Annotated in this window: 31 protein-coding genes (1 of these 31 cut by a window edge); 7 read left to right on the forward strand and 24 right to left on the reverse strand. The window is 44.8% G+C overall.

Features of this window, described 5'->3' with window-relative positions:
* The 5 genes from DXD92_RS15635 to DXD92_RS15655 all read right to left on the reverse strand — a co-directional run.
* Positions 1–1,314 carry the 5' portion of an alpha-L-fucosidase gene (locus DXD92_RS15635; RefSeq protein ID WP_330427594.1) on the reverse strand. 39 nt of this gene lie to the left of the window's left edge, so the window shows 1,314 of its 1,353 coding nt (coding positions 1–1,314); its start codon is at positions 1,312–1,314; its stop codon lies off the left edge, out of view.
* Between the two features lie 130 nt (positions 1,315–1,444).
* Positions 1,445–3,085: an extracellular solute-binding protein gene (locus tag DXD92_RS15640; protein WP_055264780.1), complete on the reverse strand. Its 1,641-nt coding sequence runs from the start codon at positions 3,083–3,085 to the stop codon at positions 1,445–1,447.
* A 138-nt stretch (positions 3,086–3,223) separates the two neighbouring features.
* Positions 3,224–4,153, reverse strand: a complete 930-nt coding sequence (locus DXD92_RS15645; protein WP_022463175.1) for a carbohydrate ABC transporter permease — start codon at positions 4,151–4,153, stop codon at positions 3,224–3,226.
* Between the two features lie 14 nt (positions 4,154–4,167).
* The gene (locus DXD92_RS15650; protein WP_022463174.1) at positions 4,168–5,103 is read right to left on the reverse strand and encodes an ABC transporter permease; all 936 of its coding nucleotides are present in this window, start codon (positions 5,101–5,103) and stop codon (positions 4,168–4,170) included.
* Positions 5,104–5,557: 454 nt separating this feature from the next.
* Positions 5,558–7,798, reverse strand: a complete 2,241-nt coding sequence (locus DXD92_RS15655; RefSeq protein ID WP_118640982.1) for a glycoside hydrolase family 3 N-terminal domain-containing protein — start codon at positions 7,796–7,798, stop codon at positions 5,558–5,560.
* 217 nt (positions 7,799–8,015) lie between these two features.
* Between DXD92_RS15655 and DXD92_RS15660 the strand changes: the two genes are divergently transcribed.
* Together DXD92_RS15660 and DXD92_RS15665 are read left to right on the forward strand one after the other, a co-directional pair.
* Complete coding sequence (locus DXD92_RS15660) at positions 8,016–9,083, forward strand: carbohydrate-binding family 9-like protein (RefSeq protein WP_022463171.1); 1,068 nt, start codon at positions 8,016–8,018, stop codon at positions 9,081–9,083.
* A gap of 51 nt (positions 9,084–9,134) precedes the next feature.
* Complete coding sequence (locus tag DXD92_RS15665; protein WP_022463170.1) at positions 9,135–10,157, forward strand: LacI family DNA-binding transcriptional regulator; 1,023 nt, start codon at positions 9,135–9,137, stop codon at positions 10,155–10,157.
* A gap of 132 nt (positions 10,158–10,289) precedes the next feature.
* On the opposite strand, the gene DXD92_RS15670 is transcribed toward DXD92_RS15665, so the two are convergent.
* From DXD92_RS15670 to DXD92_RS15680, 3 genes are all read right to left on the reverse strand, one after another.
* Positions 10,290–13,400: an alpha-mannosidase gene (locus DXD92_RS15670; RefSeq protein ID WP_118640984.1), complete on the reverse strand. Its 3,111-nt coding sequence runs from the start codon at positions 13,398–13,400 to the stop codon at positions 10,290–10,292.
* Between the two features lie 115 nt (positions 13,401–13,515).
* Complete coding sequence (locus DXD92_RS15675; protein WP_055221374.1) at positions 13,516–14,505, reverse strand: glycoside hydrolase family 130 protein; 990 nt, start codon at positions 14,503–14,505, stop codon at positions 13,516–13,518.
* A gap of 215 nt (positions 14,506–14,720) precedes the next feature.
* Positions 14,721–16,592, reverse strand: a complete 1,872-nt coding sequence (locus DXD92_RS15680) for a beta-N-acetylhexosaminidase (RefSeq protein ID WP_117802545.1) — start codon at positions 16,590–16,592, stop codon at positions 14,721–14,723.
* A 426-nt stretch (positions 16,593–17,018) separates the two neighbouring features.
* On the opposite strand from DXD92_RS15680, the gene DXD92_RS15685 reads away from it, so the two are divergent.
* The gene (locus DXD92_RS15685; protein ID WP_330427595.1) at positions 17,019–17,483 is read left to right on the forward strand and encodes an ATP-binding response regulator; all 465 of its coding nucleotides are present in this window, start codon (positions 17,019–17,021) and stop codon (positions 17,481–17,483) included.
* A gap of 147 nt (positions 17,484–17,630) precedes the next feature.
* A complete protein-coding gene (locus DXD92_RS15690; RefSeq protein ID WP_117510270.1) occupies positions 17,631–18,521 on the forward strand; it encodes a LysR family transcriptional regulator in 891 nt (296 codons plus the stop codon).
* Between the two features lie 93 nt (positions 18,522–18,614).
* On the opposite strand, the gene DXD92_RS15695 is transcribed toward DXD92_RS15690, so the two are convergent.
* From DXD92_RS15695 to pflA, 3 genes are all read right to left on the reverse strand, one after another.
* Entirely contained in the window at positions 18,615–20,192 is a 1,578-nt protein-coding gene (locus DXD92_RS15695) for a flotillin family protein (protein WP_226906392.1), read from the reverse strand.
* A 247-nt stretch (positions 20,193–20,439) separates the two neighbouring features.
* Positions 20,440–20,787 carry a HEAT repeat domain-containing protein gene (locus DXD92_RS15700; protein WP_055221368.1) on the reverse strand — a complete coding sequence of 116 codons (348 nt, stop codon included), beginning with the start codon at positions 20,785–20,787 and terminating at the stop codon, positions 20,440–20,442.
* A 235-nt stretch (positions 20,788–21,022) separates the two neighbouring features.
* On the reverse strand, positions 21,023–21,802 hold the full coding sequence (gene pflA / locus DXD92_RS15705) for a pyruvate formate-lyase-activating protein (RefSeq protein ID WP_330427593.1): 780 nt from the start codon (positions 21,800–21,802) through the stop codon (positions 21,023–21,025).
* Positions 21,803–22,015: 213 nt separating this feature from the next.
* Between pflA and DXD92_RS15710 the strand changes: the two genes are divergently transcribed.
* Entirely contained in the window at positions 22,016–22,333 is a 318-nt protein-coding gene (locus DXD92_RS15710; protein WP_022463160.1) for a PadR family transcriptional regulator, read from the forward strand.
* A 17-nt stretch (positions 22,334–22,350) separates the two neighbouring features.
* On the forward strand, positions 22,351–23,406 hold the full coding sequence (locus DXD92_RS15715) for a DUF4097 family beta strand repeat-containing protein (protein WP_082424725.1): 1,056 nt from the start codon (positions 22,351–22,353) through the stop codon (positions 23,404–23,406).
* Positions 23,407–23,499: 93 nt separating this feature from the next.
* On the opposite strand, the gene DXD92_RS15720 is transcribed toward DXD92_RS15715, so the two are convergent.
* From DXD92_RS15720 to DXD92_RS15755, 8 genes are all read right to left on the reverse strand, one after another.
* On the reverse strand, positions 23,500–25,422 hold the full coding sequence (locus DXD92_RS15720) for a hybrid sensor histidine kinase/response regulator (protein WP_118640988.1): 1,923 nt from the start codon (positions 25,420–25,422) through the stop codon (positions 23,500–23,502).
* A 78-nt stretch (positions 25,423–25,500) separates the two neighbouring features.
* Positions 25,501–25,704 (reverse strand): hypothetical protein, encoded by a 204-nt coding sequence (locus DXD92_RS15725; RefSeq protein WP_022462380.1) that lies wholly within the window; start codon positions 25,702–25,704, stop codon positions 25,501–25,503.
* An 80-nt stretch (positions 25,705–25,784) separates the two neighbouring features.
* Positions 25,785–28,658 (reverse strand): response regulator, encoded by a 2,874-nt coding sequence (locus DXD92_RS15730; RefSeq protein WP_118640990.1) that lies wholly within the window; start codon positions 28,656–28,658, stop codon positions 25,785–25,787.
* 432 nt (positions 28,659–29,090) lie between these two features.
* Positions 29,091–29,270: a hypothetical protein gene (locus tag DXD92_RS15735; RefSeq protein ID WP_028086473.1), complete on the reverse strand. Its 180-nt coding sequence runs from the start codon at positions 29,268–29,270 to the stop codon at positions 29,091–29,093.
* Between the two features lie 124 nt (positions 29,271–29,394).
* The gene (locus tag DXD92_RS19575) at positions 29,395–29,586 is read right to left on the reverse strand and encodes an HTH domain-containing protein (protein ID WP_238033612.1); all 192 of its coding nucleotides are present in this window, start codon (positions 29,584–29,586) and stop codon (positions 29,395–29,397) included.
* A gap of 135 nt (positions 29,587–29,721) precedes the next feature.
* Positions 29,722–30,819, reverse strand: a complete 1,098-nt coding sequence (tnpB, locus tag DXD92_RS15745) for an IS200/IS605 family element RNA-guided endonuclease TnpB (protein WP_055221357.1) — start codon at positions 30,817–30,819, stop codon at positions 29,722–29,724.
* Entirely contained in the window at positions 30,819–31,241 is a 423-nt protein-coding gene (gene tnpA, locus DXD92_RS15750; RefSeq protein WP_055227164.1) for an IS200/IS605 family transposase, read from the reverse strand. The genes tnpB and tnpA overlap by 1 nt, the downstream gene beginning before the upstream one ends.
* A gap of 95 nt (positions 31,242–31,336) precedes the next feature.
* Entirely contained in the window at positions 31,337–31,606 is a 270-nt protein-coding gene (locus tag DXD92_RS15755; RefSeq protein WP_242856692.1) for an ATP-binding protein, read from the reverse strand.
* On the opposite strand from DXD92_RS15755, the gene DXD92_RS15760 reads away from it, so the two are divergent.
* Positions 31,599–32,600, forward strand: coding sequence for a relaxase/mobilization nuclease domain-containing protein (locus tag DXD92_RS15760; RefSeq protein ID WP_243104930.1), 1,002 nt, complete (start codon positions 31,599–31,601; stop codon positions 32,598–32,600). The two genes, DXD92_RS15755 and DXD92_RS15760, sit on opposite strands and share 8 nt — an antisense overlap.
* A gap of 163 nt (positions 32,601–32,763) precedes the next feature.
* Here the strand turns inward: DXD92_RS15760 and DXD92_RS15765 are convergent, their stop codons facing one another.
* The 5 genes from DXD92_RS15765 to DXD92_RS15785 all read right to left on the reverse strand — a co-directional run bounded on the left by DXD92_RS15765 (position 32,764) and on the right by DXD92_RS15785 (position 46,684).
* Positions 32,764–33,465, reverse strand: coding sequence for a pilin N-terminal domain-containing protein (locus DXD92_RS15765; RefSeq protein WP_118601329.1), 702 nt, complete (start codon positions 33,463–33,465; stop codon positions 32,764–32,766).
* Entirely contained in the window at positions 33,449–34,303 is an 855-nt protein-coding gene (locus DXD92_RS15770) for a class C sortase (protein WP_118640992.1), read from the reverse strand. The genes DXD92_RS15765 and DXD92_RS15770 overlap by 17 nt, the downstream gene beginning before the upstream one ends.
* Before the next feature lie 137 nt (positions 34,304–34,440).
* Positions 34,441–36,210: a SpaH/EbpB family LPXTG-anchored major pilin gene (locus tag DXD92_RS15775; RefSeq protein ID WP_118640998.1), complete on the reverse strand. Its 1,770-nt coding sequence runs from the start codon at positions 36,208–36,210 to the stop codon at positions 34,441–34,443.
* A gap of 115 nt (positions 36,211–36,325) precedes the next feature.
* Entirely contained in the window at positions 36,326–45,208 is an 8,883-nt protein-coding gene (locus DXD92_RS15780) for a Cna B-type domain-containing protein (RefSeq protein WP_118640994.1), read from the reverse strand.
* Positions 45,209–45,229: 21 nt separating this feature from the next.
* Positions 45,230–46,684, reverse strand: coding sequence for an Rrf2 family transcriptional regulator (locus DXD92_RS15785; RefSeq protein WP_118601325.1), 1,455 nt, complete (start codon positions 46,682–46,684; stop codon positions 45,230–45,232).
* Positions 46,685–46,935: the final 251 nt, after the last annotated feature.

Here is a 46,935-nt window from a genome sequence, read left to right on the forward strand (position 1 = left end):
GTAGGTGATCTCATCCTCAAGCTCTACCTTCACAACCGTTGCAAACGGATGAATACTCATCTCGCCGGCCCAGATCCAGAGTGTTCCCGGAATACCGCTCCATGGAAGGGAACCCGTATAGGAGAACCGAAGTTCTTCTCCCGTATGCAGAACCGTCACCCTTTTTACCGGCGTTTTAATGCCTTTCACGCACAGCGTCTCCTGCGGCTTATCATAGACAAAAAGATACATCGTCTTCTGATCCGCCGAAATCGTGCTTCCGCCGAGAAAATGATTGTAATCCAGTCCTTTTTCTGTTCCAAATACCGCTTCCTTATGGTCATGAATCCATCCGCCCAGATCCAGAAGAACTTTCTCCTGGCGTTCATCCAGCGTTCCGTCCTCCTTCGGTCCGATATCCAGCAGCATTCTTCCTCCAAGGGTGATACAGTCGCAGAACATGCGCACAATCTGACCGCTGCTCTTGTAATCATTGTCCGATGGACGATATCCCCAGGAATCGTTGATTGTCGTACAGAATTCCCACTCGCCTTTCGGTCCGTACAGCGGAATTCCCTGCTCCGGTGTCTCATAATCTCCATAGCCCTGCATTCTCGAATTCAATACAACGTTCGGATTCAGGGTATGCAGATATTCCCTGAATTCCGGCATCTTCCACTGTGCCGCGCTCCGTTCCCAGTCACCATCAAACCATAAAAGATCCACCGTTCCGTAATTTGACATCAGTTCTTTTAACTGATGATTGTTGAATTCCAGAAACTCCTGCCATTTCTCCGGCTCCTCCTCTTTTCCGGCCGGGGAACCATAGATATCGTTCAGACAGTCTTCTTTTTTCATTCCTTCCGGGTAAACCGTGCGGTACCGCGGATCCGACCAGTCGATCAGCGAATAATAAAGGCCGACCTTCAGACCTGCCTCACGCATGGCAGCTGTATACTCTTTTACAAGGTCGCGCGCTGCCGGTGTTTTCTTCACAACACTTAAATCACTGTATCCGGTATCAAACAGTGCCACGCCGTCATGGTGCTTCGCTGTCATAACCACGTACTGCGCACCTGCTTTTTGAAACAGCTCCGCCCATTTTTTCGCATCAAACTTCGATGCTGTAAAGCCTTCACACTGTTTCATGTAATCTTCATAAGAAATATTTCCGTTGTGGAACGACCATGACTCTGACACATCACCCACCGCATAAATCCCATAATGGATAAAAATGCCCAGCTTCGCGTTCCGAAACCAGTCCTGCATCATCTCTTCCAGCTCCTCCTTTTTTTGTACTCCCGGATTAAAAGACTCCGGGCATAGCTTTTTTATCCGATCTAATTACCCCTTTATTGTTTCTTCCCATTATATCAGTTCTTGCCCAAAAAGAAAGGCATATTACCGTTTTACACTGTAATATGCCTTTTTTCACGCCACAGGAAATATCGTTACCTTTTCCTGTTTATTTCGCGATTTCCTCGATACCCTGAGTTGCTACCCAGTCCTCAAGTCCCAGAGAGTACATACCGTCTACATAAGCCTGCCAGTCAGCATCGTTGTCAATGTCAAGCTCGCCGCATACGAACTGCGCCTGCTGCTGCTCAAAGAAATCTTTGATTGCTGTGTTCGTATCAGAGAAGGTATCAATTTTATCCAAGTCAATCCAGTAGGACGGAATAATTTCTTTGGTCAGATTTGCCTCATAAGCTTCCTCTGTTGCTTTTTTCTCATCATACATCGGATGCTCTTCTACAAACTCGAAGTCTACCGGCAGATATTTCGGCAGAGACTGCGGCCACAGATTGCCCCAGGAATATTTTTCCTGATCTTCCTCAGACAGTGTGGTGGTGTCAATCGCATGGTATCCGTCATCCTCTTTGTTTACAATCACACCAACCGGTCCTCTGTTGCAGCCGATGCCGTTCTCCAGTGCGAATGCATTGTCAAACCAGCGGCAGATGATTTCCGGATGCTCTGCCTTGTTTGTGATGACAGCCTGGGTTCTGTATACGCTGAAGCCTTCCGTATCGCGCAGCCAGATTCCGTCTTTGTCTGTGTTCAGAACAGGCATGGAGTCGAAATCGCCTCTTTCCTCTGCAGCCGGGATTCCGGTAAACTCGTTGCTTCCGTATGCGATGGAAACGCCGTACAGGTCCTGATTTCCTTTACCTTCCCATGTGGAGCTGTCCTGTGTGTAAAGCTCTACGTCTACGAGTCCTTCTGCATACAGTTTGTGGAACCAGGAAAGGAACTCACGGTATGTATCGCTGACACCGCCGTAAACAACCTTTTCATTCTGGATTGCAATACCAAGTTTGTTCATCGGAAGTCCGAAGTAACCGGCCATAGCCTCGATATGTTTGTTGTTCGGGTCGGTAGAGAACGGGATTTCATCGGAAGCGTCACCGTTGCCGTTTGCATCCTGCTCTTTGAAGGCTTTCAAGACTGCCTCAAACTCGTCTGTAGTGGTCGGCATGCTCATGCCAACATTCTCCAGCCATTTCGTATTGATGTATGGGCTGTATCCAACGGTTGTATCGGTACATACGTACGGAATTGTGTAGATGTGTCCGTCCGGTGCTGTCATTTTTTCTCTTACACCCGGCAGATCCAGGATCGCAGAAATGTTCGGGCAATATTTCTCAAAATAATCTTCCAGCGGAATGAATACGCCCTGGTTTACACCATAGGTGAGGATTGCATTATCGCTTAAGGTCCATCCGCCGATCACATCCGCGTAATCTCCGGAGTTCAGATCCAGATTCAGTCTCTCCGTTGCTGTTTCGTATGGATAAATTTTCAGGTCAACGTCTACATTGGTCTGTTTTTTGAACTCATCGAGCATGATAAACTCGCCGGATTCGCTGGAATCATCGCAGAAGATGGAGAAGGTGTAATCTCCCTCGTCTACCAGCGGAAGACCTTCCTGATACATAATGCCGTTTACTTTTCCGTCCTCATCCACGGTGTCGTTTGCTGCGGATGCTGCGGATGCTGCAGAAGCACTCTTTGCCGAGCTGCTTCCATTATCACTTCCACATCCGGTAAACATAGATGCCACCATTACTGCAGTTAAAACTGCTGCGACTGCTTTTCTTTTCATGATTTTTCCCTCCTGTGTTGTTCCGGCGGCATTTTCCCGCCGGAAGCGCTTTTGCCTGTCCGTTGTCCGGACTCTTTATTTACATACCGCCGTTTCCCGTGCGGCAGATAAATCGTTAAAAAAACTTCTTCTTGTAAATCAACCCTTCATGGATCCGATCATAACACCCTTTACAAAGTGCTTCTGCACCAGTGGGTACATAACCAGAACCGGGATACTGCTGATGATGATCAGCGAGTATTTCATAACGTCGATCAGCTGCTGTTTTTCCTGCAGTGCTGCTCTTGCTGCCGCAGTTGTTGCTGTCTGGGACAGCGCGGTCTGGTTCGTGATCAGGATGTTACGCAGAACCAGCTGCAACGGATACTTTGCTTTGTCCGAAATATAAACGAGTGCTGAGAAGTATGAGTTCCAGTGACCGACACCATAGTACAGAACCAGAATTGCGATGATCGCTTTGGAAAGCGGAAGTGCAATCTGGAAAAAGAATCTCGCCTGGGTGCAGCCGTCAATTTCAGCTGCCTCATACAGCTCTTCCGAAATGTTCGACTTGAAGAAGGTTCTTGCCACGATCATGTTGTATACGCTTAAGCATCCCGGAAGAATCAGTGCCCAGATCGTGTTCAGCATCTGCAGTCTCTGAATAACCAGATAGGTAGGGATCAGACCGCCGCCGAAGAACATGGTGATCAGGTAAAAAATGGTGATCGGTTTCTTTCCGGAGAAATTGCTTCTGGAAAGTGCATATGATGTCGGAAGCGTTACGATCAGGTTGACCATGACACCGCAGAAGGTGATGATCAGGGAGTTTAAAAAGCCTCTCATAACCTGGTCGTTTTTAAATACTTCTGCGTAGCCCTTCAGGGTAAATCCGATCGGGTGAAGCAGTACTTTACCACTCGATACGGCGCTTGGCGCACTGATGGATGAAATGATAACCCAGTACAGCGGATATGCCACAACAAACAGAACCAGCGTCAGGATAATGAAGCAGGCTGCGTCAAAAACGACGTCCTCTTTGCAGCGTTTTATTTTCTTTTTTGTCACTGCGGTATTTTCTTTACTCATGTTTTTGTTTCCTCCTACCACAGGCTGTTGCCCGAAAGTTTATCAGATATCGTATTGACAATGATCAGCATAACCATGTTTACGATGGTGTTGAACAGACCGATTGCTGAAGAATACGACATATCGTTGTTGATCAGACCGACCTTATAGACGTAGGTGGAAATGATCTCGGATACACTGGCATTCAGGTTGTTCTGCAGAAGGAAGGCTTTTTCGAAGCCGACGGAAAGAATGCTTCCGCAGTTCATAATCAGAAGAATGGTCGCGGTCGGCATGATCAGCGGAAGGTCGATGTGACGGATCAGCTGTAATTTCGTTGCGCCGTCTACCTTTGCCGCCTCATGCAGCTCCGGGCTGATGCCGGCGAGTGCTGCGAAGTAAATAACAGAGCTCCATCCTGTACTCTGCCATACGCCGGTCCACACATAAATGTGTCTCCAGTAGGCTTTTTTCGCCATGAAGTTGACCGCCGGAATTCCGATTGCTTCCAGTACGTGGTTGATAACACCGACGGACGGAGACAGGAACAGAATGATCATACCACACATAACTACGGTAGAAATGAAGTTCGGCGCGTAGGTGACGGTCTGGATCACTTTCCGGTATCTCTTATGGCGGAAGGAGTTCAGCATCAGTGCCAGGATGATCGGAATCGGGAATGATACAACCAGTCCGTACAGACTCAGGATCAATGTGTTCTTGATGGTGGAAGCAAAGTATGGAGAGTTGAAGAATCTCTCAAAGTAGTACATGCCTACCCACGGGCTCTTTGTGATTCCGGCTGTCGCATTAAAGCGGCGGAACGCGATCTGTACACCATACATCGGAATGTAGCTGAAGATGAATGTCAGGATTACGCCCGGAACACAGAAAAGCCAAAGCGAGATGTCTCTCTTAAAGGCGCGGATGGTGCGGCCTTTTTTCTTTGCTTTTGTTGGTTTCTCTTTCATTTCTCTCTTGTCCTCCCTTTTAAAGGTTTCGTGTTTTCCTTGATTGGAGCATCCCTTGTCGTGAACATTTTGAACATTTTGCTTTCGCATCATCCTCGCATGCTGCTTCTTTTTTGTACAACTGCCACAATCAAATCTGTTATTTAAGATTTATCCAACACTGTTTTGATGAATTTATTTTACATTTTGTTTCCTTATTTGTCAATTAATTTTTGAACACAAATATTATTTTGTTACTTTTACGCAATTTAAACCGATACTTTTTAAGCACTTTTCCCATAAATTCTCCTGTTTTTCCCTTTGTTTTTCGTTTCACGGCATCGGAGCATACGATCCATTTATATTTTTATCCATTTTTTGCAAACAAAAAGAAGGAAGCTATGTTTCTTTATTTTGTAATATAGTTTCCTTCTTTGTTCATTTTTATTATATTTTTATGTTTTTTCGTCCGTTCTTACATTTCCGTCACGTTTCCAGTCCACCATTTCTCTGCTCCATCTTCAAGCATCAGCTCGTACTCATGGCAGATGACCTCTGGTTTTCCCGGAATCTGGACAAAATTCAGCTCCTCTTTTGTAAGATGGAACACAGCTTCTTTTTTCTCTCCCGGTGCAAGTGCAATTCTCGTAAAGGCTTTCAGCTCTTTGATTCTTGCCACAACGCCGCCGGAACGTTTCCGCACATACAGGCACGGAACGGAAGTTCCGGCCATATTTCCGGTATTTTCCACGGTAAAGGAAACAGAAATACCATTTTCTTCTTTTGTTACGGAAACATCACTGCCGGTAAACGTTGTGTAGGATCTTCCTTCTCCGAAGGTATGCAGCGGCTGGCTTGTCATATCACAGTACGCCGGGGCAACGGAAGTCCGATAATTGTAGCATACCGGGATCTGTCCCACGTGGCGTGGCATAGAAACCGGAAGACGGCCGGACGGATTGCTGCTTCCATAGAGAAGCTCAGCAACTGCCCTGCCTCCCATCGGTCCCGGGTAGAATGCATATAAAACGGCATCGGAAGCATTTTCGATCTTCTCGATACAGTATGCTCTTCCGGCAATTACAACCGTTACCAGTGGTTTGCCAAGGCGGGCAAGTGCTGCAATCAGTTCTTCCTGCGCGGCCGGAATGTGAACCTTCGCGGTGTCCATTCCCTCGCCGCAGTCCATCGAACGGCTGCCCGTTCCCTTCGAGGCTGCTCCGTTTGCATCGAACACAGCTCCTCCAAACCGTGAGGAGGAACCGCCGACAACGGCCACGATCACATCGCTTTCTTCTGCAAGTGCCATCGCTTTTGCTTTTTCATGCTCATCCGCCTCGGAAAAACCGGACCCCATCGCATAAGAGACTTTCACGCCATCCGGTGCTTCCTGCTTCATGCCCTGCAGAACCGTGACGCACTCGCTTTCCGGCACCGGCGGAGTATAATCGCCGAGCATACAGTAACGGTCTGCCGCATGGTAGCCGATCACTGCTACTTTTTTATATTTCTTTGCAAGCGGAAGCACCGTCTTTTCATTTTTCAGAAGCACAGCAGACTCCCGCGCCAGTGCAAGAGATACCTCCGGGATGCCGGCTTCTTCCGGGGAAAGCATGTTTTCTTCCATATAAGGATGTTCAAACAGACCCTTTTCAAATTTCAGCTTCAGAACTTTGAGAACAGACTCGTCGATCTCGCTCTCATCGAGAAGTCCCTGCTCTACGGCCTCGCCGAGACGGCTGAACGCTTCATCCCAGAGGCTCACATCCACACCGGCTTTTCTCGCTGCAACGCCTGCATGCAGAGTATCACCCTCGGTATTCTTAAGGAAATCTACAGCCAAACCATCTGCCATCACAATGCCGTCAAAGCCCATTTCACCGCGCAGAACATCGCGGAGCAGCCATGCGTTTCTGTGGCAGTACACGCCGTCGATCTCGTTGTATGCCGCCATGATGCCTTCCACGCCTGCTTCACAGCACGCTTTTGCCGATGGAAAATGGATTTCCCGCAGCTCCCGCTCGCCGATTCTTGCAGCACTCGCGTTCACACCTCCGGTTGTCTCGCCCTGTGCGCAGAAGTGTTTTGCCACACTGCCGACACCGGTGGACTGCATACCGGTGACTGCCGCTTTTGCCATGGATGCGGCAAGGCACGGGTCTTCAGAGTAGCACTCCTCACTTCTTCCCCATCTCGGGTCGCGCGCCATATCGAGCGCCGACATCAGCGCCAGATCCACATGACCGCTCTTTAACTGTTTTCCGCATGCCTTGTAGCCTTCGGAAAGAAGTTCCGGGTCGAATGTTGCGCCTGCTGCCAGGTTGACCGGAAGCAGACCGCCGCCGAGCGCCTGATGGCCGTGCGGGCACTCGGTGCTCATCATCATCGGGATGCCGAGGCGGGAATGATCGATCACATATTTCTGTACTATATTATAGGCTTTTGCGGAAAGTTCCAGCACAATGCCGGTCTTCTCATCTTTATCTGCCCACGGATCGGCACGGTACAGGCCGTACAGGACGCCAAGCCCTCCCATGCGCTCTACTTCCTCTTTAAATCCCTCTGTCAGTGTAAACTCCTCACCCTGTCTCTCGTAAATCCGGAATCCGTACAGACGCTGATTTAACTGTCCTACTTTTTCCTGCAGCGTCATTTTTCCGAGCAGGTCTTTTGCGCGCTCTTCCGGGGAAAGGGCCGCATTCTGATATGCTTCCATTGTTTTTGTTTCCTCCTTGTCCTTCTCCTTATTTCAAGTGGCTTTATTGTACCGCATTCTTTTCATTTTGTCCACAGTAAGTTATCTTTCGTTCATTTTTGTTCATTTTAATGTTGAATTTTATTACTTCTGGTGTTATGATACCTTTTGTCGACACGTTTTCCGCGTGTTTTCTAAAAAAGCTTAACAGTAAATATTTGAAAGGGAGATTTTTACTATGAGTACAAACATCACAATTCCGGTTCCGGCAGTCCCGTTCGCACCGCCGGTTTACACCTGCCACCGCGCAAAAAAGCCGTTCGAGTTAGACGGAAACATCAACAAACCATTCTGGGAAGATGCCCCGTATACCGACGAATTTCTCGATATCGAAGGAAGCCACATGCCGCTTCCGCGCTTTGTCACCCGTGCAAAAATGCTCTGGGATGACGAGAACCTTTACGTAGCAGCCGTGCTTGACGGCGATGAAATCTGGGGACACCAGACCGAGCGCGACTCCGTCATTTTCCTCGACAACGATTTTGAAATCTTCGTTGACCCGGATTCTGATACGTACCATTACTATGAGTTCGAAATGAACGTTCTGAACACGGTATGGGATCTGTTTCTTTCCGAGCCATACCGTGACGGCGGAAGCGGCCTCAATGGCTACGACATGCACGGTCTGCGCACCGCTGTTCATGTAGATGGCTCCATCAACGATCCATCCGCAGAAAACAAGTGCTGGAGCGTTGAGGTTGTCATTCCGTTCGCTGCTCTCTATGAGTATCAGAAAGAACGCCGCGCACCGAAAAACGGAGAATTCTACCGTATGAACTTCTCCCGTGTTCAGTGGAAAGTGGACATCAAGGACAACACTTATGTAAAACGTACCAATGAAGCCGGAAACGTTCTCCCGGAGGACAACTGGGTATGGGCTCCGACCGGTGTCATCAACATTCATTACCCGGAACTCTGGTCTTTCGTTTTCTTCTCTGACGACCGCGACGACGCACCGTGTGACATCACGATTCCGGAGGACGAATACCGCAAATGGGAACTCCGCAAGCTGTATTACGCAGAAAACATTCTGTTTGAGACAACCGGTTCCTACAGCGACAGTCTTACCGTCTTACAGGAGACCCTTGCCGCTTACGCTCCAAATGACTTCAACAAAACCGTCAAAGCTCTTGACTACACCATTGAGACCACAAGCCACTCTTACCTGATCACCTGCCCGAGTGCCGACGGAGCACATTTACTCCTTCTGTCTTCCAATGGAAAGGTTGAAAAAGTTACACGTTAAGTGTATAATATGTGTTAGCACTCAAAATTTGTAACAGGATCGGTTTAAACTATGAAAAAAGTAACGTTACAGGAAATCGCGAACTCCCTGGGCATCTCCCGGACTACGGTCTGGAAGGTGTTCAGCGGACACGAAGGCGTCTCCGATTCCCTGCGCACCAAGGTCATCGCCAAAGCCCAGGAACTCGGCTATGCCATCCCGGAGGATTTTCAGTATCCGCAGAGCGCAGAGGAGACCACGCCGGTCAACATTGCAGTTGCCGTCTGCAGACCGGAAACCTCACTTTTCTGGATGACCATCATCCACCAAATTGCAAAAGTATTTTCGACACACAATGTCAATCTCGTTTACACGTATCTTCCGACTTCGGCGGATAAAACGTATTTTCTCCCGCCGACTCTTACAAACGGAAATGTTCACGGCATCATCGTTCTGAATGTGTACAACGAGCGTCTTCTGCGCCTGCTCGCAGAGACACAGATTCCGAAAGTGTTCCTGGACACTTCCTCTCTTGTTGCCCCGGATGAGCTGAACGGCGACCTGCTTCTCATGGAGAGCCGCACCAGTGTCCGCCGCATCACCTGCCATCTGCTCGAGCAGGGACGCACCCTTCCGGGCTTCATCGGTGATATCAGCTACGCACAGTCCAACCGCGAACGATATGAAGGTTTCTGCCAGGCTCTGGCGGATGCCGGTAAAAAGGTGGATTCTTCTCTCTGCCTGACGACACCGCTCGGCATCGATACGTACCGTGAAGAAATCGATACCTTCCTTTCTTCCCTGTCCCGCATGCCGGACGCTTTCGTCTGCGCCAGCGACTACGTTGCCTGCATTCTGATGCAGCTTCTCGAAAAACGGGGCTTACGCGTACCGGAGGACGTTGCAGTATCCGGCTTCGACAACAATACAGAGGATCTTCTGGCAGAACATCTGACGACCGTTCAGGTCTTCAACGAAGAACTCGGCGCACGTCTGGCACTCCAGATTCTGTACCGGATCAAATATCCGAACACGCCGCATGAAATTACGTATCTCGGCACCAACGTGCTGTACCGCGATTCCACCGGTGACTGATTTTATTTTTCATCTGTTTTCAAAAAAGACACCGTCTTCCCTTCCGGGACACGGTGTCTTTTTCTGTTGCTCGGCATATCAACAATTGGTCCAGTGGACCAATTGTGATTTCTATATTTTATTTCTGTTTTCTTACTTCGCGGTGCGGATGCGGATCGTACGGATCTCATACGGCTTGATCGTAAGCTCAATCTCGTTCTCCTTCACACCAAGCGCGCCCTCGATCGGGTTCTCGAGAAGGTCGGTCTCCTCAGCGGATGCAATTGCCTCTGCGCAGTGCAGGGTCACTTTCGTTCTTGCATTCTCCACCTCGTACAGACGAACGATTACGCCGTCGCCGTCCTCTGCCTTCTTCACAGTCTCAAGCACTACGTCGCGTTTGTCTACAGACAGGAATTCCATGCGGTCTTTCTCTGCTGCACCTGCAACTGCTTTTGCCGGTACGTTCAGGTTCAGAGCTTCCTGCTCGGTGCCTGCCTCACGCCATGTTCCTGCGTGCGGATACAGAGAGTAAGTAAAGAAATGCTCTTCCTGGTCTGCGGTCAGGTTCGGCTCAGTTCCGGATTTGATCAGAGTCTGCGTCATCACACGGTTCTTCATGGAATAGCCGTACTTGCAGTCGTTCATCAGGCTGACGCCGTAGCTTCCCTCTGAGATATCAGCCCATTTGTGGCCGCATACTTCGAATCTTGCCTGATCCCAGCTTGTGTTGGTGTGCAGTTTTCTTGTCACATTACCGAACTGGATATCGAAAGTTGCCTCGTCGCTGTGAACGTCTACCGGGAAGTGAACTTTCAGTACATGCTCGGCGAACTTCCAGTCAACGTAGGTTTCGAAGTCGATTCTGCGGTCTTTTGCATAGAAATGGATCTGCTGGCGGATGACGGTGTCCATCACTTCGCGCTCAATTTCCAGTGTTGCGCGGACCGGACCGTTTTCTGTCCACTCCATGCGGCGTACACCCTCCACCTTCCAGGATTTCTCGGTATGGAAGATATCCAGGTTCCATGCGCTGTACTGCAGAGGTTTGTCCTCATAGATACGCAGCTCGTTGCCGGTTGTTCCGCTCTGAAGCACTTCGCGGTCATTCTCTTTATCAAACAAGGAAGTGAATTCACCGTTTGCATCGATCTGGATCGTGTAGAACGGAGTCTCAAGGGTATAGCCCTCTCCAGCTTCTGTTACAGCAAATGGCGTTTCCGCAGCGGCTCCGCTCGTCGGGCGCAGAACCTGATATCCTTTGGACGGCAGGTTTTCTGCATAGACAATGGCTCCGTCTTTCGTCTGCTGTACCGGATATACGGTGGTTCCGTCGGTCATGGCTTCTGCCGCGGTCTCACCGAGTACAACAACGTCGTTTCTTCTGTGGCCGAGAGTGTTCCATACGGTCACGCTCTCGTCTTTTGTTCCGCAGAGTGCTTCCATGCGCTCGCCGATCAGTTTTGCTGATGTCTCCGCAATCTCTGCATATTCTTTCTTCGTCTGCTCATATACCTCATGGATCGAGGAGCCCGGCAGAATATCGTGGAACTGGTTGGTCAGGATCATCTCCCACATGCGGTTCAGTTCTTCGGTCGGGTATGCTTTTCCGGCGTTTTCGGCCAGAACGGACAGAAGCTCTAATTCCATCATCGCGTACTCGCTCTTACGGTTGCCGCGTTTGTTGCGTGCCATCGAGGTGTATGTTCCGCGGTGGAACTCAAAATACAGTTCGCCGATCCAGGTTGGGAGGCGTTTGCTGTCTTTTACCTTCTCATGCAGCTCGTCGAAATACGTTCTCGCAAATGCCTGGCGTACTTTCGGCACACCTTTGATGCCTTTTTCCATACGTTTGGATGTCTCCAGCATTCTTCTGGTCGGGCCGCCGCCGCCGTCTCCGTAGCCGTAGCTGATCAGGATATCGTTGTTGATGTCCTTGTTCTGGTAGCGGTCCCATCCGCCCATGATGGCATCCGGGTGCAGCATTCCGTTGTATGTGGTAAAGAAGCTCGTCTCCGGCTGTCCGACGCCGAGCGTTGTGATCATATGAGTGAATACTTCACTTCCGTCGATGCCTTCCCAGTTCATCGTATCGTACGGCACTTTGTTGAACTCGTTCCATGCCAGTTTGGTCGTCATGAAGTAGTCAATTCCGCATTTTTTCAGAATCTGCGGCATCGCTGCGCTGTATCCGAAGACATCCGGCAGCCACAGGATCTTGTTGTCCACGCCAAACTCTTCTTTGAAAAAGCGTTTTCCGAACAGGAACTGGCGCACGAGGGACTCTCCTGAAGTCAGGTTGCAGTCTGCCTCAACCCACATGCCGCCTTCCGGCTCCCAGCGTCCTTCTTTGACTCTCTGGCGGATTTTCTCGTACACTTCCGGGTGTCTTTCTTTGACAAAGCTGTAGAGCTTCGGCTGGCTCGACATGAAGTGATAGTTCGGATACTCCTCCATCAGTTTTAATACCGTTGCAAAGCTTCGGCAGGATTTCTGACGAACCTGGTCGATCGTCCACAGCCATGCCACATCAATGTGGGTGTGGCCGATGCACGTTGCCACAACTTCGTCCCAGCCGCCCATTTTTTCATAGATCTCTTCCTGGATGCATTTTTCTGCCTCTTCGATGGAAGCGTAGAACTCTTTACTGTACGGCTTGCGCAGGTCCAGCAGATTGATCGTGTTGGTCAGTGCAGTTTCGAGATCCAGACGCGTTTTATTATCCTCGTCCATACGGTTCAGGCCCTGCATCGGAACGATGAGGTCGTAATAGATCTCCTCGATTTTCGCATCATGCTCCTCAAGGTCTGCCATCAGACGGAACTCGCTGTGCAGCGTTCCGGTGTAGGACTGCAGGTCAAGCTGGATTTTTTCACCGGCCTTTGCGTTTTCTCTTACAAGTACTTCGCGGTGGTTGATATCCATCCCCTGGATCACTTCGCCGTTTGCAAACAGCAGGAACTGCGGGTTTCTTCCGTCATCCCAGTCGTCCAGTCCTGCATGGACTCTCATCCAGAGATTTTTTCCATCGAAGCTCTCCGGAATGGTGATGGTGGTGCGGAACCAGTAATGTTTGTCCGGTCCGTACCAGCGGTCATTGACCGTATCAAACGATGTCCACGGCTCTTTTGATGCATCGGCCTCTGCCGGTGTGATATAGCATCCGTTTTTCACCTGCATATCGGTGATTTTGATTTTCTGTGAAATCGAAAGTCTTGCCAGTTCCTGGCAGATCACGTTCACACGCTCTTTTACAAATTTCATAGTGCCTCCTTATGCTTTCCATGGGGTCATTTTTAAAAAGAAAGTCCGCCGGACCTGCAGGCTTCTTTCACCCGTAAGCCCGGCGGACTTGTCGCTTTTTAAGTTATCTTATAAATCAAAGGCTATTCTCTTTCACATAGTTCAGCAGCTCATCTACGGTTGTGAATGCCATACCGGTTACGGTATCTGCGCATCCGTAGTAGATAGTGATTCTTCCGGTTGCTGCATCGCTTAAGGTTGCGCACGGGAATACTACGTTCGGAACATCACCCATGCACTCGTACTGGGTGATCGGAGCCATAATATAGTCTTTCGTTCTGTATTTTACTTTCCACGGCTCGTCGATATCAAGCAGTGCGCATCCCATACGATATACGTATCCGTTGCAGGTTGTGATAACGCCGTGGTAGATCAGCAGCCATCCCTCATCTGTTTCGATCGGAACCGGGCCGGCACCGATCTTGGTGCACTGCCATGCAGACTCATCGCCGCGGACCGGGCTCATCATGTGACGGTGTCTTCCCCAGAATTCCATATCTTTACTCTGGCTGACAAAGATATCGCCGAACGGTGTATGGCCGTTGTCGCTTGGACGGCTCATCATCATGTAGTAGCCGTTGATCTTTCTCGGGAACAGCACGCCGTTACGGTTGAATGGAAGGAATGCGTTCTCAAGCTGAACGAATTTCTTGAAGTCATAGGTGTAAGCAACACCGATGGTCGGGCCGTGATAGCCGTTGCACCAGGTTACATAGTATTTGTCGTCGATTTTGCAGACACGCGGGTCATAACGGTACTCTCTTGTCAGAATCTCCTCGTCAGCGCCCTCAAATTTGATCGGTTCATCCTCGATCTCCCAGTGGATACCGTCTTTACTTCTTCCAACGAAGATGTCCATGCTGATGGAACGGCTGTCGCAGCGGAATACACCTACGTATCCGTCCTCGAACGGTACGACTGCGCTGTTGAAGATACTGTTGGAACGTTTCTGCTCGTAACGGCCGATGATCGGGTTCTGATCATAGCGCCATACCGGCATGTGCTCTCCTGCTGGTTTTTCCTGCCAAGGCATATCCGGCAGATTGTTTCCGATGATTTTACTCATGATTGTTTCCCTCTGTGAAAATTATTTTTTTCTTTCTCTCTTGTCACGCCATACGGACATTTTTGATCTTTCGATCCGATACTTCTATCTTCGTCCATTTCTGCGCAAAAGTCAAGTGTTTTTGTTCACTTTTATGTAAATTTTCGTTTTCTTTGTTACTTTTTATCGTTCATTTATTCTCTTTTTCTGTTCATTTTGTTTACAAACAGATTTTTTTATTTTTCGTACGGTTTTCTTCCCCGCAGAATATCGGCATACCAGAATACAATTTCCGCAATGTGGTGCAGATCGCCTTCTTTGCTGATGCTTCTCCAGGACGCTTTATACTTCATAAACCAGGTTTCCAGCCGTCCCGCAAGTGCCGCGCAGGCTGCCTCATCTTTTTCTTTTCCAAGCTCGATATCACACAGTCTCGCACCCGTCTCATTCCAGATGTCAATCGCTTCCATCGTGAGTTCCAGCACCGGAACCATTGGACGGCAGGATTCTTCCAGAGCACCGGCTGTCTTTTTCAGTTCTTTTTTCAGAGCCGCAATTGTTTCCTTTGCAGCTGCACGCTTCGCCTCATCCTGGATTCTCGCGTCAAACAGCGCATTCCGGTTGTTCGGATGACCGAGCACTTTTTCCTCGTAAACGACGTTGGCATCCCACCAGTCAAAGATGGAGCATTCTGCCGTTTTTGCCATATAGGAAACGAATTTTCCGCTCCGGTCGCCGTAGGCCAGACGGGAAATCTGTTCATTCAGCTCCTCAAAGCTGTCGGTATCGTCTCCCCAGGAGAAGACGGCTCCATAGATCATGCCAGGAAGGGAAAAGTCCGGCTGATTGATGTGGCCGCAGTCACCCCAGTCTGTGTTCAGAACACCTTCCGCATGGTATTTTCTCGCATAGCCGCACATCCGTGCGATATTTTTGTAGCTGTTCTCCACCAGGTTCATCCACTGGTTCCAGCCGCCGACCCCAGGACAGAGATACTGTCTTGCACCAGCTTCCGCCATCACTTTTGCCTCATGCTCTCTCTGCTCGGCTGCATAGCCCCAGGTCAGGCAGACGGTTTCCTCTGGCAGCTCTTTGATCAGCTCCGGCTGTGCGCAGATGATATCGCCCCAGAACATCGGCTTTTTGCCTTTTGCCACGAGAAACTCGCAGAGCTCTTTTACATAGTCGATATACAGGCGGTGAACGCCTTTCTCGTCTGCCAGCGGTTTCGATTTTCCTTTTCCAAGGTCGAACGTTTCGTCCGCGCAGATGTTGAATTTATCCGTGGCAAAAAGCGCCATGTACTCCTCGATCATGGCCTTGATCAGCTCGATCGCTCTGCCGCCGGAGACATCCACCGTGTGATGCTGCATCCGGTCCCAGAAGGAAAACGGCTCTTTCCAGCTGTCTGGGAATTCACAGAGGTCGCCATAGCTCTTTGTGGAGAGCAGCATGTACAGATGGCCGAACGTTGCGATCGACGGCACCAATTCGATATGAAGCTTTGCGCAGTACGCATCCAGCTCGCGGATTTCCTCTGCCGTAAGCGGCGTCTCATCGCGCCACATCTCGGAAAGTCCGGAGAACAGATACGTGTGCTCCACATAGAGCTGCAGCTGGTTCAGCTTGTAGTACGCCATGCGGTCTGCCACCTGTTTTAAATAGGAAAGTGTCAGCACACGGCCTCTCGTCTCATCGAGATAATAGCCGCGCACCGGCAGATCCGGCTCATCCTCGATCCGCACGGCAGGAAGCAGTGCACCGTATTCGTGCATCATCTGGCACAGCGTCTGCACACCGTAGAGCACGCCGGCTCCGTCTCCGCCCTGGATGCGGATTTCCTCCTCTGTCACCTGCAGCACATACTGCTGGCTTTTCCTTGTCTCATCCAGTTCCAGCACAATCGCGCCGGTCTCTTTTCTTCCCGGAACGCCGTATCCGATATCGTACTGCATTCCGGTTTCCTTTTTGATTCCCTTCTGCAGCACTTTCGCATACGTATCCCCATTTCCCAGCAGTCTGCCATCCAGTACAATTCTGCCGTCATAGCAGAGTGCATGTTCCCCCGTCAGGAGTTTTACCTCTTTTGGTTTTGGTAAAAATTTCATTTTCCTTCTCCTCTTGTTTTTTGTTTTCTTTGTAACCATAGAACTTTCACTGAACGTTAAGTAACATTTTGAAACCACTTTTCTCTTCTCCCCCATCCTACCATATTTTTTCCACATATTCCACAATAATTTGTAATTTTCTTCAATTTTTTTCAAAATTTCTTCCTGTTCTGCTCTTTTATATGTAAAGTAACTTTTATTTTTCTTTGTTTCCCATTTCCATTCCGGAACAAAATCTGTTTTTCGGATGCATCGTTCATTCTATTTTTTACTTTTCTTTTACACAAACGCTGGTAAATTTTGTCTGTATCAAGTATAATGAGATATATGTTGTCTTATATTTTTGTTTTGTAAGCAATTTCTTTACATATTTCATAACACAGGGGGATTTCTATTATCCTCTGCAACAAGATCTGCCTGAACCAGATTCTGCTGAATCTGCTGAGCAATGCCACGAAATTCACACAGAACGGCAGCACCATCATTGTCCGTATTATTCAGAAACCGTACTATAAAAAAGGGTATGCGCTCTACGAATTCCACGTCCGCGACAACGGCATCGGCATGAGCCGGGAATTCCAGGAGCACCTCTTTGAATCGTTTACACGCGAGGAGACTTCTACGGTCAGCGGCATTCAGGGTACGGGACTTGGCATGGCGATCAACGTCAGCCATATGGTACAGGAAATCGCGATGGAGTTCCTTTCGAACGCCGGATTTTCCGTCAGCCTTGCAGACGACGGCGATGTTGCCGTTGAGACGCTCCGCACCGCAGCGCCGGATCAGTTCGATCTGGTGCTGATGGATATTCAGATGCCGAAACTCGACGGATACTCTGCAACGCGCCAGATCCGCACGCTGGACAGCGCCATTGCCAAAGTGCTTGGCTGATTCCCCTTTCTTATCTGCCGGAACCGTGAATTTTCTCTTACTCGAAAAAGAGGAGAAAAAGTTCACGGCTCCGGCAGATTTTTTCTTGCATTCTTTCGGGGAAGTGTGCTAGAGTGAAGGTATCATATTTTATAAGAGGTGCTTATTTTGGATATTAATTACGAGTTATATAAGGTTTTCTATTACGTTGCCACCACACTCAGTTTTTCCGAGGCCTCCAAGCTGCTTTTTATCTCGCAGTCGGCGGTCAGCCAGTCGATCAAGGTACTGGAGAAAAAGCTTGGAATCACGCTCTTTATCCGCAGTACAAAGCGCGTGCAGTTAACGCCGGAGGGAGAAACGCTGCTGCGCCACGTAGAGCCTGCGATCAACCTGATTGCGCGCGGTGAAGCACAGATTATGGAAGCGGGAACGCTTGGCGGCGGCCAGCTCCGCATCGGCGCGAGCGACACAATCTGCCGCTATTTCCTTGTTCCGTACCTGAACCGTTTCCACCGCTCCTTTCCGAATGTCCACATCAAGGTGACAAACCAGACTTCGACCCAGTGCGTCGATCTGCTGGAATCCGGCCAGGTGGATTTCATCGTGACCAATTATCCAAACTCGCATCTTTCCAGCCGTCTTCAAACGATTCCGATTCATTCGTTCCACGATATCTTCATCGCAAACGGCGAATATTACCCGGAACTGGAAAACAGGCCGGTTCACTTAAAAGAGCTGCTGCAGTACCCGATTCTGATGCTCGACCGCAAGAGTACGACGAGTGAGTTCCTGCACAGCCAGTTTCAGCGGTTCCAGCTCGACCTCGTGCCGGAAATTGAGCTTGGCAGCAACGATCTTCTGATCGACCTGGCGAGTATCGGCCTTGGCATCGCGTTTGTGCCGGACTACTGCCTTGTAAAAGAGACGGCGGCCTTCCAGCTCGACCTCGTGGAGGAGCTTCCGCCGCGCCAGCTTGTCGTTGCCCACAGCTCCCATCTGCCGATCCCGCAGGCGGCAAAAGAGTTCATGAGCATGCTGGAAAAAGGCGCCGAATAACTTTTTCCGATCTATACGTCAAAAGAGGCAGGATCCTCAAGAAATTTTTCTGGATCCCTGCCTCTTTTTCTGTTTTTATGATCCGTTCTGGATTTACTGCTCGCTGCCGTCTTTCTGCACCGGTTCGGATGCTTCCGCTTTTTCCGGGCTTTCTGCATCCGCTGCTGCCTTTCCGGCTTCTGCTTTCAGATACTCTTTGAGCTCTTCCGGGCTGGAGATCTGAATGTTGCGGTTTACTTTTGCATCGTATGTATCGGCTCTCATGATTTCGGAGAGATCGACACCGGTCGCCTCTTTCATCGACTCAAACAGCTTTGCCATCACCACCGGCACATTGCCCGCTACGGAGCCGATGCCGTTGTCTTCGCTTCCGCCGCCGATGATCGTAATCTTGTCGATCTGGCTGAGCGGCTCTGCGATCTTTCCGGCGATCTCCGGCAGAACCTTGATCATCATCTCTGCCATTGCGGCTTTGTTGTAGCGCTGGTAAGCCTCAGCTTTCTTCTCCATACCTTCGGCCTCTGCAAGTGCCTGGGCACGGATGGATGCGGCTTCCGCCTCACCTTTTGCCTTGATACCGAGTGCTTCCTGCTCCATCGCATAGCGCTGGGCTTCTGCCTGGGCTTTCTTTGCCTCCGCCTCGCGGATTTTTTCGAACTGGTCTGCCTCTGCGTCTTTCTGACGGCGGTACAAATCTGCCTCTGCCTGCTGCTGTTTTGCGTAACGCTCGGCCTCGGCTTTCTTCTTGACTTCTGCCTCGAGGGATTTCTCGGTTACTTCTACTTCTCTGGCACGGAGCTCAACCTCGCGCTCCTGACGGGCGATGTTCGCATTCGCGGAAGTGATTTCCAGCTCTTTTCTCTGCTGCTCTTCCTGAATCTTGTACGCTGCATCTGCCTCTGCCTTTTTGATATCGGACTCTTTTTTCAGCTCTGCCGACTTGATTGCCAGATCATTGTTTTTCTTTGCGATCTCAGTCTCGGCAAGAACGCGCTCATCGTTCGCCTCTTTATTTGCACGCGCCTGGGCAATTTTGATTTCTTTCTCGGAATTGGCACGGGCGATCGCCGCGGATTTCTTGATTTTTACGATATTGTCGATACCGAGGTTTTCAATGACCTGATTGGAATCGACGAAATTCTGTACGTTGAAGCTGATGATGTCAAGTCCCATCGCAGCCAGGTCCGGTTCTGCATTTTCTTTGACCAGCTCCGCAAACTTCTGACGGTCGGAAACCATCTCTTCCAGACGCATCTTTCCAACGATCTCACGCATGTTTCCTTCAAGGACTTCTCTTGCAACCTTGGCAATATATTCGCTGTCGCGGTTCAGGAAGTTCTGGGATGCTTTCTGAAGCTTCTGCGGTTCGTCCCCGACTTTGATGTTGACGGCTGCATCCACCTGAATATTGATGTAGTCAGCGGTCGGCACGGCGTCGCTCGTCTTCACATCAATCGCTACCAGCTTCAGACTCAGCTTGTCCAGCCGCTCAAAGAATGGGAGCTTGATGCCGGCTTTACCGATCAGGATCCGCTGGCCTTTTTGGAAACCGGAAATAATAAATGCGGTATCCGGCGGTGCCTTCACATAACCGCTCGCCAGAATGGCAAGAATGATCACCACAACGGCGATCACGGCAATCATGGTTGCATGTTCGAATACAAATTCCATCTTGTTTCCTCCCTTTTTTCTGCGGATGCTTTTCGCTCCGCGTTCTGCTTTTGTGTCTGTGTTATTTTCACTATAGCATTTTTTGCGGGATAGATACAACTGCATTATTATTACGATTTTGTAAGATTTCTGTTCGGGCAAAAACAATCCGCTGGAGCAGATTCTGATATGCCTTGCAACAAAAAAACGAAGGAGCTTCTTTTTACAGAAACTTCTTCGCCTTTCCTTTTTTTCACTGATCCTGCTCTTATGCTCTTTCGACAATCTTCTCCAGCGCTTTTGTGATCGCTGCTTTCAGCTCCGTCTGATCTGCCGGTGTCTTGACGGCCAGCTGACGGATCAGTGCTGTTACGTGATCGTCTCCAACCTCACCAAGGCTCGTAACGGCCGCGGTTTTTACGTCTACATCGTCTACTTCCAGAAGAGAAGTCAGAATATTAACAGAACCATCATTTCTCGAAGCTGCACAGGCTTTTGCAAGCGCTACCTGCGTTGTCTTGTCCGAATCCAGATACTGTTTTCTTAATTTGTCCCATTTTCCTTTTTCCACCATTTTTTTCAGCTTGTCTTCCGATGCCTCTTTTGAACCAAACATTGTAAATCCTTCTTTCTTTTTGCTCTTATTTTTGGTGGATGCAGCAACTGCCGCGGCGAATCAAAAAGGTTCGTAGTGTTTTTGCTGTCGTCCCTGTCATGTCCGCCACATTGTAACCATGCTCTCGTCCATAACAGAGATTATACTCCTTTTCTTCTGGTTTTTGAACAGAAATACTATAAAATTTTTATAAAAATTGTTACTTTTTCACAGATTTTTCTTGTTGTTCTGCTTTTTATTTCAGATATCCCGTATATTCCGCCGTATGCAGCAGTTTATTGGCGTTTTCCACGCGCTCTTTGGTCGGCGGGTTGATGCCTTCGAGTTTGTATGGGATTCCTAAGGTTTCCCATTTGAATACGCCGAGGGTGTGGTATGGGAGAACCTCTACGCGCTGTACGTTGTGCAGGCTGTGTAAAAACTCATCGAGGCGAATCAGGTATTCATCGTAGTCGCTGCGTTCCGGGACGAGGACGTGGCGGATCCAGACTGGTTTGCCGATCTCGTCAAGGTAGCGCGCCAGGTCGAGGATGTTCTCGTTGGTGCAGCCGGTCAGCTCTCTGTGCGCCTTGTCGTCAATCAACTTGATATCGAGCAGCAGCAGGTCGGTGTATTTCATCAGCTCATTAAATTTGCTGAAATACGGCTCCTCTCTTGTGAACGGATTTCCACTGGTATCCAGCGTTGTGTGAACGCCGTTCTTTTTTGCCTTGCGGAACAGCTCGATCAGGAAGTCGATCTGCAGCAGCGGTTCTCCGCCGCTCACGGTAATGCCGCCTTTTTCTCCCCAATAGTTTTTATAGCGGAGCGCTTTTTTCAGCACCTCGTCTGCGGTCTGACAGTCGGCATCTTTTGTTGTCCAGGTATCCGGGTTGTGGCAGAACTGGCAGCGCATGTTGCAGCCCTTCACAAAAATCACGTAGCGTACGCCAGGTCCGTCGACGGAACCGAAGCTCTCGATCGAATGGATCGCGCCCTTTACCGGGCCATTGTTGTTCTGATTCATTTCACTCATATTTTTTCCTCTTCTTTCCAACTTACTATCTTTCTATTTTTCTGTATTTTCCGGTCAAATTTCAAGGTTCTGCTTGATTATACGGAAATCCGCGGTTCTTTTCAAGGCTTTTCCATGTACAAAATCGAACACATGGCAGGATAAAAATTTGGTTTGCTATATTGCATTATGATATAGTGTGTGTTATGATCTACTCAACAAGGAGGTGTTCATATGAATCCACAACTCAAAAAGGGCGTCCTAGAGCTCTGTGTCCTCTCCCAGCTGACAAAAGAGGACAAATACGGCTATGAGCTGACAGACGCCATTTCCCGCGAAATGTCCATCGCCGCAGGAACGCTCTATATGATTTTAAAACGACTCAAGGAAGCCGGTTACGTGGAAACGTATCTACAGGAATCCGCATCCGGCCCTGCCCGGAAATATTACCATCTGACTGAAGCAGGAACAGCTTATCAGCAGGAGAAAAAACAGGAATGGCTGGATTTCACCCAGCAGATCAACCGACTGATTTCAGATGAAACGATCTGACGATAGAAAGGAAAATCATGATGAATACAACGTATGAAACTTATATGAATGCATTGAAACAGGGCCTTGCATCCTTTGATTCTGCCGCCGCAGAGGAAATTTTAAACGATTTCGAATCCCATTTCGCCGACGCCCGCAGCCAGGGTCTCTCCGATGAGGAAATCTGTGCGGAACTCGGCAATGTCGACGATGTCCTCGAATTTTTCCGTCAGGAATATGCCACAACGGAGCAGCCTGTTGCAAACGTGCTGCCACAGGAGAAAACCCACTCCAATTCTGAAGAAACACATCCGAACTACCCGTACGCCCCTTCCACCGCCATCACCGCTATGGAAATCTCCCTGCGGAACGCTTCTGCCGACTTTGCTCCGGGCACTTCCGCTTCGGTTGAGTTTGACTTTTCCGGCGACTTCGATCCGGACCGCTTCGAAGCAGGCATTGAGGGCAATACGTTCTGTCTGCGAGAGAAAAAGCTCATCCCTTCCGTATTCTGGAAACATCTTTTCTGCAATAATCACCAGAAAGAGGTGTTCTCCTTCCAGGTGCCGTCCACCGTACAGAAGCTGACGCTCCGCTCTTTGAACGGCGCGACCGGGCTTGATACCCTCTCCCTTACTACGCTCGAAATTTCCGCCACAAACGGCAAAATCACCGGCGATTCCCTTTCCGCATCCAGCTGCCGCATACAGGCTGCGAACGGAAAGATCGTCCTGACCCGTCTGCGCACAGACAGCCTCGATGTTTCCGCCACAAACGGCAGACTTGAAATCACCGGCGACTGCTCCCGCGCAGCTTTAAACGGTGTCAACGGCAAAGTCCTCTTCGAGGGAACCTGTTCCGAGTCCCTGACAGCAAAATCCGTCAACGGTTCCGTGAAACTCCATCTCCCGCACGACCTTGCCGATGCGTCCATTCATGCATCCACGACAACCGGAAAAATCCGCCTCGTCTCCAATGGAAGAACGGAATCCTACACAAAAACATTCACCCGCTCCGGTATTTCTGCCTTCACCATTCAGGCAAGTACCGTCAACGGAAATGTCCTGCTCTCTGACTTGCCGGCAGAAAACTGACAAAAAAGAATGGACTGGATAAAATGTTTTTCTTTAGTCGACTGATATGTAAGAAGAACACTGACTACAAAATCAGTGTCCTTCTTTCTTCCTTTACATATATTTCATAATAGTCGGCAATAATACATTCATATCTATTGGTTTTGCAACATGATCATTCATGCCACTTGCCAAAGCCATCTTCTTATCTTCTTCAAACGCATTTGCTGTCATTGCAACAATTGGAATCTGCGATTTGTTACCGTCTTTCAGTTCTCGAATTCTCCTGGATGCTTCATATCCGTTCATAATCGGCATCTGAATATCCATCAGAATCAGACTGTAGTAATTTTGCTTTGCTTTGTTAAACATATCAATACATGCAACGCCGTTCTCCGCTCTTTCTATCATGATTCCCTCTTCCGTCAAAAGTTCCGTTGCAATTTCTGCATTCAAGTCATTATCTTCTACCAAAAGAACCCTTTTTCCTTCCAGTTTTTTGATATTCAACTGACCGTCTGCATGTTTCGGATTCCTTTCTTCCGCATTTGCTATTTTTAATGGAAGCGTGATTGTAAAAGTAGAACCTGCTCCCGGTTTGCTCTGAACTGTGATCTTGCCATCCATTAAATCCACCAGTTTCTTCACGATTCCCATGCCAAGTCCGCTACCTTCTATTCCGCTGTCTGACGAAGATCGTTCCTGTGAAAATGATTCAAAAATATGTTTTTGGAATTCTTCTGACATTCCGATTCCGTTGTCTGCTATGATAAGCTCTAATACACTCCAACCTTCTTTTTCGCCGGGATATTGGTTCAATGTACAGCTTATGTTACCGCCTTCACCCGTGTATTTCACAGCATTACTCAAAATGTTAATCGTAATTTCAGATGATCTTGCATCATCCATATACAGGTATGGATATCGAATGTTCTTATTGACTTTCAGTGTTTGATGTTTTTCTTCTATCGGTTTCCTAAACATATCAATACATAAATCAAAGTTTTTAGAAACATCTGTTATTGTTTCATCCAGCGTTGCCTGGTTGTTTTCGATTCGTGCTAATTCAAGAATGTTATCAATCAAATGCAGCATTTTCTTTCCGCACAATAATATTTTTTCAAAGTAATCCTCTAATATAGTTGGCTCCTTTAAATGTTTCTCTCCCAATTCTGCATATCCAATGATTGCATTCATAGGGGTACGAATATCATGAGACATATTAAATAGAAATGTTGATTTTGCTTTATTAGCTGAATCGGCCAGTCTTGCAGCTTCCTGCAACAGTTTTTGCTGTTTCTGCTCATTTTCTTTTTGCTTCTTATATACAGAATATCCACAGGTACATAATATTACCAAAATACACGCTGTAATGCATCCCAGTACAATACTTAACTTATTCGTCTTCTCAACCATTCCATATGCTTTCTGCATATCCATTTCTATGCAGAAAGCACCTATCACTTCATTAGATTCATCTTCCGCTGTCACAGGATAACAGGCTGTAAAAATAGGTCCCCATGTTGTATCAACAATATCCTGAGAATATACTGTTTTTCCAGAAAGTGCTTTTTCTATATAAGGAACCATCTCCTTTTCAATCGGATCTCCTGGATGTCTGACGTCACCAGCCGATGGATCCAGTCCGTCTACAACGTAAATCAATCTACCGTCTTCATTTCTGGTTGCTGTGTAAATATATCTCGTAGAATTCAGCGTTCTGATTTCATTCATATATGTCGACATATTCTTGAATAGTTCTGTATTCTCATCAGCTTTACTTTTTATTTCATTAAAATCTTTTCGTCCCAGTCTGTCATTTACCAGCTTATGAACCGCATCTGCACTGGAAATATCTCGTTCAATTTCTGTTTTCAGAGCAGTTTTGGTATATGCTTGTTGTAAAATAAAAGTATATGCGACAACAGCCAAAATCACCATTGCCAGAAGGAATACCAACCGTCCCTCAAAAATTTTCCAATGATTTACCGGATTTTGATCTTTTCTTTTTTGTTTTATATAGTTATTTTTCATCATCGTATTTCACATGCCTTTTATCTAATTTTAATTTAATACAAAAACGTCTCAACTCTTCACGTATTTTACAAACATGGGTTACATTTCCAGACTCATCCCTTTTTTTACAGTAAAAAGCATTCTGTGCCAACTGCCATCACACATACGGTATTCTGTGGAAATGCATTCTTCCGCCTTCAATCTTGCTGAAAGTGTAGAGATATCCAGAAATGGACGGATCAGCGAGCGGTATTCAGATGCAGCCATTGTATCACAAAACTGATACAGTTTCTGTTCTGTCATAACCAAATCCTCTCTCTATGTTTCCTGTCTGCTTATCCCATGCACCTAGAAGGCTCCTGATTGCTGCGGTTGCCTCATAATCATTCATGACAGGCATTTTGCTTTCTCAACTCTTCGCTTATGGTCTGCTTAATTTTTTCATCATCCAACGGCTTTGCAAGATGTGCGTTCATTCCTGCTTCCATACACCTTTCGGCATCTTCCCTGAATGCGTTTGCAGTCATAGCAATGATAGGGATAGTTTTTGCATCTTGCCGCTCCAGAGCTCTTATTGTTCTTGCAGCTGTAAGACCATCCATCACCGGCATCATAACATCCATCAAAATAACATCATACGTTCCCGGTGCGGAAGCTTCAAAGTGCTGAACAGCTTCTAACCCATTGTTCACTGTTTCTACTTTAGCACCATTTTCCGTCAGCATGAATTCTGCTATTTCCGCATTCAGCTCATTATCTTCAACCAGCAATATCCTGATATCTGATATATCTGCATCAAAATCTTCTTTTTCTTCTGACCGTGCATTCGTATCAATTTTAAATGGAAGTATTACAGTAAAACAGCTTCCTTCACCAAGCTTGCTTTCAACGGTTATGGTTCCGCCCATCTTTTCTACAAGTTGTTTCACAATAGGCATTCCCAGACCTGTCCCATTATAATCAGAACGTGGGGAATTATCTGCCTGTACAAATGGAGTAAACAATTCATTTTTTATAAATTCTTCTGACATTCCAATTCCATTATCTTTTATTTTAAATTCACATGTCATGTGATCTTCTGATCTTTCAATCGTTCTCATACTCATGTAAATAAAACCATTCACCTTATTGTACTTCATACTGTTTGTAAACAGATTCATCAATATTTTTTTCAGATGAACTGCATTGCTCCAAACATATATACCACTGTAATCATCATGTTCTCCTATAACATGAAGTCCTTTTTCTTCTGCCTGAAAGTATAGCGACTCCGTGATTTCTTTACATACCTGATCCAGATTGATGGATTCATCACTAAAAACCACGGTATTCGATTCTAACTTTGCCATATCCAAAACATCATTTACCAATGATAATAGCAGTTTCGAAGACTCATTTATTTTATTCAGGCAATCTTTTGTCCGCTCACCATCATTTCCGCTTTTTTCAAGAATTGTAAGCATGCCCATAATGCCATTGATCGGTGTCCTGATGTCATGAGACATGTTATTTAAAAAGGAAGTCTTAGCCTTATTGGCACTCTGTGCTTCTACAAGTGCATTTTGTAATTCCTGCTGTTTTTCTTCAAGCTCCTGATTCAGCTTCAATGCCTGCTCAGCAGACTTCTTGGATTTTTCTTCCGCACGTTTTGATTTTTTCAAAGAATCAAGAATTATACACAGAACAACGAAAAAAGAAATTCCAGCGATAAGTGATACTGTCAGTAAATTGTCCTGAATAAAATCCCTCGCTGTAACTTTTCGTGAGGAAGCATTATACGAAACTACTGCACCTGAAAATTGAGTTGTAGGCATAGATGTCAGTGTTTTATTCAGAATGGACAAAAGAACCGGTTCTCCCTGCCGAACAGCAAATGGAACATCGGCTTCTTTTGTCAGGAAAACACTATGAAGCTTATTATTTTTCAAATAGTCAGAAACAGTACCTGAACTGCTTACAATGCAATCTGCCTCCCCTTTCTGCATCGCTTTTACTGCTGCATCTGATGTCCCATATTCTATAATCTCCCATTTTGGATAATTGTATGAAAGATATGCCTTCAATGAAAAATTATCTTTTTCAACGGCAACTGTATTCTCTTTATTTTCATCAAAAGAATCCTTTGCCGTAATTGCTGCCATATTGAGAGTCAATAGCGTATCCGACAAAGCAACTCCTTTTGTTTCTGCAAAGTATGGATTCTGGTTTGTATGAAAAATCAGGTCTATTTTTCCATCCTGCAATGCCTGAAGCAGTTCACTTCTTGTATCATACCCCTTTAATTCAAATTCCAGAGTCTGACCTTGCAGACAATTTTCTGCAAGATCCACATAATCTGTGATAACACCTGTCAATTTGCCTGTTGATGGATCTACACTACTGATACCTCCATCCTGATTCAGATACCCTATCCTGATTGCTCCATGCTGCCCGATCCACTCCCTTTCTTCTTTTGAAAGAAACGAGCTGCTCTGTGCAGAAAGATAACGCCTGTAGAGATCATCAATGTAAAATGGATTGTCATCCTTGATTCTGCGCATAGCACTATCCAGTGCTTCTTTGATATCCGGACGTTCTGGATTTATAGCGAAATAGATTTCTGTCTCTCCAATACTTGTAATCGGTGAAATATCCGATTCTTCCCAACGGGATTCTTCTACCGAAACAAAGCAGTCAATTTCGTGTTTCGACAGTTTGTCCATAACTTCTGCGGTATTAGAAACATTGACATGCTGCGTATGCAGACCATACTTTAACTCCCATTCGTTAAGCACATCCTCCGTTATATTATCTTTAAGCACACCAATATTTTTTCCCTCAAAAGAATCCAAATTTCCTGCTGTAAGATCCATATTGGATGCATCCGTATAGATGTAATATTTCTCTTCCCCCATAGGCATATCGGAAAAAAGCATATTTTCAGCACGTTCGTCTGTATAGGAAATGCCACCAAGAATATCAATTTCTCCATTTTCCAACTGTGTAAAGCAGTTTTTCCAATCACTTGTTATGTATTTATATGTCCATCCTGCATAACCTGCAATATCTTGAAGATACTCATAACCATAGCCGCTTCTTTCTCCCTTTTCATTGACTACATTATAAGTTTCCTCAAAAGATCCTACCCGAATAACATGATCAGAATTTTCTTGGGCAGATGTGGAAACAGGAAAAACAACCAAACATATCATTATGCAAAATATAAAATAACAAAATTTGAAATTTCTTATATTCTGTACTAATTTGCACTTCTTCATCTTTCTCCCACCCTCCAGGCTACAGTCGCTTGCTTGCTTGCAGATTTTAATTTTACATTCATTAATGTTCAATACCTCCACAACATTTTTATAAATATCTTTGCGACAGCTTCTGCTGTACTTTTACTATAATTATACTCTACAGCCAACTTGTGTCAATTTACTAACAGAGTAATTACATTCTTTTACTCCTTAATCTTGCTATTACTCTCCCCACAAATAGAGCCAAACTAGAGCCATTCGATAAAACAAATGCCGAAAACCCGCATAAATACAGGCTTTCGGCATTTTAGTCCGTTACTCGAACTCCTTTGCGGACTGCGTTTCATGACACGCAAAGGCTGTTATTAGAAGTTTATGTTTCGAACATGCGTTCTGATTTTGTGTTTTTCGCACCGCTTATGAAGAAATAAACTCCAAAATAACTCCATTTTACTCTTTATTATTTTGTTGTTCTTCTCTTGCGTACAGGAGATCCAATGCCTGACATACAACACCACTCATGCTCTGATAGTGTCTTTCTGCATACTCAACAAGTCTCTGTTTTTGTTCTGGAGTCACCCGTACTCGTATGTTTTCTTCTTTGCCATCTTTTGGTGTTTTTCTAGCCAAACATATCACTTCCCTTCCACAAGTACAGTTTACTACTGATTACTACAAAATGTCAATCTATTTTTGTTATTTATATATATATTCTCTTGGACTAATCTTGAGCTATCTTGGACTAATTTACTTCTCACTCCTGTAGATCTTTATCTACAATCTCCCAGTAACCATTCTTTGGAGATCCATGTCTTATAAGAATACCATACTCTTTTAACTTCTTAATATTGTTCTCAATATTTCGACTGGCAACCCCAATTTTTTCAGCTAACTTAACTGCTGATAATTGATGATCTTCTGAAAGTAACTTTTTGACACTCCCCACAGCTAAAGCAGGGGGATTCCTGTTTCTTCCACCATTGCATTGGCAAATACCTTACGGTACTGCAATGTCTTACACGGTGTCCACAGGCTATATTTATACTGTTCCCGCATGCCCTGCGGTACAGTTTTCTTATCTTTATGCCGACTGCAGCTGCAGTCCTTTTTTCAAGATATTGATGCCTGCATTCGTATCCCGGTCATGAACTGCATGACAGCCGGGGCACTCCCAGATACGAATGCGCAGATTTTTCACCAGCGGATTCCGATAGCCACAGGCACTGCAGGTCTGGCTGCTCGGATACATCGTTGGTACTTTGCGGATTTCATTTCCATACCACACAGCTTTATATTCCAGCATTTCGAAAAACTTTGCCCACGAAACACTGGCTATCGACTTTGCCAGTTTATGGTTCCGGATCATTCCCTTTACATGCAGGTCTTCGATGCAGATGGTTTGGTTTTCACACACCAGCATCGTTGACTGTTTCTGCAGGAAATCATTTCTTTGATTCGTTACTTTTTCATGTACTTTGGCAACTCGAATTCGCTGCTTATCCCGGTTATGGGATCCTTTCTCTCTTCGGGAAAGTCTGCGCTGTTCCCTTACAAGTTTTCGCATCGAGCGTTCCAGATATTTGGGATTCGCTACTGTATTTCCGTTGCTGTCAGAATAGAACGTTTTGATTCCAACATCAATCCCAATCGTTCCACCCTGATTAGGTCGCGGTTCCGGTTCAAATTCAACGTTCAGAACCGCAAAATATTTTCCGGATGGCGTATGCTCAATGGTTACGTGACGAATGTTTCCCACTTCCATTGACTGACGCACTTTCACATATCCAAGCTTCGGAAGTTTGATATATCTTCCCACGATACGAATGTTGTCTTTTTGATTTACCGTTCTGTACGACTGAAAATGGTTATGTTTGCTTTTGAAAGTTGGATGGGACGCCCTTTTTTGAAAAAAGTTTACAAATCCCCGGTCAAGATCCCGCAATGACTGCTGTAATGCGATGGAATCGACTTCTTTCAGAAAAGCAAACTCTTCCTGCTTTTTCAGTTCCGTCAGCATGGCAGAAGTCTGGCCATAGCCGATTTTTTTCCCTTTTTCATAGCCTTCCTTACGCATGGCAAGTCCCCGGTTATAGATGAACCTGCAGCATCCCAGCGTCTGGTGGATGAAGTTTTTCTGTTCTCTGTTCGGGTAGATCCTGAATTTGATCCCTTTTTGCATTAGCCCATCTTATCCTTTTGTCTCTGCGATGTTTTCTGGTTTTCGATATACTGTTTTACTGCTTCCAGCGGGGCACCGCCAACGGTAGATACAAAATAGCTATTTGTCCAAAGCGTCGGCATCTTAGTTTTAAGATATGGAAATTCCTGTCTTAAAATTCTGGAAGTATAGCCTTTGAAAGATTTTACGGCTTTGTGAATACCAAACTGAGGGTCTACTTCCAGCAGCATATGAACATGATCCGGCATGATTTCCATTTCCAGAATCTCTACAGAAAGATTTGCAGCATACTCTGTGAGCAGTTCCTTCAACCTGGTATCTACACCATTGGTTAATACTTTTCGTCTATATTTAGGACACCATACTACATGGTATTTGCACGAATAGACGACATTGTTGTTTAATTTATATGTTGTATTCATGTTTGTATTATACTATATTTTTTCATTTAATACAACCACTATTTTGTCCATCTCAATTACTTGCGTAAATTCGATGGACGCGTCTTATCGAATTCCTAAAATCTCGGCTTCGAAAGTCCATACTCTTCTGCAGCATTAAGGATTCTTTTTATTCCGCTTCCCCATGCTTCTACAAGTCCCATCTGACTGAATATATTGGTAATGCCTTTATTCCGGATCTTCGAATGACCATTCATGACTTCCTCATAAGTTAATCCGTTATATAATCCACCCGGAGAAGTCACCTCCAGTCTTTCATCATAAACTGCGACCTGAATATAAGATTCATCCAACAGGTTACAGTGACAATGGGCGTTAATGATCATTTCCAATAAGCGGAGCTACCATAAAATCTGCCGGATCAGTAATCGCATCTGCCAAGAAAATGGACTTGCCACCAGTATGCCAACCGGAGAAAAAGGAAAAAGCTATAAAGAGAACATGGAATATCATCATGGCACCAGTTGGAAAGTCAAGCTACGTGTTGCAGTTGATAAGGCAATCTGGACTTCCATCAACTATGAGGAATTTCTACAAAAAATGCAGTTAGCCGGATATGAAGTCCGCCAAGGAAAACACCTGTCCTTCCGTGCACCGGAGCAGAAGGACTTCACTTACATGAAATCTCTCGGAAGTTATTATAGCGAAGAAAATATCCGCATCCGTCTGGCAAAAAATCGTAGCAAAGTGAAAACTCCAAAGCATCTGTCCAGAGGTGCTCGCCTGTATATCAATATTTCCACTTATGTTACAACCGGCAATCGAGAAGGATTTGAACGTTGGGCAAAACTAAATAATCTAAAAGAGGCAACCCGCACCTTCAACTATCTTTCTGAAAATAATCTGCTGAATTATGAAGATTTTCAACAGCATGTTTCTGATGTTGATGCTTCTGTTAAAGCGGCTGAACAGAGAATAACACAAATCAACAATGAACTGAACACGCAGAAAGTCATTCAAAAACATTGTGATTCTTACCGGCTCTGCCGTAAAGTGATTGAAGATTGCAAATCTGCTAAAAATCCAAACGCATACCGGACCAAACATCAAGCAGAATACCAACTCCACGATTCACTAAAAAAAGAGCTTCAGGATCTCGGTGTTACCAAAATCCCAAGCTCTAATAAAATCCAGAAGCGGATAGAAAATCTTGAATCTGAACAGGCTGCTACTGTCCGTGAAAAGCAGGAATTACAGAAAAAGCAGAAGACACTGGATATCATCAGACAGAATTTCACAGCACTGCTTAATTCTCCTGAGATCAGTTCAGACTTACTTCCAGCAAAACGGGAACCTATTTCTGTCACAAGAGATAAATAAGATTGCACTGGCAACTCACTCATTTTCTTTCAAATCTTCCCATGGTTTAAAACCCATTTTCTCCCAGGTGACGCCATACGGTGCACCTCCGGAGGTATTTGTTTTTGGATTATGACAGTTATATAACGAAACGAAAAGACCGGGATTTCCCGATCTTCTCATATTATTTATGGGATTTTCTTTTGCATATACTAAATATGATTAAGGATATTCCCATTAAGGAAAGCCACATAATTACATTCGTATCGTCTCCCGTTTTTACATTTGGAGTATGACTGCTATTATCACCTGATGGTTCTTCTGAAACTGGTGGCGTATTCGTGGTAATTGGTGGTATCGATTCATTTTTAAATTTAGGCTCTGCCGTTACATTCCAAATTATCTGACCATCATAATTACCTGGAACTGTTATGATAAAAGGTTCGCTTTGATATACTTGATTTCCAATTTGTGTTTTTTGTGTCTGCACAAAAAGATACACACCTTTTTCCAGATCTCTGTACATAACTTCTCCATCGGAATTGGTCTTCCCTGATATTCCTTGGATGCCGTTATCCTGTACATATTTTCCCAGTTTTTTTGCAGCTTCTGCCTGAGCAGAAGAATCCTCAAAATCAAATATGACTCCAGACTTTGCAAACTCACTCACTAATGCCCATGAATTATTTTTATATGTTCCAACCTGATACATCGTAAATTCAATATTACTTAGCTTATATACCGTGGTCTCATCTTCAACAGTTGCTTTTAATAATATACTTCCCTGATCATTCGCAGACACAGGTAACGGAATGAGGAGTAAAAGCATACACATCACACTGGCCATACACATATATATTCGCTTATGTTTAATTATTCTGCTCATGTTTTTTCTCCTTCCTGCGTTTATGAGATTTAATGCTCACCCATATGATGATCAAAGCAACAATTCCCCCAATCAATAGAATCAAATTGAATGGAATTGTATGATGAAGACCAACTTCCTCATCTATCTTCTGTGCCTCTTCATACGGAATTCTGGTGCCACGTACAAGCAGTCTGTGTGTATTAACTGCATAAGGAGTGCATGTGACCAGCGTTACATAATCCTTGCCTTTTTCAATTTGTAAAGCATCTGTATCTGATGGCAATACTGTCAGAATCTGATCCACCTGATAGGCAAAGGTATGATGAAGAACTTTAATATAAAATACATCTCCAACCTCCATCTTGTTCAGGTCGGTGAATATCTTGGCATTTGCAAGTCCACGGTGTCCGGATAATACCGCATGACAGCTCTCACCGCCTACCGGAAGCGAGGTGTTTTTCAGATGTCCTACACCTGACTGCAGTACTTTTTCGGATGTTCCATGATAAACCGGAAGAACAACATCAAGCTTTGGAATATCAATATATCCCATCATTCCAGTATCATCAATTTTCAAAAGTTTGTTATACTCATCATCTTCTGTCTGGTTTTCATTGCTTTCTGAAAATGGATCTGCTATGGAACCAATTCCAATCAGGCTTTCATTGTATTCCTGTGCCTGCTTGATCATGGCATTTTCCTGATCTTCCGACAGATGAGAAACTTCCTGTTCATAATCTGTAGCAATGGTTGTGCTGTTCATCTGATTGATATAATTGCTCACCACCGGATACAGGATTAAAGAAAATGCCATCAGATATCCGATTCCTCTTAGTATTTTTACTACTTTCTTCATAATACCTTTCACCTTTTCGTCTGTTTCTTCTGAAATATCCAGTCCACACTGGACATTTCAGAAAAAGCAGACATCCTCCCGGTACAATACCGGGAAGATGAACTGTCTTTTTATCCATTCTTAAACTTCAGAATGTCTTAGTTTTTTGCTTTCTTTTTGCCAAAAGCTTTGCTTGCTGTTAATACACCGAAAAGAACGATACCAGCCAGTGTTACCATGAGGGCACCCTTGCTACCAGTAGATGGAAGCTGTGCACCTGTTTTGTTTTCTACAGCTACTTCTGGAGAAGTTTTTGTATCTTTAATTTCTTTACCTGTTGTTGTAGTTCCATTGTATGTGTAATCAACTGAATAGCTTGTCAGTTTTCCGGTTTTTGGATCATAGTTTGCTTTAATCTCAACCTTGATATCGCTGAGAAGCTTATTGTATCCTTCTGGTGCTTTTGTCTCTCTTAAGTAATAAGTTCCAGCATCAAGACCTTTTACAAGTACTTTTCCGTCAGCATCGGATACAATTTTTGCAGAAGTAAAGCCTGTTGCTTTAGCTTCATCGGCTGTTGCCTGACGGTATACACCTTCTCCTTCGTCTACAATATTAACCTTCGCCTGTTCATCTGCTGCAGTACCTTCTGTGTTTCCCTTGTAAAGCTCAAATTCTGCCTTTGCAAGTGCAGTCTTATCTTCTTTATTATTCTGGTCTTTTAAATAATATTTATAAATTGTAAAATCAAAAGTATGTACATCTACGATGCTTGGCTCAGATGTACCTGTTCCACCTGTTGTCGGGTCATTACTGTATTCAACGACCGCCTTGTTGGTATTTGGATTCATACCGATTACAGCATCTTTGTTTAAGGTTGCAGTGTAAACAACTGTGATTGTCTCGCCTGTATGATTCTTATAGGAATTATAGAAATCATTTAAGGTAACTGTTAAAGTACGTTTAGCCTGGTCATATGCAAGTGCGTATGTATTAGTTCCTGATTTCTTAGCAGTAAGTGTTGTATTTCCAACTTTTACAGATAGTACTTCTTTTAAGTCCAGTCCTTTGGACAAAGTATCGCTAAATTTAAAAGTATAAGAATTATATCCTGTCATGTCCGGCACTTTAGAAGTCAGCTGATAAGTGACAGTATCGCCAATTCCAAAATCTCCAGCTTTCTTTTCATCTGATTCGCTGTGTGGTGCGATGGTATCTTCAGGATTATTCTCATCGTCCAATTCCATCTGATGGCTGCCATCCCATGAAGCATCTACAATAGCACCAACTGTAATTCCGCTTCCACTCTGTGCCGGAATGATTTTCTTGTCTACTGTCGGGTAATTGCTCTTCATGTTAATTGTAGCTGTATCAGCTGTAATGCTAACTAAAGATGCTGCAGATGTATAAGTCTGATTTCCTGGTGCTGTGGAGGTATCTGTTGCTCCTTTTGGATAAACTAAATAGTATCCATATGCTAAATCAGAAACTACTGTAGAAGTTGCTGTCGTATTAACTGTTTTTGTTGCTGTAATATGGTTCTTTGAATCTAAAATCCATCCAAGCACATCTTTAGCAAATGTTTTCGCTGTAGCAGCCTCTCCATTTGCTCCGACCTGTTCTTTAACATAGTTATATGCCGCTTCACTTAAAGCTTCGCCTGTTAAACTTTCAGATCCTGGAATTCTAGTATTATTCTTAAAAAATCCTTCATATGCACTGTTCAGTGTATATGCTACATTCTCGCCACTTTTTGTTGCTGTAAAAATCTGATACAGATCCAGAGTCTTTCCTTCCACTGTATTGTTGACTGTCAGGGTTCCTTTTGGAGCATCTGCTGCATCTGCTGCAAATGCAGTCATGCTCATGGACAGTATCATGGTCATTGCCATCAGAACTGCCATAAATCTTGATACTAATTTCTTCATGTTCCTCTTCTCACTTTCTTTTGATTTTTTATTGGTTCGCTTGGGATTCCTTCAGCTTTTACGGTGGAAGTTCCCCACGCAGCCATATCTCTCTCATGACTCTACTCCCCCTTTCCTACATCGTCTGTTTCCGTTTCCTTCTGCGTCCGGTATAAAGCAGGAACGCTAACAACAAACCACCTGCTACGATGAACATCATGATGCCTTTTCCGCCAGTGTCCGGAAGAAGTGCAAAATGTCGGTTGATAATCGTGAAGGTAAATCCATCATCAGAGCTTTTTATTGTAGTTGTATATCCGTTTATTTCCGTTTCCGTAACAGAATATTCATAATAATGCGTTTTGTCAGCATCATCTTTTATGTAGGCTGGAAGAGTTTCAATCACTTTCTGCCATGTAGATTTTGAAATATCACCTTTTATTTCATAGTTTTCATATCCCGGCACAACTTCTGTTTGTTTTGTTCCTTCCGCATCCGTCCAGCTTCTGGAAATTGTGACCGTAATAGAGTCTGGTCTGAGATTGTCCATATTTCGGAAATCTTTCCAGACTTTGTTTATCGTCAGGTTTACATTCTCATCACATGGATCCTGCGTATCAGACGGTTCCGGTGATGTGCTGTCACCTGTATTGACTGTCGTTTTGGCATCTGACATCAGAACAGCTTTTGCATCTGATATATATGCATTCAGATCTGCTGTTTCAGAAGAATCTTTTGTTGCCATAACTGCATTCTGCAAGGTGTTATACTCATCTACCTGCACGACATGTTTTATCGAGAAGATACTCCATCCATTTTCCTGACTGAACGTATCTGTCAGAAGTTTAGAATTCTTTTTGATCTCATCAAAACTAATCGCCGGTTTTCGGTAGATACGATAATTGTTATTCTCGCCTTCTACACCTGCTTTTGTATTAAAGTCATATGCAGAGTCCAGATCACTTTTTCCGCTGAATGGTCCCACCAGCTTAGATGTTCCACGGACCACATCGCAGTAATACATATTGTTATTCTTCAGCAGTCCTTCATCGTTGTATCCAACAAAACCTCCGCTTCGTCCATCATTTGCAGAACCATCCGCATCATTTCCTGCTCCGCCTGCATAGACATCATATCCTGTACTAATTCCATACACACTGCTGTCCGTGATCTTTGTCCTGTTTGCCTTGATCAGATTGATACTGATATTAGACTTTACATCATTATCTTTTGTTATGATTCCATCTTTATCACAAGGAAGCTTGATGGATGAATCTCCGATCTTGATGATTGCAAGATCTGTCTGTTGATTATTTTCTGTCGACTTTTTAGACAGCCCGACAGAAATATCCAGTCCCAGCAGATTCACATGGAGAAGATTTCCCTCATACAGTGCATCAACCTTCACAATTCCAAGATTGATATGCAAAAGGTTGGAATCCTGGATCTTATCCAGATATAACGCCTGTACAAGCTGATTCAGAACTACGAGCAACGCATCCACCACTGTGGAATCCAGTTTTACATCCGCTAGATAGGCAAAGCTTGTTCTTCCTGCGAAGCCACCAGCTGTTCCACCGGATTCTACCAGTTTCAGGCTGTTTTCCTGATTTTGAGCATCTCCTGCATTACAGCCTGACATTCTGGCAAGATTTGCGTAGCCGATAAATCCTCCCGCAATCTGCTCATCTCCGCCTTTACTCTGAACAGTATAACCTCCAGGTATGCCTGTCACACTGCTGTCATCAATGTGGGAACCGAAAATATCCAGAACGCCGAGGGCACCGCCCAGGAGCTGTCCTGCATTATCTCCCAGCACATCCAGCTTCTCCATTTTTACAACTCCGCTTTTTCCGGAGTATCCTACAAAACCGCCGACGCTGTTTAGTCCAGTTACATAATTTAATCCCATTACGCTGCTGTTTTTGACAGAGCCATTTAACAGGGAACCGCCAAATCCTCCAGCCGTTCCGCTATATGTTACTTCATTATTCTGGCCTGATTTTGTCGCTGTGTTAGCACTGACGCCAAGCCCTGCATCTGGACTTCCTGTGACATTTCCGTAATATACATAACTTCGGAACGCATCCAACACATCGGTTTTTCCAAGTTTTAAAAGATACTGTAATACCGAGGTCTCATTACCTGCACTAATGTTTGCGGCACCGGAAACATCCGCAATACCGAAGCATCCACCGGCATATTCACCGGCTACTACGGAACGAATCTTGTCTGCACGGATTCCGCTTCCCGGCGTATCCTTCTCGCCGAGGACCGCTCCGCAGAGACTTCCTGCAAATCCTCCTGCTGCTTTTGCGTACCCGGTATTGCTTCCATTTTGATAGGTTCCGTTTACGATCACGCCCCAGTCATCCCAGGCTGACACAGATGCACAGCGGATGGTAGAAACAGTAGCATTCAGAACCTTAATCAGTTCTGCCGGAGCATTTACCATAAGAACATCCAGAAGCTTATTCAAAAGTCCCTGCTTTGTAGCTGTATCAATAGCTGCCACACTACCTGGATCTACTTTTCCAGCAAAACCGCCTACATAGGAAGTTCCATCTACACGCCTTAAATTTGTGATACTGCAAGAGGTATTTTCATCTCCCCAGATCTGACCGCCGATCATTCTTCCCACATAGCCTCCGGCAAATCCTGCCAGGTCTTTGTCTGCAATACCGGTTGCTTTGATCCTTGCTCCGGAACGATATCCGTCCACATGGGACTGTTTTACAACCGGCACAAAGGTTTTTAATGCCGCCAGACCGTCTGCACCGATAATCTTAAGACCTGCCAGTGAAACGTCACCTGTGTTTGCCACAGAACCGGTAAGCATCTCACCCGCAAATCCACCGCTGCTTCTGAAGGCTTCCACTGACTGAAGATCTGTTGCAGTTCCATTTGTCACGGTACCGCCTTCCATACGGCCTACATAGCCTCCGGCAGAACCGCCCTGTGTTGCTTTACTTGCCAGAATGCTCCTTCCTGCTGTGACTGCGTATCCATATGCATACTGAGAAATGATCTCATTTAACTGTTCTTGATCATTGACTTCACCAAGTGCCTGTAATTTATTACCGTAACTTCCATAAGAACCGACAGCACCAACCCATTTGTTCCAGGTATCCGTATCCAGTCCACGAAGCGGTCCATAAACAGCTGTATTCTTTTCTGTCGGATACACCGCCTGAAGAAGCGTCAGCGGATTATCTAGTTTGATAAGACCAAATAAAACCTTCAGACTTCCTGTATCTGCAACATTCGCACACCGCATCAGTCCTGTATAACCTCCGGCATATTCCGTTCCATATACGGAACGGATACGATAGGCCGCACATTCTCTTACGGTTCCTGCATATGTAGAGCCTTTCCAGTTATCCGTATTGTTTCCCCAGATCTGACCGCCATAGTTGTAACCTGCATATCCTCCTGCAAGTCCACGGTAAATGCTGTCATCACTTTCAGCCTGAGCCCTCACAGCACCTCCACAAGGTACACAGGTTGTTTCACTGTTTTTGATCACAGGAACAAATGCCTGTAAAACGCCAAAAAGATTATCTGCCTTGATCAGTCCTCCAAGAGCACTTAATCCATCTACCACATCTGCCGCACTCCCCGGCTCCATGGTTCCAACATATCCACCGGCACTTTCACGCCCTATGATATGTGCAAAATTATAAGAATTACTATTCTGAATCTGAACTCCAAGAAGTTCTCCTGCATATCCACCGGCTTTTCCGGTATCACCATCTCCATCTGTTGCAAGAACATTAAATCCGCCTGTTGCTCCGTAAACATCTGAGCTGTCTATGATAGATGCAACTACGGTCAACGCTGATAACAGATTTGAGGCAGAAAGTACCTTATCCAGAACGCTTGCACCTCCGATAGCCGCCGTACTTCCCATAGCAGCTTTCCCAATATAGCCGCCGGCATAACGATAACCATTTACCGCATATGCACTGTCGCTTCCGTAATAACTGCTACCATCTTCCTGCTGCAGATTCTTTGGCTCACTGACACCTGTATGCTGCAATTTATTTACATCGGAATTGCTGATCTGTACACCAGTTCCGCATCCGATAAAGCCTCCGGCACTTCCGGCATCCGCATCGTTGGTGCTGTCTTTTTCAAGAGTACCTGTAACGGTAACAGTAAACCCTTTTTCTACAGAATTAACACTGGCATTACTGATCACCGGAACAAAAGCATTGACCAGGGATAGTAATCCTGTCAGATCAACCAGTTTTGTAAGAATTGATGATTTAGCTCCAATCTCTGCAACTGCTCCAGCTTTTACAAGACCTCCGAACCCTCCGGCATAACGAAGGCCTTCTACTTTCAGAAGATTTTCTACTGCCGTTCCTTTTCCGGAATCAACAGCATTTGCTGAATTATCTACATGACCGCTCTGCATCTCTCCAACGAAGCCACCTGCATAGCCTTCTGCGTTTTCAAATCCGCTGTCAGCCGTAACTGTCAAACCATCTGCGGTACCAGCAACTTTGCAATTCGTAATTTTGCTGGATGCCGCCTGAAGGACACTTGCCAGCTCTTTCAGACTCAGGATCTTACCAAGGACACTATTCAAAAAATCTCCTGTGGCATCTCCTGCCTCCGCTGCACTTCCGGAGCGCATAATTCCGATATAGCCACCGGCATGATATGGTGCTGTGACTTCTTTTACATTGGTCACATCAGAATTCTTAACCATGACTGCTTTTCCATTACCGATATAACCCCCGGCATCTCCAAGAGCCACATCATCATTTTTTCCGGATGCTGTTACAACTAAGCTGTCTCCCTCAATAGAAGAGTCGGAAATTCTCGGATAAGCCACATCCATAACACTGAGAAGCTGATTTACATTTAAGAGGCCCAGTAACTTAATAGAACCTGTCTGTGCCACATCACCAGGCATCAGCCTTCCTGCAAAACCACCGGCATAGCTGGTTCCCTTTATATAAGAGAGTCCGGTAATATTTGTTGTTGCAATCGCACCAGCCTCACCTTCGGTTGTTCCATCCTCACTATTCGTGTCTGCTTTGAATCCGGAATTGTTGTTTCCATAGTTGATATCTACTGCCTGTCCGTCTCCCACAAAGCCGCCCGCCATATCAGCGGATACCTGAGGGTCAGAACCATTCGAAACATAGGCAATAGAAGTATTATTGAACTCCGGTCTCAGGGCACTGACAACTCCAAGCAGATTCTCTAATTCAATTCCTGTCAGTTTTGATGTAGTGGAATCTCCAGCACTTAATGCATCTCCGGCTTTAGCAAAACCTGCAAAGCCTCCGGCTTTTCCTGATGTTGCAGATGCAGTAACAGTTTTCAGGTTGCTGATCTTAGTGTCCCTTGCTCGTCCACTAATGCATTCTCCAATAAAGCCACCACTATAACCTTTCTCATTGCCAGTAGACACACTATATCCTGACGAAACACCTGAAACAGTGCTGTCAACTGTAAACGTCTCAATCATCTGCCCTACAGAAAGAAGGCTGTCAATTTTCAAAAGCGGTAATCCAAGAAGTTTAATACCACCAACATTAGCAAGAGTACCACTTCCGAAATATCCGGCAAATCCTCCTGCACACTTTCCAGCCGTTACAGAATTCAGATTTGTGACGGATGTTTTCCTTACTTCTCCACCTGTTCCATAACCGATAGCACCTCCGGCACGACCATTCTCCTGATTTGACGCAGTAACTGTAAGTCCCAAAGAGCCTCCGTTTACGGAACAATCTTTACATTCAAAACGCATGTAGTCTGCTGCTGTAACTGTTCCGCCAAGGACATCACTGACACTGGTCATTTTAGCGTAACCTAAGATTCCTCCAGCATTCTCTGTTGCTGAAACAGACATGCTTTCTGATGCAGTAATACTATTAGAATGCTCATTAAAACTGTAAGAAATACTGTTTTTTGCAAGCATACGATTCAAAGCTTTTGTAGTTGATTTTGAACCATCTGCAAGTTCTGAAGTATTAGAAACCTGAACAGCTCCGGCATATCCTACAAGTCCGCCGGCATATTTGCCACTGGCATCTAAGGATATCGTACTTCCGTCAATGGTACATCCGCTTATAACAGAAGGGCGAAGTCCCACCAGGTTCAAAATATCCATATCCGTAATATTACCGTTCAACAAACCTGTAAGAAGTTTTTTCACAAGATCAAGAAGACCTTTATTTTCATCAATAGATGTAACAGCACCAAGGGTTGCTAAGCCGGCAAATCCTCCGGTATAATCTTTTCCGGACACTGTACCAAGAGAAGAAATACTGCAGTTCACGGCATAACTGTTACGCATTTCTCCTATAAATCCACCTGCATAACCACTTTCCTTACCAGAGCTTCCTGTCGCAGATACATTTGCACTGCCATTAATGCTACATCCAAGCATTACTGTATTGACCGGGAAATCAGCTATTTGGATTCCCAGATGATCCAGTGCACCTGCAACAACTGCATTGGAAGCACGACCAATAAATCCTCCTGAGTAATCTGTACCATTAACACTCTCAGTACCATTAACTGAACATCCAGTCATTACAGCACCTATTGTTTCACCAGCAAATCCACCTGTATAATTCTGCCCAGATATCGTATCATTGCCAGATACTGAACAATTGCTGAACACCGGATTCACATAGCCAATTGGAATCAGGTTTCCAACACTTAGAACGCCTCCATTCAAAAGCGTTGTAATCAGATCCCCAAGACCTAATACTGGAATCAAGTTTAATAAAGTACTAAGTGCGTCCGTTACTCCTTTAAGCACTCCTGAAAGGGCTTCATATTTTGTAATACCTGAAATGTACCCGACAAAACCACCTGTCCAGCTGTTTGCATTAGACACTCCTGATAATCCTTCTACATGACAGTCTGATATTTGTACGTTTCCTTTTACAACACCGGCAAAAGCTCCTGTTGAAAAAGATTTTGGATCCTTTTCCAACCCACTTGATAATCCCAGGATTTTTAAAACTCTGGTCAACACTACACCAAGCAAACTAAAATCTTTTTTAATAGAATTCGTTGTCGTTGATACAGAAACTCCTGATAAGGTAAGATTTTTTACGACAACCTGTTTTGATGAAATCTGTAATGAACTGTCATATGGGGTCGATAAACTTCTGAAAAATCCAACACCATATTCCGTGTCCGAGCTACTTCCATTTGAATAAGCACTCTGATTAATTGCTGTGTCCTGTACCATCTTTACATTACTGATTTTGACATTAGCACCTTCTGTCATTCCCTTGCGGCCTTCCATATTTCCCTGGAAGTTCTTTATAGGAGTCCAGTTATCATCTTTCCCATTAGAATTAGTCCCTTCTTTGGAAAGATCAATATCACGAAAGATAATATAATTCGCATCCTTACTGTATTTATATCCAGATCCTGCAATATTGGTATTGCTATGTTTTGACGTATCATAAGTAAGTACATAAGTTTTATTCTCATCAACTGTTATACTTTCCGAATCTATATCATCAGTAAAACCACTTTCATCCCCACTGCTTGTAAAAGCTTCTGCATCATCACTTCCTGTCTCAGCTGCTTCCTCGCTATCTGACGGAATCATATCAATCAAATCACTGTCATTTACAGTTTCATCTGCTTCAACGGATGCCGCTTCGGAATCACTGGCAGTACTTTCTGTTGCAGTTACTGTCATATCGGCTGACTCCTGAATCGTACTACTTACATACACATAACACTGTGTAGCTTTTGTACCAGCTATATCCCAAGATTGATTATCCAAATATTCTGTATCGTTCAGCTTATGAGCACCGTTTTTATTAGCATACAATTCCTTTCCGGACCAATTATATGTATCATTAAACTTTACAATATCCGCATCACCCGGATAATACAGTTCCGTTTTGTATTCTGATGTATCCGCTGCCGGTTTCCAGTCTGTATATCCCCCCAGTATTCCCTCATTTTTCTCTCTTGTTTCATATACTCGCCAGATTGGTTCTGTCACATCCGCATCTGTTCCGATTGCCCGGAGCTGTGTTTCATTTCCAATCAGAATATAATTTTTATCACCGATCTTTTTTACCACCTGACCGAAATAATTTCTTCCTTCATAATCAGATGGATAAGCGCTAGTAATATCCTTAGTTGTCTCCTCTGTCCCAGCCTTATTTGCAAGAAGCTCCGGTGTTTCTGTTGTAAATGAAGAAGCAAGCACATAATTATGTGTTTTGCTGTAAGTAAGATAGGAACCATCTTCCAGTGTAAAAACCTGTCCCATTCCAACTTTTTCAGCAATATAATCCTCGCTCATTACAGGTTCGCTGTCTGAAGATTCCCCTTTCATCAATTCAAGCTGGTATCGGTTATACACATAAATCGTATCAGTCACTGAATCATATACTGTGTTGCCCGTGCGCTCTGATGATGAAGTGATGCTACCTGTAAAATCTGATGGGAAGTTCCAGACATTTTCATTATCTATTGGAATATCATTCATCAAACAATAGGAAGCGTCTGATGCATAGGTAAGTTCTGCACCATCTGCAAGAACCTTATCCCCTTCACCAACATTTCCATCTTTGTCTCCGGAAAACATCTGTGTTCCTGTACCGATTTGCAGAAGTTGCTGGTAATTGTAGATACATATTTTTCCATCTTCATAATCTGGATTTGCTTCTTCCAAAGTATCTGAGGTGTTTTCATCCTCGATAATTGTTTCTTCTCCATCTGTAAATCCTTGATCTTCAGAATTACCAAATTCCTCTGTTACTTCAGAACTAATATCTGTATTTGGCTCTGATTCTCCTTCAAAAGAATCAGGAATATCACTTTCCGTGATATCAGATATTTCAGATGTATCACTGCTGAAACCATCCTGTTCCGATATATCTGTAATTTCACTATTGGTCTGCACATTCATTCTTTCTGAATCTTCAGCATTCGCAACTACGACTTGCGAAGATAATAATGTAACACACAGAACAACTGCTGTAATTCGTCTTAAAACACTCAATTTCTTGTTCATAAAATCGCCTCAAATCTTCTGTCATGCTTGACTTTTTGTTACTTTTAACCACTCTGGCTGCTTTGCTGCCGCCGTCAAGCACTGGATCAGTTTTTTAGAAAACGCTCCGCATTCACCATTTGAAATCATCCGTATCGCCTCTTCTGGTTCATATTTTCTTTTGTATGGACGATCATTGATCAATGCATCGTAAGCATCAACAATCCCAACGACCTGTGCGCACATCGGAATCGCATTCCCTTTTAAACCGTCTGGATATCCTGATCCATCATATCTTTCATGGTGGTGTCTGCATATTTCATAGCTATATTTGTTCAGCTTTTCCGTTGTTATCCCCTCTGGGAATCTCTGGGTCATCGCTGCACCTACTAATGGATGTTGTTTTACTACATTCATTTCTTCATCTGTCAACTTTCCATTTTTATTCAAAATTTCAATTGGTACTTTTATCTTTCCAATATCATGAATCGGTGCCAAATGGGCTACTGAAGCAATTTCTTCATCCGTAATTCCATATTCCGGATAATTCTTCTGCAATTGAAGATATACCTGTTTCGTATAGAAGCTGATATCGTCTTGATACCCTGATTCAACTAACTGATTATGATTCAATACAGTAGTTAAAAGTGATACCATATCCCAATACTGCTTTGCCATATCCTGTTCTTTCTTTACGAGTTCCTGTTCCATCCTTATAACTGTGTTCTGGACAATCTTCTCATTATGTAAGGTAATAATTGCAGTATTCTCATTTGCATCTATATATTTTTTTGCTTCCATCCAAACATATGCATTCTTATCTTTTCCAGTAATTCTGCGATACGGAAGATCTTTTTCCATACATCCATCAACTAGTCTTTCTTCTAATCCTTCACTTGATAAGAAGTCATGAACCATTTTTTTATCAGAAGTATACACATATCTTTCTATATATTGATTTATGAACTCTTCATAACTTTTTGTTTTCCTTACTTTCTCATACACTTCACGGATATGTGAATATACACACTCGTAGCTTTTTTCTTTCAAGTTCAGTTTTAATACAACATAAAATCGTCCAAAATATTCATCTTCTCCAGGACGGATAACGTCTGAAACCTTTACGCTCTCTAATTTATTATTGTATGTATTCTGCAAACTCAACAATATTTTATGTATCTTGCAGGTATCTTCTAAATTTCTGGGACAAAAACGATCTTCTTCCAAACAACGATTAATTGCCATTGTTTCCTCTACACACGATATAATATCCATTAAAGAAATGTTCTCCGGTTGTTTTGCCAGCATATAGCCACCATTTATACCTTCACAGGCATTGACTATTTTTGCATCTTTCAGTTTTTTTGCTATTTTAGGAACATAATTAGCAGAAACATTTAGCTTCCGTGACAATTCTGATGTAGATACCATCCGTTCCTGTGCCGCTAAGTAACATACAATTCTAATTGCGTAATCTGTCGAATTTTTCAGTTGCATCGTTATCCCTCTAATCTAAACCCTGCGAGGTCTTAGTTTATATCAAAAAAAATATCAAAATTTGATATCTTCAATATTTTTCGCTGATAATCTTTCTCATCAAGTGTGATATTATACGCTATTAAACTTAAAAATATAATGCACAAAGGATGAAAAATTTTTAACGTTTTTTTATTCAAAGTGCTCCATTTGCGATTAATGGTAAGCGCAAAATATTGCTACATTACTCATGAATTACGCTTGCACCAAAA

This window comes from Blautia sp. TM10-2 (genome assembly GCF_003480845.1).
Taxonomy (GTDB): domain Bacteria; phylum Bacillota; class Clostridia; order Lachnospirales; family Lachnospiraceae; genus Fusicatenibacter; species Fusicatenibacter saccharivorans.

What these genes read in the sequence shown, in the direction of transcription:
- DXD92_RS15770 (WP_118640992.1), bottom strand. Translation starts at nt 34,303, where the DNA reads ATGAAGAAAGTAGTAAAAATACTAAGAGGAATCGGATATCTGATGGCA.
- DXD92_RS15785 (WP_118601325.1), bottom strand. Translation starts at nt 46,684, where the DNA reads ATGCAACTGAAAAATTCGACAGATTACGCAATTAGAATTGTATGTTAC.
- DXD92_RS15760 (WP_243104930.1), top strand. Translation starts at nt 31,599, where the DNA reads ATGATCATTTCCAATAAGCGGAGCTACCATAAAATCTGCCGGATCAGT.
- DXD92_RS15725 (WP_022462380.1), bottom strand. Translation starts at nt 25,704, where the DNA reads ATGACAGAACAGAAACTGTATCAGTTTTGTGATACAATGGCTGCATCT.
- DXD92_RS15640 (WP_055264780.1), bottom strand. Translation starts at nt 3,085, where the DNA reads ATGAAAAGAAAAGCAGTCGCAGCAGTTTTAACTGCAGTAATGGTGGCA.
- DXD92_RS15650 (WP_022463174.1), bottom strand. Translation starts at nt 5,103, where the DNA reads ATGAAAGAGAAACCAACAAAAGCAAAGAAAAAAGGCCGCACCATCCGC.
- DXD92_RS15680 (WP_117802545.1), bottom strand. Translation starts at nt 16,592, where the DNA reads ATGAAATTTTTACCAAAACCAAAAGAGGTAAAACTCCTGACGGGGGAA.
- DXD92_RS15655 (WP_118640982.1), bottom strand. Translation starts at nt 7,798, where the DNA reads ATGGAAGCATATCAGAATGCGGCCCTTTCCCCGGAAGAGCGCGCAAAA.
- DXD92_RS15665 (WP_022463170.1), top strand. Translation starts at nt 9,135, where the DNA reads ATGAAAAAAGTAACGTTACAGGAAATCGCGAACTCCCTGGGCATCTCC.
- DXD92_RS15775 (WP_118640998.1), bottom strand. Translation starts at nt 36,210, where the DNA reads ATGAAGAAATTAGTATCAAGATTTATGGCAGTTCTGATGGCAATGACC.
- DXD92_RS15780 (WP_118640994.1), bottom strand. Translation starts at nt 45,208, where the DNA reads ATGAACAAGAAATTGAGTGTTTTAAGACGAATTACAGCAGTTGTTCTG.
- DXD92_RS15710 (WP_022463160.1), top strand. Translation starts at nt 22,016, where the DNA reads ATGAATCCACAACTCAAAAAGGGCGTCCTAGAGCTCTGTGTCCTCTCC.
- DXD92_RS15765 (WP_118601329.1), bottom strand. Translation starts at nt 33,465, where the DNA reads ATGAGCAGAATAATTAAACATAAGCGAATATATATGTGTATGGCCAGT.
- DXD92_RS15660 (WP_022463171.1), top strand. Translation starts at nt 8,016, where the DNA reads ATGAGTACAAACATCACAATTCCGGTTCCGGCAGTCCCGTTCGCACCG.
- DXD92_RS15755 (WP_242856692.1), bottom strand. Translation starts at nt 31,606, where the DNA reads ATGATCATTAACGCCCATTGTCACTGTAACCTGTTGGATGAATCTTAT.
- DXD92_RS15715 (WP_082424725.1), top strand. Translation starts at nt 22,351, where the DNA reads ATGATGAATACAACGTATGAAACTTATATGAATGCATTGAAACAGGGC.
- DXD92_RS15675 (WP_055221374.1), bottom strand. Translation starts at nt 14,505, where the DNA reads ATGAGTAAAATCATCGGAAACAATCTGCCGGATATGCCTTGGCAGGAA.
- DXD92_RS15730 (WP_118640990.1), bottom strand. Translation starts at nt 28,658, where the DNA reads ATGAAGAAGTGCAAATTAGTACAGAATATAAGAAATTTCAAATTTTGT.
- DXD92_RS15695 (WP_226906392.1), bottom strand. Translation starts at nt 20,192, where the DNA reads ATGGAATTTGTATTCGAACATGCAACCATGATTGCCGTGATCGCCGTT.
- tnpB (WP_055221357.1), bottom strand. Translation starts at nt 30,819, where the DNA reads ATGCAAAAAGGGATCAAATTCAGGATCTACCCGAACAGAGAACAGAAA.
- pflA (WP_330427593.1), bottom strand. Translation starts at nt 21,802, where the DNA reads ATGAGTGAAATGAATCAGAACAACAATGGCCCGGTAAAGGGCGCGATC.
- tnpA (WP_055227164.1), bottom strand. Translation starts at nt 31,241, where the DNA reads ATGAATACAACATATAAATTAAACAACAATGTCGTCTATTCGTGCAAA.
- DXD92_RS15670 (WP_118640984.1), bottom strand. Translation starts at nt 13,400, where the DNA reads ATGAAATTTGTAAAAGAGCGTGTGAACGTGATCTGCCAGGAACTGGCA.
- DXD92_RS15645 (WP_022463175.1), bottom strand. Translation starts at nt 4,153, where the DNA reads ATGAGTAAAGAAAATACCGCAGTGACAAAAAAGAAAATAAAACGCTGC.
- DXD92_RS15720 (WP_118640988.1), bottom strand. Translation starts at nt 25,422, where the DNA reads ATGATGAAAAATAACTATATAAAACAAAAAAGAAAAGATCAAAATCCG.
- DXD92_RS15700 (WP_055221368.1), bottom strand. Translation starts at nt 20,787, where the DNA reads ATGTTTGGTTCAAAAGAGGCATCGGAAGACAAGCTGAAAAAAATGGTG.